The organism is Terrabacter sp. 2YAF2 (genome assembly GCF_052114705.1).
GTDB lineage: Bacteria > Actinomycetota > Actinomycetes > Actinomycetales > Dermatophilaceae > Terrabacter.
On sequence record NZ_JBFRFG010000016.1, the window covers coordinates 114,794 to 158,306 of the forward strand.

The following is a 43,513-nucleotide window of genomic DNA, read 5'->3' on the forward strand; positions in this document are numbered from 1 at the left end:
CGGTCCTCGCCTACTCGAGCGACTACTCGCTGCTCGAGCCGGTGCTCCGCCGGCACGGCCTCGTCTGGACCGACCGACGGCTCCGGGTCGCGAGCCTGGACCACTCGATGTGGTTCCACCGCGACGTCCGCGCCGACGAGTGGCTGCTCTACGCCCAGCAGTCGCCGTCCGCCGTGAGCGGCCGAGGCCTGTCGATCGGCGAGATCTTCAGCCAGGACGGCACCCTCGTCGCCACGACGGCCCAGGAGGGCATGGTCCGCGTCAAGCAGTCCTGAGGCGCGACCGTCTGGCGCGGCCCCAGATCGTCGTCGGCCAGAGGCGCGTCTGCACACTCGGCTGGCCCCGTCACCACACGCACACCTCGCGGGGTGGTGTGACGGGGCCGGTCGAGTGGGCGCGTCAGGCCGTCGTGCGCAGGACCGCCACGTCGTGGCCGTCGAGTCCGACGCCGTGCGAGTCGACGATCGGGGCCCGACCCCAGGACGCGAGCACGTGTTCGACCTCGCCGTGGAACGGCACCACCTGCGCGCGGCCCGCCAGGTTGGCGACGACATGGACGGAGCCGCGCGACATGATGATCCACTCCGCGTCCTCGTCGAACCGGACCGACGTGGCGCGGAGGTCGCCGGACGCGACGTCGGGCTGGGTCCGGCGCACCTTGATCAGCTCACGGTAGAAGTGCAGCATCTCGTTGTGCCCGGGCGCGCTCGGCTCGCTCCAGTCGAGCACGCTGTGCGCTCGCGTCGCGGGGTCCTGCGGGTCCGGCACGTCCGCCTCGTCCCACCCGTGGGCGGCGAACTCGGCACGCCGGCCCGAGCGGACGGCCTCGGCGAGCCAGTCCTCCTCGAACGAGGTGAAGAAGGCGAACGGGGTGCTGGCGCGCCACTCCTCACCCATGAAGACCATCGCCGTGAAGGGTGAGAGCAGGTAGAGCGCGGCGCCGACGGCTTGGCGACCCGGCGAGACCTGGTCGCTGATGCGGTCGCCGGTGGCGCGGTTGCCGACCTGGTCATGGGTCTGGAGGTAGGCGATGAACTGGTGCCCCGACCGCGCCTCCCGGTCGACACGCGCGCCCCAGACGGAACCGCGGAAGGTCGACATGCGGCCGTCGTGCAGGAACGCCTCGGAGAGCGTCTTGGCCAGCACGGAGATGGGACCCCCCTCGGGCCACGCCTCCGTGCCACCGGCGAAGTCGGCGTAGTAGCCCTGCGTCTCCCCCGTCAGCGCGACATGGAGCGCGTGGTGGATGTCGTCGTCCCACTGCGCCGTCATGCCCCGGCCGCCCTCACCGGTCGGCGTCACCATGACGGCGTCGTTGAGGTCACTCTCGGCGATGAGGTCGAGCGGACGCCCGAGCTCCATTGCGAGAGAAGCGGTCTCGTCGGACAGCTGGGCGAGGACGTGGGGCTCGGACTCGTCACGCAGCTCGTGCACGGCGTCCAGACGGAGCGCGTCGACGTGGAAGTCACGGAACCAGCGCAGGGCGTTGTCGATCACCCAGCGGCGCACCTCGTGGCTGCCGTCGGCATCCAGGTTGACGGCCGGTCCCCACGGCGTGGTGTGGGTGTCGGTGAAGTAGGGCCCGAACTCGGCGAGGTAGTTGCCCGTGGGTCCGAGGTGGTTGTAGACGACGTCGAGGCAGACTCCGAGGCCGCGTGCGTGGCACGCGTCGACGAAGCGCTGGAACGCGGCCGGACCGCCGTAGGCCTGCTGGACGGCATACGGCGCGACCCCGTCGTAGCCCCAGCCGTGCGTCCCCCCGAAGGCCGCGACGGGCATGACCTCGACGACGTCGACGCCGAGATCGACGAGGTGCCCCAGGTGGCCGATCGCCGCATCGAAGGTGCCCTCGGGCGTGAACGTGCCGACGTGCATCTCGTAGACGACCCCGCCGAGCACGCCGCGGCCGTCGCGGGTGCCGGGCCAGCTCGCGTCGCTCCAGGCGTACGCCGCCGCGTCATAGGTGCGGCTCGCCCCGTGGACGCCGTGAGGCAGCCAGGCACTGCGCGGGTCGGGACGCGGATCCCCGCCGTTGACGCTGAAGGAGTAGTCCAGCGCGCCCTGGTCGGGGCGCGGCCACGACCACCAGCCGCCGTCCTCGGCGGTCATGGCGTGACGTCGCACAGCCGTCGTCGGCTCGTGCTGGCCCTCGAGCGGCGTGACGAGGATGTCGACCCGGGACGCAGAGGGCGCCCAGACGCGGATGCTTTCGATCTCGGAGGTCATGACTCGTCCCGTACCCGCACGAGCAGGGCGACCGGCAGACCTGCGCCCACGACGTCCGCGAGAGGAGTCGGTCCACCAACGAACGTCCGCGACGAGATGACGTCGGACCAGCGGCCCTCGGGCAGCTCCACCGTGGCCTCGCCGTAGCCGCCGGCATCCGCGAGCCGTCCGGCAAGACGGGTCACCACCGTGACGACCTCGACGGCCTCGCCCGTGCCGCGACCGAACGCCACGGCGTGCTCGGACGTCGTCGCCACGGGGAGGTACGTCGCGTTCTCCCCCGTGAAGAAGTCCGCCCGCTCCCGGCGCGTGCGCAGGGCTGCGCTCGTCACGAGCAGCTTCTCGTCGTGCAGGTCGGCCGGGACGGCACCACCGTCGAGACGCGCGAGGCGACCCCGACGCTCCGCGTAGTCGACCGCGCGGCGGTTGTCCGGGTCGACGAGAGAGAGGTCGACGAGGTCCGTGCCCTGGTAGACGTCCGGCACGCCCGGCATCGTCAGCTGGACGAGCTTCTGACCGAGCACGTTCGCCCGCGTCTCGCGTCTCGTCGACCCGACCCAGGACTCGACATGAGCCACGATCTCGGGCGTCGTCACGACTCCGGAGACGAAGCGCTCGACGGCCGACTCGTAGGCCTCGTCGGGCTCGGTCCACCGCGTGTAGAGCTTCGACTCCCGGATCGCCTTGAGGGCGTAGGCCTGCAGGCGGTCCTCGCTGATCGGCCACGCGCCGACGAGGGTCTGCCACAGGAAGTACTCGGTGAGCACGTCGAGCTCCTCGGCTCGCACCGGTGCAGCGAGCTCACGGGCCGTGCGCACCCAGGACGCCCACGCGTCGGGTCGCTCGGCGAGGACGAAGAGCCGCGCCCGGACGTCCTCCGCGCGCTTGGTGTCGTGGGTGGAGAGCGTCGTCATCGACTGCGGCCACGCGCCCAGCAGGTCCTGCGCGAACTCGTGGAACTCCTGGGTCGGCACGCCCACCAGGGTGGGATCGCCGCCCACCTCGTTGAGCCCGACGAGGCGCACGTAGCGGTAGTACGCCGTGTCCTCGATCGCCTTGGCCATGGCCGGACCGCACGTCTGCTGGAACCGGACGACCAACTCGTCGGCGGCGGCCTGGTCGTCGGGTGACGCCTGCCCCAGCGCGAGGTCGACGACGGCCTCGACGGTCCCACGGTCGAGGGCCCCACGCGCGCTCTCCTCGCCGCGCGACACGGCCGACTGGAGCTCGTCAGCATCGTGCGGGTGGGGAGGCGTGCCCGGCCGCAGGTAGACGCGATAGCGGTCCATGCCGACGAGCATCGCCTCGATGACCTGACGCGCCGCGTCGGCGTCGAGGTCGGGCCGCGCCCGTGCGACGAGTCGCAGCAGCCGGCTCACCTCGGTGGCGAGCATGACCTGCACGACCCACCGCTTCGACGCCGTGACGATGGCCTCGAGGTCCTGTCGCTCGCCGAGCAGCTCCGTCGAGAGGTCGTCGAGCGGCTGCGCACCGGCCGGGTCGACGAAGAGGCCGCCGACGCGCAGCAGGGCGTCGTATCCGGTCGTCCCGGCCGTCCGCCACCCGTGCGGCAGCTGCTCCGACCCCTCGAGGATCTTCTCGACGACGACCCACGCGTCACCGGTCGCCTCGCCGAGTCGCTCGAGGTAGCCCTCGGGGTCGGCGAGGCCGTCGGGGTGGTCGATGCGCAGGCCGTCGATGGCGCCGGAGCGGATGCCGTCGACGAGCAGCGCGTGGGTGGCGTCGAACACCTCGGGATCCTCGACGCGCACCGCGATGAGGGAGGTGACGTCGAAGAAGCGACGGTAGTTCAGCTCCGAGTCCCCGATCGTCCACGACGCGAGACGGTAGTGCTGGGCGTCGAGGAGGTCGGCCAGCGGCATTCCCGGGTCGGTCCCGGAGGCGAGCGGGAAGACGTGGTCGTAGTACTGCACGACCGGCTCACCCTCGTGCTCTCCGACGGAGATCTCGCCCGCAGCGAGCACCTCGTCGAGCGGCGAACCGAGCACAGGCATGAGGATGCGGCCGCCCTGGGCGTCCCAGTCGACGTCGAACCACGTGGCGTATGCCGACTGTCGGCCCTCGCGGAGCACCGACCACAGCGGACGGTTGAGCGAGAGCGGCGTCGGGGTGGTCATGTGGTTCGGCACGACGTCGACGACGACACCGAGGCCGGCTGCGTGGGCGGCCTCGACGAGGCGCGCGAACCCGGCGTCGCCGCCGAGTCCCTCGGCGACCGTCGTGTGGTCGGTGACGTCGTAGCCGTGCTTGGAGCCGACGGTCGCCTGCAGGACGGGCGACAGGTAGAGGTGCGTGATCCCCAGTGTCGCAAGGTGATCCACCTGCGCGACCGCGTCGTCGAGGGTGAAGTCCGGCTCGAGCTGGAGACGGAAGGTGGAGACGGGTGCGTTGGCGTACCTCACGCGGTGGCCTCCAGGGTGACGCCGGGGACAACCGGCGAGACCTCCACGCGCGGACACCTCAGGACGACGATGCTGCGCGGCTGGACCTGGATCTGCCACGTCGGGTCGAGCGGGCTGGCGTCGATCTCATGCAGCGCCGTGTCGATGACCGGGAGCCAGTGCGCGCCGTACTCCTCCTCGGGCAGCGTGAACGCGAGCGGCTCGTCGTGCGCGTTGAACATGACGAGGAACGAGTCGTCGAGGATCTGCTGCCCGCGCGGGTCCGGCTCGGGGATCGCCGAGCCGTTGAGGAAGATCATGAGTGACTTGGCCAGGCCGTTGCTCCAGTCCTCCTCGTCCATGTGCTGGGCCTCGGGGGTGAACCAGGCGATGTCGCCGAGCTCGCTCTCGCCGCCGTGGTCGGCGCTGCCCGCGAAGAACCGACGGCGTCGGAAGACCGGGTGCTCCCGACGCAGCTTCACCAGCGACTGCGTGAAGGCGAGGAGCTTCTGGTCGTCCTCGTCGAGGATCCACTGGATCCACGAGATGTCGTTGTCCTGGCAGTAGCCGTTGTTGTTGCCGCTCTGGGTGCGACCGAGCTCGTCGCCGTGGAGCATCATCGGCACGCCCTGCGAGAAGAGCAGGGTGGTGAGGAAGTTGCGCTGCTGACGCAGCCGCAGGTCGCGGATCCCGGGATCGTCCGTCGGGCCCTCGACGCCGCAGTTCCACGAGCGGTTGTGGCTCTCGCCGTCGTTGTTGCCCTCGCCGTTGGCCTCGTTGTGCTTCTCGTTGTAGGACACGAGGTCGCGCAGGGTGAACCCGTCATGGGCGGTGACGAAGTTGATCGAGGCGATCGGCTTGCGGCCGGAGTGCTCGTAGAGGTCGCTGGATCCTGTGAAGCGAGACGCGAACTCGCCGAGGGCGCCACCCTCGCCGCGCCAGAAGTCGCGCACGGTGTCGCGGTACTTCCCGTTCCACTCGGTCCACAGCGGCGGGAAGTTGCCGACCTGGTAGCCACCCTCGCCGACGTCCCACGGCTCGGCGATGAGCTTGACCTGGCTGACGACCGGGTCCTGCTGGATGAGGTCGAAGAAGGCGGACAGCTTGTCGACCTCGTGGAACTGGCGGGCCAGGGTCGCAGCGAGGTCGAACCGGAAGCCGTCGACGTGCATCTCGGTGACCCAGTAGCGCAGCGAGTCCATGATCAGCTGCAGCACGTGCGGGCTGCGCATGAGGAGGCTGTTGCCGGTGCCGGTCGTGTCGTAGTAGTGCGTCAGGTCGTCACTGACGAGGCGATAGTAGCTGTTGTTGTCGAGCCCGCGGAACGCGAGCGTCGGCCCCATGTGGTTGCCCTCGGCCGTGTGGTTGTAGACGACGTCGAGGATGACCTCGATGTCGGCCGCGTGCAGCTCCTTGACCATGGCCTTGAACTCGAGGACCTGCTGCCCGCGCTGCCCGCCGGCCGCGTACTCGTTGTGCGGCGCGAGGAAGCCGATGGTGTTGTAGCCCCAGTAGTTCGACAGTCCACGGTCCACGAGGGGCGCGTCCTGGACGAACTGGTGCACCGGCATCAGCTCGATGGCGGTGATGCCCAGCTCGCTCAGGTGCTTGATCATGGCGGGGTGGCCGATGCCGGCGTAGGTGCCGCGGATCTCCTCGGGGATCTCCGGGTGGAGCATCGTCAGGCCCTTGACGTGGGCCTCGTAGATGATGCTCTCGTGGTACTCGTGGCGGGGCGGACGGTCGTCGCCCCAGTCGAAGAACGGGTTGATGACGACGGAGTGCATCGTGTGGCGCACGCTGTCGTCGGTGTTGATCTCCGTCGTCGTCGCCGCGTCCTCGTCACCGAAGGTGTACGAGTAGAGCGACTGGTCGTTCTCGGCCTGCCCCTCGATCGCCTTGGCGTACGGGTCGAGCAGGAACTTGCTCGGGTTGCAGCGATGGCCGTGCTCGGGATCGTAGGGCCCGTGCACGCGGAACCCGTAGCGCTGCCCCGGCTGCACGTAGGGGACGTAGCCGTGCCAGACGAAGCCGTCCGTCTCGGGCAGGTCGAGGCGCGTCTCGGCGAGGTCGTCGTCGAGCAGGCAAAGCTCGACGCGCTCGGCAGCCTCGGAGAAGACCGCGAAGTTGACCCCGGACCCGTCGTACGTTGCCCCGAGGGGGTAGGGCTTGCCCGGCCAGATCTCCATGAACTGCTACTTTCCGTCGTTCGGTTGCGGCGCGGGGCCGCGGCGCCACTGCGTGGCCACCAGCGGACGACGATGGCCGCAGAGCGCATTCTTCCCTGCCGAGGCCCGTCGAGCGCAAGGCGGCCGTATGCCGGTCGACATGCCCCCGAGGGGGGCGTCGACGGCGCACGGCGGGAAGACGCTGCTCAGCCAGGGCGTCCGCGAGTCTTGTACCCGGTCCGGTCGGCGTGGAGACAGCGCCGGTGGGGGTGAGGTCGACCCGGGAGATCGGTCGCGGCCCCTGGCTACAGGGCCCCGCCCAGCGTCACGCCGCCGTCGATGGTCAACGTCTGCCCGGTGACCCACGAGGCATCGCTGCTCAGCAGGAAGCTGACGGCGCCGGCGACGTCCTCGGGCAGGCCGAGCCGCTTCATCGGGTAGGCGCGGACCACCTTCTCCTCACGCCCCTCGTACAGCGCCTCGGCGAACTTCGTCTTGACGACGGCGGGGGCGACGGCGTTGACACGGACGTCGGGACCGAGCTCGTAGCCCAGCTCGGTCGTCAGGTGGATGAGTGCCGCCTTGGACACGCCGTACCAGCCGATGACGCCGCTGGCGCCCTGACCGGCGACCGAGGCGAGGTTGACCACGGCACCGGGATGGCTCTCGTCGCCCAGCCCTGCGGCGACGGCCTTCTTGATCCACGAGAAGGCGGCGACGACGTTGACGTCGAGCACCTTGCGCGCGATGTCGAGCCCCGAGTCGAGCATCGGGCCGTAGACCGGGTTGATGCCGGTGTTGTTGACGAGCAGGTGCAGCCCGCCGAACGTCTCACGGGCCCTGGCGATGACCTCGTCCTGGTGCGCCTCGTCGGCCGCGTTGCCCGCGATGCCGAGGGCGTTCTCGGTGCCGCCCAGCTGCTCGACGGCCTCCGCCAGCGCCTCGGGCCGCCGGGCGGTGATGACGACCTTCGCACCCTCGGCGACGAGGCGCTCGGCGATGCCGAGGCCGATCCCGCGGCTGGCGCCCGTGATGATCGCGACGGCGCCCTCGTGGCGTCCGCCGTTGCCGGTGGCCCCCATCAGAAGCCGAGGTCCCGGCCGATGAGCTCCTTCATGATCTCGTTCGAGCCGGCCCAGATCTTCGTGACCCGGGCGTCGCGCCAGGCGCGGGCCACGCGGTACTCGTTCATGAAGCCGTAGCCGCCGTGCAGCTGGACGCAGTGGTCGAGCACGTCGTTCTGCACCTGCGAGCTCCACCACTTCGCCTTGGCGGCGTCGACGGCGGACAGCTTGCCCTCGGCGTGGGCGGCGACGCAGTCGTCGACGTAGGCCTCCGCCACCTCGATCTTCGTGACGAGCTCGGCCATGAGGAACTTGTTGTGCTGGAAGGCGCCGATCGGCTGGCCGAAGGCCTTGCGGTCCTTGGCGTACTGGATGGTCTCCTCGAGGATCGCCTTGGCGTGGGCGACGTTGGAGACCGCGGCGCCGACGCGCTCCTGCGGGAGGCGCTGCATCATCGAGATGAACCCCATTCCCTCAGGTCCGAGACGGTTCTCGTCGGGGACACGGACGTTCTCGAAGAAGAGCTCGGCCGTGTCGGACTCGTCCATCCCGACCTTGTCGAGCTTGCGCCCGTTGACGAAGCCCTCCATGCCGCGCTCGACCATGAGCAACGTGATGCCCTTGGCGCCCTTCGACGGGTCGGTCCGGGCCGCCACGATGACGAGGTCGGCCTGGTAGCCGTTGGTGATGAAGGTCTTGGAGCCGTTGAGGACCCAGGCGTCACCGTCGCGGACCGCGGTCGTCTTGAGGGCTGCGAGGTCGGAGCCGCCGGAGGGCTCGGTCATCGCGATGGCGCAGATGAGCTGGCCGCTCGCCATGCCGGGCAGCCAGCGCTGCTTCTGCTCCTCGGTGCCGAGGTCGACGATGTAGGGCGGGCACACGTCGGAGTGGATGCCGAAGCAGGAGCTCGTCGCCGCGTTGAAGCGGGACATCTCCTCGGCGACGACGGCGTTGAAGCGGTAGTCGTCGACCCCGGCGCCGCCGAACTCCTCGGGGATGTCGAGGCCGAAGAAGCCCTGCTTGCCGGCCTCGAGCCAGATGTCGCGCGGGATCGACTTGCCCTCGATCATCTCCTGCGCGCGGGGCGCGAGCGTGCGGGTGACGAACTCGCGCGCCGACGCGCGCATCGCCTCGTGGTCCTCGTCGTAGATGTTGCGGGGCATGGCGTCCTCCATCGGGCGTGCTCACGGGTGCGTTGCGCCGGTACCCACCGGTAACTAAGCGCTTGCTTAGTTTCCCTCCCCTGCGGCATGCTGTCAACGTGCCGCAGCCCACCACGACCCCGCCAGCCGCAGGCGCCCGGACGTCCGACCCCGACGCGTCCACGGTCGAGAGACTCCTGCAAGCCGCAGCCCACGCGTTCGCAGACAAGGGCTTCCACGCCACGACGACTCGCGACATCGCGTCCGGGGCCGGACTCTCCCCCGCCGGCGTCTACGTCCACTTCGGCTCCAAGGAGGAGCTGCTCTTCGCCCTGAGCCGAAGTGGGCACGAGTCGGCCCTCCGACTGCTGCGCTCGGCCATCGCGGACGGGGCGACCCCGGCCGAGCAGCTCGTCACCGCCATGGCCCGCTTCACCGAGTGGCACGTCGAGCAGTACCAGGTGGCGCGAGTCGTGCAGTACGAGCACCACCACCTGACCCCAGAGCACCATGCCGAGGTCCTCGCCCTGCGCAAGGAGATGGACTCGCTCGTGCGCGACGTCCTCGACCGCGGCGTCGCCGACGCCACCTTCTCCGTCGACGACAGCGCCGACACCGCTCTGGCCCTGCTCTCGATCGTCGTCGACGTGGCCCGCTGGTACTCCCCGACGATCCGGCGCACCCCGGCCGAGATCGGCGCGACGAACGCCGCCCTCGCGCTCCGGCTCGTGGGCGCCGGACGCTGAGCGCGCCGCCGGCCGTCAGGGGTCACTCGGTGCTCCAGGTCCCGGTGCCCGAGCTCGAGCCCTTCGTGCGTGCCCGCACCGGGCACTACGACACCGACTACCTCTCGAGCGACCCGGGCTTCGTGCACGCCCACGTCACGGCGCTCGCACCGTTCCTCGACGGAGCCGACCTCACGGCCGAGGTGCTCGACAAGGTCGCCGAGATCGCCTCCACCACCAGACACTTCGACTTCACCTTGGCGGAGCTCGACACCTTCCCCAACGGCATCGTGCACCTCCTGCCCGAGCCCACGGGCCCCTTCGCCGACCTCACCACGAGGCTCTGGGCCGCCTTCCCGCAGTGCCCGCCGTATGCCGGCCGGTTCGGTGACGTCGTCCCGCACCTGACGCTCGACGCGCTGGGCGACGACGTCACCGAGGACTCGACGCGCGACCTCGTCGGTCCGCACGTCCCGGCGCACTGTCGGGCTGACCGACTCGACCTGGTCTGGTACGAACCGGGCTCATGCCGGGTCCTTCACTCGTGGCGCCTCGGCGCCTGACGCCTGCCAGGTCGACCGTCAGGCGGGGCAGGAAGAACTGGACGAGTGGGCCGATCGACACGGCATACAGCACGGTGCCGAGGCCGACGGGTCCGCCGAGCAGCCAGCCCACGGACAGCACGACCACCTCGATGGTCGTGCGCACCAGGCGGATGGACAGGCCGGTGCGGCGCGCGAAGCCCGTCATGAGTCCGTCACGCGGACCGGGGCCGAGCTGGCTGCCGATGTAGAGCCCGCCGGCGACTCCGTTGAGGACGATGCCGAAGCCGAGCAGCAGGACGCGTGCCCACATCGACTCGGGTGGGGCGATGAGCGCCAGGCCCGCGTCGGCGGCGAGACCGATGACGACGACGTTGGCCACCGTGCCGAGCCCGGGCCACTGCCGCAACGGCACCCAGAGCAGCAGGACGAGGGCGCCGACGATGATCGTGACCTGGCCGAACGTCAGCGGCACGTGCGTCGCGATGCCCGCATGGAAGACGTCCCACGGGTCGAGGCCGAGCGTCGAACGGATCATCATCGCCATCGACACGCCATAGAGGACGAGGCCGGCCATGAGCCGGGCAAGCCGGCGTGGCAGCAGTCCGGCGCGCAGCTGCTGGCGCGGGGTGAGGTTCGCAAGCTGGACATGACGGCGCATGCCGTCCATCATGACGGCGCAGTGGACTGACTTTTAAGGGCCAGTCGTGCGACAGTGGACCGGTGCGCACCGTCTCGGCCCGCTCCCTGGCACTGCTCCTCGGCGCTGACCCGCTCCCCCGGCCGGCCTACCGCAGCCTCGCGGACGGCATCCGACGCCTCATCTCCGACGGGAGGCTCCTCGTCGGCACGCGCCTGCCGAGCGAGCGCACGCTGACGACCGAGCTCGGCCTCAGCCGGACCACCGTCGGCGCGGCGCTCGACGCGCTGCGCGACGAGGGTTTCATCGCGACTCGTCGAGGCTCGGGCAGCGTCGTCTGCCTGCCGACGGGTCCGTCAGGACTGGCGCTCTCGCAGGCCGGCCTCATCCCCACCGACGTCCCGCCCGACGTCATCGACCTGACGTATGCCGCCCTCCCGGCCGCCGCCGGTGTCACCGCGGCCTACGAGCGTGCGCTCGCCGAGCTGCCTCGGTTCCTCGCGACGGCGGGCTACGACCCGCGCGGGCTGCCCGAGACCCGGGCAGCGGTGGCCGGCTGGTTCGAGGAGCGGGGCCTCGTGACGTCACCCGACCAGGTAGTCGTCACATCGGGCGCCCACAGCGGCTTGTCGGCGGTCCTGCGCGCCCACCTCGACGTCGGGGACCGCGTCCTCGTCGAAAGTCCCACCTACCCGAATGCCGTTGTGGGAGTGCGACGCTCCGCCTACCGCGCGGTGCCCACCCAGTTGACCGCGACGGGGTGGGACGTCGACGCGATCGAGGTCGGCCTGCGTCAGAGCGGCGCCCGGGCGGCATACCTCATCCCCGACCACCAGAACCCGACCGGGCTCGTCATGGACACCCCGACACGTGAGGCGCTCGCACAGGTGCTCGCCCGGACGAAGGCGATGCCCGTCGTCGACGAGACGTTCGTCGAGCTCGGACTCGACACGTCAGCCACCGCCACGCGTCCGGCTCCCTTCGCCGCCTCGTCACGCGGGGCCCACACCCTCGGCAGCGCCGGCAAGACGTGGTGGGGCGGCCTGCGCGTCGGGTGGGTACGGGCCCCCGAGGGCCGCGCGGAGTCCGTCATCGAGGCGCGCCACAGTCTTGACCTCGGCACCGCGATCCTCGAGCAGCTCGTCGTCACCGACCTGCTCCGCCAGGGCGAGGCACTCCTGGCCGAACGGCGTCGGGAGGCTCGTGCGCGCCGCGACGCCCTCGTCGTGGCGCTCCGGCAGCACGTGCCCGACTGGCGCTTCACCGTGCCCACCGGCGGTCTGAACCTCTGGTGCGAGCTGCCCGAGGCCCGCGGCGACGAGCTGGCCCGGGTCGCCGAGTCCGCCGGCGTGCGACTGGCCCGCGGCAGCCAGTTCGGGGTCGAGGGTGGCTTCACCCGGTGGGTCCGGGTGCCCTTCTGCGTCGCCCCCGACGAGGCTGACGAGGTGGGGCGCCGCCTCGCGAACGCCTGGCAGCTCGCGCTGGGCGAGCGCCCCACAGCCCACGACGTCACCCCCCTCATCGCCTGATCCCGAACCCGGCGCACCCGCCTACGTCTCACTCTCGAGGGAGATCGACTGAGAGACTGGGCGAGTGGGCAACGACGCAGCCGGACGCATCACCTCCTGCCGGTGGGAGCACGGCAAGGTCGTCGACGAGGGCTTCCCCCTCGAGGACGTGTCCGAGCTCCTAGAGCGTGAGAACTCGCTCATCTGGGTCGACCTGTGCGAGCCGGACCACGCCGGGCTGCGCGCCCTGTCCGCGGAGCTCGGGCTCGACCCGCACGCCGTCGAGGACGCCGTCTCCGCCGGCGAGCGACCGAAGGCGACCCGGCACGCCAAGCACACCTTCATCACCGTCTACGCCACACGGCTCGAGCCCGGCGGCACCGCCACGGGCGCAGACGACCCCGAGCCCCCGGGGCCGGAGTCCCGCCTGCGCACGGCACGGATCTCGGCCTTCGTGCTCCCCGGGGGCATCATCACCGTCCGCGGCAGCGACGACGTCGACATGCAGCAGGTGCTCGACCGGTGGAACGACGACCCCGAGCTGCTCGACCTCGGCGTCGGAGCGCTCGTGCACGGGCTGCTCGACACCGTGGTCGACGGGCACTTCGAGGCGATCCAGCAGCTCGACGACGCGATCGAGGACCTCGAAGACCTGCTCTTCGACGAGAGCAGCCGGACGCACGCCGTCCAGGTGCGCACCTACCGGCTGCGCAAGGAGCTCGTCGAGCTGCGACGTGTCGTGCTGCCGATGCGCGACGTCGTCAACGCGGTGCTCCGGCACCGGGGCGAGCTCGACCAGCGGCACACCGAGCTCGACGGCTTCTACGACGACCTCTACGACCACGTCCTCCGCGCCGCCGAGTGGACCGAGTCGCTGCGCGACATGGTGACGACGATCTTCGAGACCAACCTGTCGCTGCAGGACGCCCGGCTCAACACGGTCATGAAGAAGCTCACCGGCTGGGCCGCGATCATCGCCGTCCCGACCGCGGTGACGGGATGGTTCGGCCAGAACGTGCCCTACCCCGGCTTCGGGCGCCCCTGGGGTGTGCTCTTCAGTGCGGCTGTCATCGCCGGCGTGGCCGTCACGCTCTACGGCGTCTTCCGGCGCAAGGGCTGGATCTGACGCCAGAGGGCCGGGATGCGGGTGCATCCCGGCCCTCTCGTCGACGGCGTCGCCGTCGCTCGCGCGATCAGTCGCGCGTCAGCTTGCGGTAGGTGACGCGGTGCGGTCGGGCTGCCTCCGGACCCAGGCGCTCGACCTTGTTGGCCTCGTAGGACTCGAAGTTGCCCTCGAACCAGTACCAGTTGGCGGGATTCTCCTCGGTGCCCTCGTAGGCGAGGATGTGCGTCGCGACCCGGTCGAGGAACCACCGGTCGTGGGTGATGACGACCGCGCAGCCCGAGAACTCGAGCAGCGCGTTCTCGAGCGAGCCGAGGGTCTCGACGTCGAGGTCGTTGGTCGGCTCGTCGAGGAGCAGGAGGTTGCCGCCCTGCTTGAGGGTGAGCGCGAGGTTGAGACGGTTGCGCTCACCACCGGACAGGACGCCGGAGAGCTTCTGCTGGTCGGGGCCCTTGAAGCCGAACTGCGACACGTAGGCCCGCGACGGGATCTCGACGTTGCCGACCTTCATGTGGTCGAGGCCGTCGGACACGATCTCCCAGAGGTTCTTCTTGGGGTCGAGGCCCTCCCGGCCCTGGTCGACGTAGGAGATCTTGACGGTCTCGCCGATCTTCACCTCGCCCCCGTCGGGCTCCTCGAAGCCGACGATGGTCTTGAAGAGGGTCGACTTGCCGACACCGTTGGGGCCGATGACGCCGACGATGCCGTTGCGGGGCAGTGAGAACGACAGGTTGTCGATGAGGACCCGGTCGCCGAAGCCCTTCTTGAGGTTCTTGACCTCGATGACCGTCGAGCCGAGGCGCGGGCCCGGCGGGATCTGCAGCTCCTCGAAGTCGAGCTTGCGCGTGCGCTCGGCCTCGGCCGCCATCTCCTCGTAGCGGGCCAGTCGAGCCTTGCTCTTGACCTGACGGCCCTTGGCGTTGCTGCGGACCCACTCGAGCTCGGTCTTGAGCCGCTTGGCCAGCTTGGCGTCCTTCTTGCCCTGGATCGTGAGGCGCTCGGACTTCTTCTCGAGGTAGGTCGAGTAGTTGCCCTCGTAGGGGTAGAGCCGACCGCGGTCGACCTCGGCGATCCACTGCGCGACGTTGTCGAGGAAGTAGCGGTCGTGGGTGACGGCGATGACAGCACCGGGGTAGGTCTCGAGGTGCTGCTCCAGCCAGAGCACCGACTCGGCGTCGAGGTGGTTGGTCGGCTCGTCGAGCAGGAGCAGGTCGGGCTTCTGCAGGAGCAGCTTGCACAGCGCGACGCGGCGACGCTCACCACCGGAGAGGTTGGTCACGGGCGAGTCCGGCGGCGGGCAGCGAAGGGCGTCCATGGCCTGCTCGAGCTGGCTGTCGAGGTCCCACGCGTCGGCGTGGTCGATGTCCTCCTGCAGCTTGCCCATCTCGGTGAGCAGGGCGTCGTAGTCGGCGTCGGGGTCGGCCATCAGGGCGGAGATCTCGTTGTAGCGGTCGAGCTTGGCCTTGATCTCGCCGGCGCCCTCCTCGACGTTGCCGAGGACGGTCTTGTCCTCGTTGAGCGGCGGCTCCTGGAGCAGGATGCCCACGCTCGCGCCCGGGGCCAGGCGGGCCTCACCGTTGCTCGGCTGGTCGAGTCCGGCCATGATCTTGAGGATCGTCGACTTGCCGGCGCCGTTGGGGCCGACCATGCCGATCTTCGCGCCGGGGTAGAAGGACATCGAGACGTCATCGAGGATGACCTTCTCGTTGTGTGCCTTGCGCGCTCGGGTCATGGTGTAGATGTACTCGGCCATGCGCAGAAGGCTATCTGTCGGCGAGCGCGGCACCGAATCGGTGTCCGCGCCCGCTGACCGCCACCACCGTCAGGCCGTGAGCCGCTCGACCACCTCGTAGTCGTCGGTCTCGGGATCCCCCGTCGCGCGGACGTCGTCGATGTTCGCGGCCGTTGCGCCATCCGACTCGGGGTCGTAGTCGTCGTCGACCACCCCGTCTGCGTCGACGTGGGCCGGGCGCACGTCCGACGGTCCCGGCTCCCCCTCGGCCATCGCGCGAACCGAGGCCTGGACGTCGGGGTCGGCGGTGCGGTCCTGACCGAGTGCTGCCGCCCGGCTGACGCGCTCGAACGTGGCCCGCCCCCAGGACATGTCGTGGCCGATGTGGGCGGCGTCGATCTGCGGCGAGGTGCGCGGTGTGCCGTCGTTGCTCAGGTACGGCTTGATCGAGATGTGCCCCGTGACGATGACGGGCTGCCCCTTGCGCAGGGCTGACGCGACGTTGGCCGCGAGGGCGTTGAACGCGATGACGTCGTAGAAGCTCGTGTCGCCGTCGACGAACTTGCCGTCAGGGGTGCGGCGGTAGGGCGTCGTCGCGACGCGGAAGGTGGTGTAGGTGCTGCCGTTACGGGCCTGTCGCTCGACGGGCTCGCTCACGACGTTGCCGTGCACGGTGATGCTGGTCTCGTTCATCGGTGCTCCTCAGAGGGTTCGGCAGGCGACCTCGCGCCGCCTGGAACCACCTTCGGACCCGGTCGTCCTGACCGACAGCGCCGCTCGGCCACCTGTGGACACGGAGACCTTCCGCCACGGGGGTGTGGACGAGCGCCCCGGCGGACCGCTCCGCCTCCCTCGCTCCCCCCAGGCCTCGTTCGGCAGGCGTCAGCCGGTCGCGGCCTCGAGGTGCTCGCGGGTCTCGCGGTGACGCGCGAGGACCTCGTCGACCGGGACGAGGATGTGCTCGTCGGTCACGAGCGCCACGGACTCGGTGAGACGCTTCCCCACGACGGTCCTGCGGTGACGGGCACCGACGCGCGCCCACCACCGCGACAGGATCCCGAGCCCGATGCCAACGAGGACACCGACGACGACCAGGACGAGCGGCAGCGGCAGGATGCCGACCGACGGGGTCTCGGGATGCGGGAGCTGCAAGAACGCGGAGGCCCACAGGACGGCATACCAGATCAGCCCGGCGAGGGCCACGACGCCGAACGCCCACTGCAGGACGTTGACCACGAACCACCAGACCGGGCGCCGCGCGCGCAAGGACGTGCCGATGACGGCTCGGTCGAGCGCGTCGGTCAGGGCGCCGTCGCCACGGTCGACAGCGTCCTCTGTGGCCTGGGCCCAACGCACCGGCAGACCGTAAGACGCCTCGCGCACGAAGTGACGGGTGGCGAGGTCGACGGCCGACACGGTCGAGACGGTCGGCGCCGGAATCGACGACCGCCCGAGCAGGGCCCGCACGTCGGCTCCCTCGATCTCCACGGGGATGGGTGGCCGGCCGCCGGTGCGGTCGAGGCGCAGTCGGCGGAGCGGGTCGGCGGCGAAGCCCTTGGTCCAGCGGGCGAACAGCCAGCCGGTGTGCGCGAACGCCTCCCGACGGTAGTCGCGCTCGACGGCATCCAGCACGATCGGGACTCCGGCTGCACGGGCCAGCGAGGCATCCAGCTCGTCACGGGGCACCTCGGCCACCTCGACCTCGGAGTCGGCGACCCCGGACCGCAGCCTCGTTGCAGCACCGATGATGTCCGCCTTCAGGCGCTGGCGCGAAGCTGCATGTCCCGCAACGGCATTGGCCAGACGCTGCGTGAACTCAGGTATGCCTTGGCCGGTGACGGTCGACGTCGCGAGGACCTTGGCGTCGGCCACGCCGTCGGCGACGAGCAGCTTCGCAAGGTCTCCGGTGACGGTCTTCGCCGCCTCGGCTGTCAGCCGGTCCGACTGGTTGAGCACCGCCAGGGTGACGGCGTCGTGCTGTGAGAGCAGACTGACGAACTCGTCGTGGAGTCGGGCGTCGGCGTACTTCTGGGGATCGGTCACCCAGACGAAGACGTCGACGAGCTCGAGCACCCGCTCCGCCTCCCGGCGGTGGTCGAGCTCGCGCGAGTCGAAGTCGGGCAGGTCGAGCAGCACCATCCCATCGAGCGATCCCACGACCTGTGTCGGCGCGGCCACCGCATCGGCGGCGCCCTTCCCCGGACCGGAGGCGGTGTCGACGACGTGGCGGGCGGCGACGCCGAGCCAGTCCAGCAGCTCGGACGCGTCGGGGTCACCCCACACACCGGCGGTCGGGCGCGACGTCGTCGGTCGGCGCGCGCCGATGGTCGCGACGTCGGCCCCGACGAGGGCGTTGAAGAGTGAGGACTTGCCGCTGCCCGTGGCCCCCGCGAGGGCCACGACCGTGTGGTCGCCGCCGATCCCGGAACGCTCGACGGCCTTGTCGACGACCCTCCGCGCGACCGCGACTCCGGAGGGGTCGAGCTCGTCAGCGCCCGACACGAGCGCCAACGACAGCTCGGTGGTGCGGGTGCCGAGCTCGGCGGCCGAGACCGCCCGCACGGTGGCACGTCCCATCCTGATCGGGCTCATCGCGCGCCCCTCACGGCTGCGGCAGCCGTGGTCAGGCGCTCGGTCTGGTCGGTGTCGACCTGCAATGTCGTGACAGCTCCTTGGTAGCGGGCGAGCTCGGCGGCATACAGCTCGTCGACGCGACCGGTCAGCTGTTCGCGCGCCTTCCGGGCCAGCTCTCGAACGGCCTGGTCGCCGAACACGGCCTCGAGCAGCTTCTGACCGACGACGGCGGTGCCTCCGGCGATGCCGACCTCGGCCCCGGTGATGCCGGCGGTGCTCGCGAACGTCACGAGCATGAGGACGACACCGAGCCCGTTCACGCCGTAGGCCATGATCCGTGCGGTCGTGCGACGGTCCCGACCCTCGTCGCGGACCATCTGGAGGATGTCGCCCTGCCAGTCGCGCACGAGGCGCTGGATGCGCCGGTCGACGTCGGTGCCGGAACGCCCGAGCGTCGGGTCGGCCGTGAGCAGCTGGTCGCCGCCCGGCAGGGTGCGCCAGACCCGCGCGATCGAGCTCGCGGCCAGCTCGGCGCGGTTGACGACGAGCGACTCGACCCCGGACTGGAGCGCCTCCCCGAGGTCATCGGCACGCGCCGGCTCACCCTTGAGGAGGGACGTGAAGCGGTCCCGGACCCGGGAGACGGTCGACTCGACCTGACGGAAGAACTCACCGGTGCCGACGAACTCCTGCCACCGGGCCAGCACCTCACCGCGCAGGAGCGTGCCGTCGAGCATCCCCTCGTGCACGTGGCGCCTCGCCTCGTCGTAGGACGCCGCGGCTGCGGCCACGAGTGCCTGGCCCGCTGCGGTCTGCTCCTTCGAGGCCTCGGCCAGCGCCTGGGTCCTGGCGTCCAGGGAGACGAGGGCACCCTGGAGTGTCTGCCGCACGACGTCGGCCCGTGCCTGGGCGTCGCCCGCGAGCGCCGCGAGCCAGCCGCGCAGGCGAGCGGTCTGCTCGGGGGGCAGGAGCCCGTCCGCGAGCTCGGACTCGACCACCGTGAAGATCGGCGCCTGGTCGAGGCCCTGCTCACGCAACATGGACGCGAAGTGCGTGCGGATCTCGTCGACGGCTTTCGGAGGCACCCGGTCGAGGACGACGGCCACGGCCGTGCCGCGCTCGGACGCCTCGCGCAGCAGCTGCCACGGCACCGCGTCGGCGTAGCGCGCTGCCGTCGTGACGAACACCCAGAGGTCGGCGGCGGAGAGCAGCTGCGTCGCGAGGTCGCGGTTCGTCTCGACCACGCTGTCGATGTCCGGGGCGTCGATCAGGGCCAGACCGGCGGCGACCTCGTCGGTCGAGACGAGACGCACCGCGCCCGGACCGTCGGACGACGAGTGTCTGCCGGTGATGCGGGCCAGACCCGGCAGGACGCGCGATCCGGAGAACCACGCAGCGTCGGACGGGTGGTGGATGAGCACCGGCGAGCGCGTCGTCGGCCGCAGCACGCCGGGCAGCGTCACCTCGCGTCCGACGACGGAGTTGACGAGGGTCGACTTGCCCGCGCCCGTCGACCCGCCGACGACCGCGAGCAGGGGCGCGTCGAGAGACGTCAGCCGCGGGACGACGTAGTCGTCGAGCTGGTTCAGGAGGCGGGTGCGCTCGAGCCGGGCGGTCGCGGCGCTGGGCAGGTCGAGGGGGAACGAGGTGTCCGAGACGGTCGAACGCAGGGCCTGCACCATCGAGAGGAGCCGCTCGTTGTCTCCGGAGTCAGCCGCCACGCGGGCCATCTTCTCCTGTCAGCCGGAACAGACCAAACCGAGACGTTCCTGCCCCTCACGGGTCGGGCAGCGCGTCGGGTCGAGCGGCCGGTGGTTGCGCGCGTTCGCGCAGCTCGGCCTGCACGGCCCGGGAGATGTTGCCGTGGACGTGGTCGGCTCCGAGTCGATCCAGCACCCCGTCGACCTCGAGCGTGGCCCGCACGGAGGCCTTGAGCCGGGCCAGACGCAGCACGACGGCCGAGTCGTGGGCGAGGTCGAGCACGTCGCCCATCTTGGCCGACCCCTGGGAGTCGACGAAGTCGATGCCGCCGCAGTCGAGCACGATGCCGAAGACCCCCGGCTCCGAGTGGATCACCTCCCTGATCCGGTCCTCGAGGGCGTCGGAGGTGGCGAAGAAGAGGCCGCCGTCCATCCGGATCACCGCGATGCCGGGCACGACCTCGCCGTCCGGGTGGTCGCTGAGGTCGCGGTAGACGTCGGTGCCGGGCTCGCGCGCGAGGGTCGGGATGTGCGGCCTCGTCGAGACCTTGACGAGCCAGAAGATCGAGAGCGCCACGCCGATGAGGACACCGGCCAGCACGCCGAAGACGAGGGCACCCAGCAGGGCGGCGAGCGCCACCCCGAAGTCGAACCGCTTGACCCGGAGGAGCCGCCTCATCTCCGGGAGGTCCATCATGCCCATGACGACGGCCTCGATGATGATCGCGGCGAGCACGGGCTTCGGCAGGCCGGAGAAGAGCGGCGCCAGCAGGAGCAGGGTCAGCAGGACGCCGAACCCGGTGGTGAGTGAGGCCAGCCCCGACCTGGCCCCGGAGTGGTCGTTGAGCGAGCTTGCCGACAGGCTCGTCGAGACCGGCATCCCCTGGAGGAGTCCGGCCCCCGCATTGGCGACTCCCTGAGCCACCGACTCCTGGTCGACGTCGATCTGGTAGCGGTGCCTGGCGGCGAAGGCACGGGCGTCGCCGGCGGTCTGTGAGAAGCCGATGAGCACGAGCGCGAACGCAGCGACGGCCCCGACTCCGACGTGGTCCCACATCAGGGTCAGGTCGGGCACGACGACGGTCGGCAGGCCTCGCGGCACGTCTCCGACGAGTGCCACGCCGCGGTCGCCGAGACCCAGCAGCCACGAGGCCAGCAGGCCGCCGACCACCAACACGAGAGCCCCCGGCACCTGCGGCGCGACGACCCGCAACCCGAAGACGACGGCGAGCGAGAGGAGGCCGACCACGACCGTCGTGCCGTGCGCTGCTCCGAGGGTCGTCAGCCACGACCACAGCTCCTGGATCGGGTTGCTGCCCGAGACCGTCGTGCCGGTGAGCTTGGGCAGCTCACCGATGACGACGTCGAGCGCAGCCCCGAAGAGGAAGCCGGTGACGACGGCGCGCGAGAGGAACTGCGCGATCCACCCCATCCGGAGCACCGCGACGACCAGGTACAGCAGTCCCGATGCGAGCGTGATCCCGGCGACGAACGACGCGACGGCCTTCTCGTCGACGATGCCGGCGGCGAGGACGGCGCTCGCGGCCACGGCCGCCAGTCCGGAGCTCGGCCCGACGGAGATCTGCCGGCTCGTGCCGAAGATCGCGTAGAGGATCGCGCCGGCCGCCGCGGCATACAAGCCGTTCTGCAGCGGGATCCCGGCGATGCCGGCATAGCCGAGGTTCTTGGGGACGACCAGCGCGAGCACGGTCACCCCGGCGATGAGGTCGCCACGCAACCAGCTGCGGTCATAGGTGCGCAGCCAGCCGATGATGGGGACCCGGCTCGTTCCCGTGGTCCGACCCGTCATCTGACCGCCGCCCCTCCCGTCAGGGGCACGCGGCGGCGGAGCCTGGAGGGACGAGTGCGCTCGTGCGGCTGACGGTTCCCATGATGGCAGCAGACGCCGCGGCGTCGCGGGGGTTTCGACCGGCCACGCCCCGGGGCCGAACGAGAACGGCGCCCCCGGCAGGACTCGAACCTGCGACCAAGAGATTAGAAGGCTCTTGCTCTATCCGCTGAGCTACAGGGGCCGTCGCCCCAACCGGGGCCGTCCAATGATAGGCACCCCGGGCCGGGACGGCCGGTCAGGTCACGGGCGAGCCGACGAAGCCACGACGATGGGCCGTGATCGCCTCGAGCAGGACCATCTCCCGTTCCGAGGCCCCGTCCTCGGCCGTCCCGTGGACCAGCCGGGATCGCAGCAGCGCGAGGTCGCTGGCGCTGTCCTGGAACGCGTCCATCGAGCGCCTCGCCGGGCGGCCACCGTTCTGCCCGGCCCAGGCCCGCGCCGCGCGGCGCAGCCGGAGGTTGGAGAGCATCGCGACCTCGGCGTGGGTGAGCCACCCGGCGTCCGCATACGGCGACAGGTACCGCCCGATGAGGCGACCCTCACGACGACGGAGCCAGACGAGGAATCCGATGAAGGCGAGGAAGAGCGGCACCTGGTAGGTCACGTACGCCGCGAAGAAGCCGTCCATGCCGGCCAGGGCCGAGAGGTTCCAGGCGCCGTGGAGCAGCATCGCGCACACCCATCCGGTGAGGATCGCCACGACGCGCACGACCGGCCGCCGCGCGGTCACGGCGATGCCGATGCCGATGCCGGTGAGCGAGGTGAAGAGCGGGTGCCCGAAGGGGCCCATGAGCCCGCGGACGAGGAACGTCGACGTGAGCCCCTCGCTGCCGTACTCGTTGTAGGCCTGCCCGAGGTAGAGGATGTTCTCGCTGAACGCGAAGCCCGCCCCGATGAGGCCGGCGTAGACGATGCCGTCGATGATGCCGTCGAACTCGCGGCGACGGAACAGGTAGATGAGCAGGATGCCGAGTCCCTTGAGGGTCTCCTCGGTGATCGGCGCCAGGTAGACCGCGCCCGTCTCGAGCGGGTCGCTCCACCGCGCCTCGACGAGGAGCTTGAGCCCGAACGTGTTGAGGAAGAAGGCGCCGACGACGGCGACCAGGGCTCCCCACAAGAAGGCGAAGACGATGTAGCGCACCGGCTCGGCCTCGTAGCGGTCGAGCCAGAGGAACGTCGGCACGATGACGAAGAGCGGGATGACCGCCATCAGGACGGACGTGGTGAGCGTCTGCGTCGTCAGCCGCTCCCCGAGGATGCCGAGCAGGATGAGCAGGCACACGAGGAAGAGGGAGGCCGCGACGCCGATCGTCAGCGCCGTGCGAAGCATCGGTCGCCGGGTCGGGTTGCGCACCGAACTCCATTGCTGCGTCGGCCCGCCCGGGCTTGCGCCCGGCCCTGGTGTCGTCACGTCCCCTGAAGTCATGAGGGCAGGCTAGTGCAGCGACGCTCCCCCGCACCCGGACGCACGCCCGCGCGACGCGAGGGGTCCGGTCGCCCTCAGCCTCTATTGTGGAGCGGTGAGCGACACCAACCACCGAGCCATCGCCGACCGGATCATCTGGATCGACTGCGAGATGACGGGCCTGTCCCTGAAGTCCGACGCCCTGGTGGAGGTGGCTGCCCTCGTCACGGACTTCGAGCTCAACCAGCTCGGCGACGGCATCGACGTCGTCGTCAAGCCACCGGCCGAGGCCCTCGAGCAGATGGACGACTTCGTCCGTGACATGCACACCACCTCCGGCCTCATCAACGAGCTCGACTCGGGCGTGACGCTGCAGGAGGCCGAGCACATCGTCCTCGACTACGTCCGCACGTTCGTCCCCGAGCCGCGCAAGGCCCCGCTCGGTGGCAACACCGTGGCCACCGACAGGGGGTTCCTCTCGCGGGACATGCCCGTGCTCGAGTCCTACCTGCACTACCGGATCATCGATGTCAGCTCGATCAAGGAGCTGTCGCGCCGCTGGTATCCCCGCGTCTACTTCAACGCGCCCAAGAAGTCCGGCGGCCACCGGGCCCTGGCCGACATCCGCGAGTCGATCGCCGAGCTGCGCTACTACCGCCAGGCCGTCTTCGTCCCGCAGCCGGGCCCCGACAGCGCCACCGCGAAGGCTCTGGCGACGCCCCACGTCATCGAGCACGGAGCCGCCGACCCCGCCTGACGGCATACGACCACGGAGGGCGTATGCCGTCCGTCGGGGTGGTCACGAGCACCTCGCGAGAGCCTGTAGCATTGTCGACGCCGTGACACGGCGCCGAGCCCTCGGGCCCGGCTCGTGTTGTGCATGGTGGGTGTAGCTCAGCTGGTAGAGCACCTGGTTGTGGTCCAGGTGGCCGCGGGTTCAAGTCCCGTCACTCACCCCATGGTCCTGCTCGGCAGGACGATCCCGTGGCCCGGTGCCCCTCGTGAGGGGCACCGGGCCACGGTCGTGTCCAGGTCCGGTGCGACCGCTCTCAGTGCGGCCTCGGCCTGCGGCATGCCGCACAATGGACCCATGCTCATGGGGAACAAGAAGGCCCAGCGGATCACGGTCGGCGTCATCATCGGCGTCATCGTGCTCAGCCTCGCGCTGACCCTCCTGTCGACCGCGAGCGCCACCTCGTAGTCCCGCCCACGCGCTCGGCGCCTCAGCGGCAGGGCACCCGAATCCGCTCTGCCGAGCGGCGATCCGGTGCCCCGCGAGACCCCAGGGCCTGACTCCGGACGGGCCGCGACGGCCGATTTTGTCCCGACGCGGGGCGGCTGCTAACGTTTCCCCTCGTTGCGCCGCTAGCTCAATTGGCAGAGCAAGTGACTCTTAATCACTGGGTTCGGGGTTCGAGTCCCTGGCGGCGCACTTCAAGACCCCCGTTCGGATCACTCCGGACGGGGGTCTTCTCGTTCGCCGGCAGTCGCGCACCTACCGGCGCACGCCAGCCGCGGACCTCAGAGGTAGAGCCCGGTCTGCCCGTCCTCGACGCGCTGGGCGGCGACGGCGTGGATGTCGCGTTCGCGCAGCAGCACGTAGCCCTTGCCCTGCAGCTCCACCTCCGCGCGCTCCTCGGGGTCGAAGAGCACGCGGTCGCCGAGCTGCACCTGGCGCACGGTGGGGCCGGTGGCGACGACCTCGGCCCAGGCGAGGCGCTTTCCGACGGAGGCCGTCGAGGGGATGAGGATGCCCCCGCCGGAGCGCCGCTCGCCCTCCGTCTCGAGCGAGACGAGGACGCGGTCGTGCAGCATCCGGATGGGCAGCAGCTCGGCCGCCGACGCGGACTCCTTCTTCGCCATGGTGGTCGCGTGAGGTGAGCAGTCAGGTGGTGCAGTCCGGCTCAGCGGCGGCGGCGGAGCAGGCCGACGGCGACCACGACGACGACCACGGCCGCGACGACGGCGGCGACGCGCTCGACGCGCAGCTCGCCGTCCTCGGTGTGCGTCGCCGCATCGAGACGGAGCCTGAGGCCCTGGAGCTGCCGTTGGGCGATGACCTGGGGCTGGGCGCGGTAGGCCAGCTCGTTGACGGTGCCCTCGAGGCGCGCGCGGGCGGCCTGGATGTCCTGCTCGATGCGTGCGGTGTCGCTCATCTGGTTTTCCTTTCGGGGAGGTGCGGACTCTAGTCGGCGATGCCGAGGTCGCGACGGAGCTTGGCCACGTGGCCGGTCGCCTTGACGTTGTAGAAGGCGTGGCTCACCTTGCCCTCCTCGTCGACGACGAAGGTGGACCGGATGACGCCCTCGACGGTCTTGCCGTAGAGCTTCTTCTCTCCCCAGGCGCCGTATGCCGTGTGGACCGCGAGGTCCTCGTCGCTGAGCAGCGGGATGGTCAGGTGGTCGCGCTCGCGGAACTTCGCCAGCTTGGCCGGCTTGTCCTTGGAGATCCCGACGACCTCGTAGCCGTCCTTCTTCAGCGAGTCGAGCGACTCGCTGAAGTCACAGGCCTGCTTGGTGCAACCGGGGGTCATGGCGGCCGGGTAGAAGTAGACGATGACCTTGCGGCCGGCGAAGTCAGCGAGGCTGACGGTCTGGCCGGCGTCGTCGGTCAGGCTGAAGGCGGGCGCCTGCTGTCCCGGCTCTAGTCGTGCGGTCACGATCTGCTCCTTCGTCGTCTCGTCCAGCGGGCTCGTACCCGTTCCGGCCGTGGCCGGGCGGTGTTGCCGGGTGCTGCCGGGTGCTGCCGGGTGCGGACGGCGGGACTCGAACCCGCACACCTAGGGCACAGGAACCTAAATCCTGCGTGTCTACCAGTTCCACCACGTCCGCTCGCGGGGTGCGCGCCCCCACTGTAGTTGCCACCCCGGCGTATCACGGCCCGCGCCTCCGGCTCCGACCTGGAGAGGTTCTCGACGAAACGTGCAGCAGGAGGTGTCTCGTGGACGAACCGAACGGCACGAGCGGACCAGCGCTCGACACGACGACGTGCCCGGAGTGCGGCGCCGTGGCCGAGGTGACGGACAGAGCCGTGCTCGAGAGCACCGCGGGCCCTGTCGAGCACGTGCGGGTCGTGTGCCTCGACCGGCACTGGTTCCTCCTGCCCGCGGAGTCGGTGACCAGCGCCACCGCGGCCGGCCGGAGCTGTCCCGTCCCGGCGGGCTCGCGCGCGAAGCGCTGAACCCCGGCCCCGTCTCCCCGGGCACGACTAGCCTGCGGCCATGAGGCAGAACGTCGGGACGGGCAGCGCCTGGGAGGGCGTCGTCGGCTACTCACGAGCCGTCCGCGTCGGCGACACCGTCCACGTGGCCGGAACCACCGCGATCCGCGAGGGCAGGGTCGTCGCAGCGGGTGACGCCTACGAGCAGGCGCGTGTGGCGCTGGAGATCGTCGTCGAGGCGCTCGCCACGTGCGGCGCGTCACCCGCCGACGTCGTGCGGACGCGGATGTTCGTCACCGACATCCGCGACTGGGAGGCGGTCGGCCGGGCGCACGGCGAGGTCTTTGCCGACGTGCGGCCCGCGTCGACCATGGTCCAGGTCACCGCTCTCATCGACCCCGACCTGCTCGTCGAGATCGAGGCGGACGCCGTCGTGGGCTCCGCCGCGGCCGCCGCAGCCGACGAACCCTCGGACGTCACTCCACCCTGACGTTGACGACGTGGATGCCGGTGGCGCCGTCAGGGGCGGGCGGCGCCTCGAGCGGGGACTGCACCTGGCCCTTGGCGTCGTAGGCACGCACGCGGACGTCGTGGCTGCCGGGAGTCGCGTCCCACTCGTAGACCCACTGCCGCCACGTGTCGATGCTCGCGTCCGCGGCGAGGCGCGCCTCGGTCCACGGCTGCTGGTCGACCTGCACCTCCACCTTGGAGATGCCCGTGTGCTGCGCCCACGCGACCCCGGCGACGGCGACGGTACCCGCCTTGACGACGGCACCGGCCTGCGGGACGTCGATGCGCGACGCGGTCTTGATCGGCCCGGTCGCCGACCATCCGCGTGGCGTCCAGTAGGCCACGTCGGCGGCATACGTCGTGACCTTGAGCTCGGTCACCCACTTGGTGGCCGAGACGTAGCCGTAGAGCCCGGGCACGACGACCCGGACGGGGAAGCCGTGCTCGAAGGGCAACGGCTCGCCGTTCATCCGGATCGCGAGCAGGGCGTTGCGGTCGTCGGTGAGGGCGCCGAGAGGTGTCGAGGCGGTGAAGCCGTCGATGCTCGTCTGCAGCACCATGTCGGCGCCTGCCTTGGGCCCGGCCATGGCGAGGAGCTCGCGCACCGGCCACCCGGTCCACACGGCGTTGCCGACGAGGTCGCCGCCGACCTCGTTGGAGACGCAGGTCAGCGTGACGAGCGCCTCCTGCATCTGCTTGCCCTGCAACGTCTTCCAGTCGATCTCGACCTCACGGTCGACCATGCCGGTGACCTTGAGCTTCCACTCGTTGGCGTCGATGCGTGGGACGACGATGGCGGTGTCGATGCGGTAGAAGTCGGCGTTCGGGACGATGTAGGGGGTCAGGCCCGGCAGCCTCAGGTCGGCGCCGGCGGGGATGGCCAGCTTCGTGCCCTTGAGCGGAGTGCTCTTCAGGGCGTCACGCGACACCGTCGCTGCCGCGGAGCCGCCCCCGAGCAGACTGCCGGCGTATGCCGCCACCGCACCGACCGCTCCCCCGATGAGCCAGCGCCGGCCGGGGTTGGGGGCGCCCGATGCGCTTGTCGACGGTGTCGCGGCGCGACTGAGGAACCACAGGCCGGCGGCGGTGCCGAGGATCGTCGGCAGGACGTCCGCCGGGCCCGCACCTGGGCGGCTGAGCACCGCTGCCGCCCCGACGAGGCCGACGACGGCGAAGACGACGAGCCCCGCGACGAGACGACGGCTGGCCAGGACGCCGATGGCGGCACACGCCAGCGCCAGCATGAGGACGGTCCCGACGAGCAGGGCCCGCTTGTCGTTGGTGCCGAACGTCGTGACGGCGAAGTCCTTGAGCCACGGCGGCGTCCGGTCGATGAAGGCTCCCCCGACCGCCGCGATCGGCGCCGGCTGTCCCGAGGACTGGCCCACGGCCGTGAGCACTGACGCCGCGAGCGTCGCGAGCCCGACCGTGAGCAGCCCGGCCACCACCCCGTCGAGGGCCCCCCACCACAGCGGACGAACCGGCTGCTGCGGGGCGGTCCCAGGACGGGTGGCCGGGCTGGTCGTGGTCATGGCCTCAGGTGCTCCTTCAGGTGTGGCACGAGTGCGCGGAAGGCGAGTGCCCGGTGCGAGACCTGGTTCTTCTCGTCCGCGTCGTACTCCGCCAGTGTGCGTTCGTTGCCGAGCGACTGGTCGGATGGGACGAAGATGGGGTCGTAGCCGAAGCCTCCCGTGCCCCTGGCCTCACGGGCCACCGTGCCGGGGAAGCGTCCCAGCTCGGCCGCCGACCGCCCGTCGGGCAGGACGATCGCGGCGGCGCAGACGAACGCCGCGGCGCGGTGCTCGTCGCGGACGTCGCCGAGCTGCGCGAGGAGCAGCTCGAGGTTGGCCCGGTCGCCCCCGCCCCCGGACCACCGGGCGCTGAAGATGCCGGGGGCACCTCCGAGCACGTCGACGGCCAGACCCGAGTCGTCGGCCAGGGCGGGCAGTCCCGTGACGTGGGCAGCGGACGCGGCCTTGAGGATCGCGTTCTGCTCGAACGTCACGCCGTCCTCGACGACGTCGGGCGCCTCGGGGTAGCCGTCGAGGCCGATGATCTCGAGCCCGAGGTCCGCGCTGACGTCGGCGAGGATCTCTCGCAGCTCCTCGACCTTGTTGCTGTTGCGGGTGGCGAGGACGACCTTCGTCACGCGACCACCCCGCCGTCCGTGGTCTCCTGCGACGCTCGAGTCGACGTCGGGACCGACGCCGACAGCGCGGCCTGCTGGCGGTCGGTCAGGTCGGCGCAGCCCTTCGTCGCGAGGTCGAGCAGCTGGCCGAGGAGGTCGCGGTCGAACGGCTCACCCTCCGCGGTGCCCTGGACCTCGATGAAGCGGCCGTCACCGGTCATGACGACGTTCATGTCGGTCTCGGCCGTCGAGTCCTCCGGGTAGTCGAGGTCGAGGACGGCGCGGCCCCCGACGATGCCGACGGAGATGGCGGCGACCGAGCCGGTGAGGGGCTGGGCCTTCTTGCCGATGAGGCCCTGCGAGCGGGCGTGCTCGATCGCGTCGGCGAGGGCCACGAAGGCGCCGGTGATGGCGGCCGTTCGGGTGCCGCCGTCGGCCTGCAGCACGTCGCAGTCGAGGACGATGGTGTTCTCGCCCAGGGCCTTGGTGTCGATGACGGCTCGCAGGCTGCGGCCGATGAGCCGGCTGATCTCGTGGGTGCGGCCGCCGATGCGGCCCTTGACGCTCTCGCGGTCGGAGCGGGTGTTGGTCGCCCGGGGCAGCATGGCGTACTCGGCGGTGACCCAGCCGGTGCCCTTGCCCTTGAGCCAGCGCGGCACGCCCTCGGTGAAGGACGCGGCGCACAGCACGCGCGTGCGCCCGAACTCGATGAGGACGCTGCCTTCCGCGTGGTCGAGCCAGTTGCGGGTGATCCGCACCTCGCGCGTCTGGTCGGGGGCACGGCCGTCATGTCGGTCAGTCATGCCCTCGAGGCTAGCCATGACTCCACGTTAGGCCTCAATCGCGGGGTGGGGACGGGCCCGGACGCCTCGTTCGCGAAGCGTAAGGACCCGTCCCACAGTGCCTCCGGCGGCTCGTCAGTCGACGGTCTCGGCGGAGAGCCGCGCCACCTCGTCGGCGGACAGCTCGAGGTCGAGCGCCTGCACCGAGTCCTCGATGCTCTCCGGACGCGAGGCGCCGGGGATCGGCACGACCACGGGCGCGAGCGCGAGCTCCCACGCGAGCGCCACCCGCTGCGGGCTCACGTCGTGCGACCTCGCCACCTCTGCGAAGGCGTCGTGCCGGCTGCCGAGGTCCCCGGCCTTGCTGATGCCGCCGAGCGGGCTCCACGGCAGGAAGGCGATGCCGAGCTCGGCGCACAGGTCGAGCTCGGCCCGACTGCTGCGGAAGGCCGGCGAGAACTGGTTCTGCACCGACACGAGCCGGCCACCGAGCACCTCCTGCGCCTCGCGGATCTGGTCGGGGTTCGCGTTCGAGATGCCGGCCATCTCGATGACGCCCTCGTCGAGCAGGTCGCGGATTGCACCGACCGACTCGGCGTAGGGCACGTCGGGGTCGGGACGGTGGAACTGGTAGAGCCCGATGGCATCGCCGCCGAGCCGCTGGAGCGACGCCCTCGCTGCCTCCTTGAGGTGCTCCGGGCGCCCGTCGAGGGTCCACGACCCGTCGCCGGGGCGCAGGTGCCCGCCCTTGGTCGCGACGAGGACGTCCGACGAGCTGCCCGACCACGACGACAGGGCCTTGGCGATGAGGGACTCGTTGTGCCCCACCTCGTCGGCGTCACGGTGGTAGGCGTCAGCCGTGTCGATGAGGGTGACGCCGGCGTCGAGCGCGGCGTGGATGGTCCGGATCGAGCGGTCCTCGTCGGGCCGGCCCTCGATCGACATGGGCATGCCCCCGAGCCCGATCGCGCTGACCTTCCTCGATCCGATGGTTCGCTGCTGCAAAGGTGCCTCCTTGGTTCGGTCATGGTGGTGGGCGGCGCACCCGCCACGTGACGAGTCGCGAACCGCACCGTGACGTTCCATACCCGGGTGCTCTCCTCCGACAGCGGCCTCGGGCAACCGTCGGGGACTGTCCCGTCAGAGACAGTAGGTGGCGTCAGCCTGGGCGAGCTCGACGTCGCCCGGCCACACCGCCGCGGCCTGCTCGCGGCACACCTCGGGGTCGTTCCAGGCCGGGATGTGCGTCAGCATGAGGCGCCGCACTCCCCCGGCTCGCACGGCCGCCTCGGCCGCGCGACGGCCCGACAGGTGGATGTCGGGCACGGTGTCACGCCCGTCGACGAACGCCGCGTCGGCGAGCACGAGGTGGGCGCCCGTCATGAGCTCGTCGAGCTCGTCGCAGATGTCGGTGTCACCGGTGTAGGCCAGGACTCGGCCACCTGCCTCCACGCGGAAGCCGTAGGCCTCGACCGGATGGTTCACGCGGACCGGGGTGATGGTGAACGGTCCGACCGTCACGGGGTCGCGGTGGCGCAGGTCGCGGAAGTCGAAGACGCCGAGGACGTCCTCGGCCTCTCCGCTGCCGTAGGCACGGGCGAGGTGCGCGCCGGTGCCGGGTGGACCCCACACGGGCATCGTCGCTCGCCCGGGGCCGCCGGGGACGTAGCGCATCATGACGTAGAGACCGCACATGTCGATGCAGTGGTCGACGTGCAGGTGGCTGAGCAGGACGGCGTCGACGGCATACGGCTGGATGTGGCGCTGCAAGGCGCCCAGTGCGCCGTTGCCGAGGTCGAGCACGATGCTCCACGTGCGTCCCTCGTGCTCGGCACGCACGAGATAGGACGAGGCGGGCGAGCCCGGCCCGGCGAAGGATCCGGAGCACCCGACGATCGTGACGTCCACGCAACGAGCCTAGGTGCCCACACCGACGCCGGCCCGGCGACCGCGGGTCGGATGCGTCACACCGGGCCGTCCCGTGGACCGCCCTCGTCGGGGAGGTCCTCGAGGTCGTCGTCGTCCTCGTCATCGTCGTATGCCGTCACGACGTCGCGGAGGTCGGTGCCCATGAGCGCCTGGGTCAGGGTCTCCTGCAGCCAGGTGAGGAAGTCGTACCACGCCATGGCATAGCCCAGCGGGTCCTCGTCGTCGATGTCCTCCATCGCGGCGTGCAGCGCCTCGGCGTCCTCCTCGGTGCGCATGCCCATGCGCTCGCCGAGCAGGAGGCGGACGTCGGTGAGGGCCATGAGGAACGCCGGCGCCTGCGACTCGTCGAGCACGACGCGGTCGCCGACGGCCTGCTCGACGCACTCGATCGCGACGTCGAGGTTGCCGCTCTTGCGCTGGCGCAACCCCTCCTCGGTGAGCCGGCGGAACTCGGCCGCGATCTGGTCGTCGCCACGGTGCGCGGTCGGCAGCAGCCGGTCCAGCGCGGGGTCACGGTCGGCGAACGATGACGAGTCCGCTTCTGCGGCAGAGTCGTTCGCACCGGAAGCCGCCTGGTCGGCGGCACTCAGGGACAGGCCCATCGAGGCGACGAGGTCGTCGAACGCGTCACCGGTCGGCTCGATCTCCGGGGAGAGGAGCAGTCGCGTCTGCTGCATGAGTCCCTGGAGCACGAGGCGCTCGGTCGACTCGAGGACACCGACGTAGCGGCCGTGCTCCCGCAGGAAGGCGCGCGCCATCAGCTGTCCTTCTCGAAGGTGGCCCAGAGGCCGTAGCCCTGGAGGGCCTCGGCGTCGCGCTCCATGGACTCGCGCGGACCGTTGGACACGACGGCGCGGCCCTTGACGTGGACGTCCATCATCAGCTTCTCGGCCTTGGCCCGCGCGTAGCCGAAGTAGGTCTCGAAGACCCACGTCACGTAGGTCATGAGGTTGACGGGGTCGTTCCAGACGATCGTCACCCACGGCACGTCGGGTGCGACGACCTCGTCGGTGGAGGTCACCTCCTGCTCGACGGGAGCGAGGGAGAGGGTGGCTGCGGTCACAGGGCCACCCTAGGTCCACCGGGGTGCGCGGGGCAGACCGTCCCCGGCGACCGTTCGCGCCTAGGGTGGGCTCGTGAGCCCGACGAGCCCCCGCGCCGCGAGCACGGCGCTGCTGACCGACCACTACGAGCTGACGATGCTGCAGGCCGCGCTCGCCTCAGGCGAGGCCCGCCGCCGTTGCGTCTTCGAGGCGTTCGCCCGGCGGCTGCCCGACGGACGACGCTACGGCGTCATCGCAGGGACGGGCCGGGTGCTCGAGGCGCTCGAGCAGTTCCGCTTCGGCGACGACGAGCTCCGCTTCCTCTCGGACCAGAAGGTCGTCGACCGGGCGACCGTCGACTGGCTCGAGGGGTATCGCTTCTCGGGTGACGTCAGCGGCTACGCGGAAGGCGAGTGCTACTTCCCGCAGTCGCCGGTCCTCGTCGTCGAGTCGACCTTCGCGGAGGGCGTGATCCTCGAGACGCTCGTCCTGTCGATCCTCAACCACGACACGGCGATCGCGTCGGCCGCCTCACGCATGACGACGGCCGCCGTGGGCAGGCCGTGCATCGAGATGGGGTCCCGGCGCACGCACGAGGAGTCGGCCGTCGCCGCCGCGCGCGCCGCCTACGTCGCCGGGTTCGAGGCGACGAGCAACCTCGAGGCCGGACGCCGCTACGGCGTCCCGACGACAGGCACCGCCGCCCACGCCTTCACCCTCCTGTACGACTCGGAAAAGGAGGCCTTCACCGCCCAGGTCGACTCGCTCGGCAAGGGCACGACCCTCCTCGTCGACACCTATGACGTGAGGACTGCGGTCGCGCTCGCGATGGAGATCGCCGGGCCCGAGCTGGGGGCGGTCCGGCTCGACTCCGGTGACCTGCTCATCCAGGCCACCGAGGTCCGCGCCCAGCTCGACGAGGCCGGCAACACCGACACACGCATCATCGTGACGTCCGACCTCGACGAGTACGCCATCGCCGGTCTCGCGGCCGGTCCGGTCAGCGGCTACGGCGTCGGCACCGCGCTCGTGACCGGCTCGGGCGCGCCCACGGCATCGATGGTCTACAAGCTCGTCCAGCGCGAGGACGCGTCGGGGCACATGCAGGGCGTGGCGAAGAAGAGCAAGGACAAGACCTCGGTCGGCGGCCGCAAGTGGGCGATGCGCCGGCTCAGCGACTCCGGCGTTGCGCAGGCGGAGGTCATCGGCATCGGCGAGCACCCGCGCGACGACGGCAACGACCGACCGCTCATGATCGACCTCGTCCGTGCCGGTGCGGTCGTCGACCACCAGGACATCCATGAGGCACGCGCGCGGCACGAGGCGTCGCGCGCCGAGCTCCCCAGAGCGGCCGCCCAGCTGTCGCGCGGCGAGCCCGTGATCCCCACCATCTACGAGGAGGACTGAGCCATGGCCAGATCCACGCGCCGCGACGGGGGACGGGCCCTGATCATCGTCGACGTTCAGAACGACTTCTGCGAGGGTGGCTCCCTGGCCGTGCGTGGCGGCGCCGACGTGGCCCGCCGGATCGGCGACCACGTCAACGCCCACGTGGCCGACTACGACCACGTCGTTGCGACGGCCGACTGGCACATCGACCCGGGCGAGCACTTCTCGGCCACTCCCGACTACGTCGACTCGTGGCCGGTCCACTGTGTCGCCGACAGCGACGGCGCCGACTTCCACCCTCACCTCGTCGGCGCGTTCGACAACATCGAGGCGGTCTTCCGCAAGGGCGAGCACGCGGCTGCCTACAGCGGATTCGAAGGCCGCTCCGCCGACGACGAAGGCGTGGCGTTGGCGACCTGGCTCACGGAGCGTGACATCTCCCGCGTCGACGTCGTCGGCATCGCCACCGACCACTGCGTCAGGGCAACCGCCGTCGACGCCCGACGCGAGGGCTTCGAGACGACGGTGCTGCTCGACCTCACGGCGGGGGTGGCTCGCGCGACGACCGACCAGGCGCTCGCCGAGCTCACCGAGGCGGGCGTGCGCCTGCTGGGCGCACCCACGGTCGAAGGCTGACGGCATACGCCAAATCCCTTGTGCGGCAAGGCCGCCCGCAACTCGGCATCAACTCATGGGTGATCATCAGGCCACGTGGCTCGGGTCACCGTTCCCCCGGCCACGGCCACGGTCAGGACGACCGGACCGTCAGGCAACGGGAACAGCTCGTGCTCGCCCTCGCGGACGGCCGGATAGACGAGCGCGTACGACAGACCGGCACCGGTCGGGCGAGCCACCACGGCCACGTGGGGGTGCGCCCCGTGGGGGTGGTGGTCGCCGTGGTCGTTCGGTGGATCCGCCGTCGCTCCGGCAGGACGGATCCCGACCTCGAGGCCCTCGGTGGACGCGGGCATGGAAACCACCACGGCCCCGATGTCGTCGCCGATGTCGAGCAGGACCGGCCCCTGCCCGGAATGGGGATTCTCAGCGGTGGGCATGGACCTCCTCCCGTTCGGGGTCGAGTCAGGCGGCCGGCGTGCCGGGCTTGCTCTGGAACCCGCCGGCGGGGTTGGGCATGTAGGGGAACGTGGGGAGCAGCGCCAGGTTGGTGTTGGTCGTGCCGTCCTGGAGGAGTGCGGCGGCCGCGTCGGGGGTGAACGAGTGGTCGACGAGCGGGATCGTCGCCCCGGCGACGGCCCGGAGCTCGATGGCCACGACGTTGTCGACGAGGCGTCGCCCGTTGGGGAAGCCGGCCGGGTCGCCGGCGATGAGACCGATCGGGTTCGGGTGCGCGGTCGGCCTGACGGCGAGGTTGAGACGCAGCAGGTCCGCCTGCGTCGGGCCGGTGAAGTTCTGGAACCCGGGGACGACCCCGGCCGGGATGCCCGTCAGCAGGATCGCGACCAGGTCCGCTCGGTCCTTCTTGTAGGCGGCGAGGTGCGGGAAGACGCCGGGGTAGAGCGCGGGCAGCAGTCGCGCGAGCTCGGGTCGCGCGACATACTTCGCGAACTGCCCGTCGTTGTGCGGGAACACGGTGTTCCAGCGGTCCTTGTCGGCCATGGGGGTGATGACCTCGTTGAAAAGCGGGTTGCCCAGCCGGGAGACCTGGCCGAAGGGGCCGTGTCCCGTGTAGCGGCCTTGCGCGTCCTCCCACATGAGGGCCTTCTGCCGACTGGCGGTGGCCCACACTCCGATGACGGACGAGGCCTTCATCGGGTCGCTGGGAAGGTCGCCGTTGCGGCTCACGTCGGAGATCGGCACCTGGATCGCGATGGTGTGCACGTTGAGGCCCTGCAGCCCGTTCACCCCCGCGGCGCTGGGCAGCGGGATGAGGTGCAGGTTCTGGAAGGGACGCAGGGCACCGAGATCGAAGACGCTGCCCAGGTCGACGTAGAAGGCATCCCCGCGCTGCCCGGCGAAGACGGTGCGGCTGCCCTGGATCGGATGGACCGCCGCCGGCGTGAAGACGGCGCCGTAGTGCGGGGTGCTACGGGTGCCGACGTTGACCGGCGGGCAGGCCAGGTTCGTGGCCAGACGCTGCGGCGCCTTCCCGCGCGCGATCCGCGTGACGGAGTAGAACTGCGGGCGGTTCCAGTTCGGGTCGTCGATCGAGGTGAGCGGGCCGGTGTTGTAGAGGAAGGTGTCGGCGTGGAGCACCTTCGTGGTGAAGCGGAACTGGTACGTCACGTCGGCACGGGCGTCGCCCCGGTTGCTCACGTGGATCTCGTAGAGGACGTCGTCACCGAACTCGTAGAAGTTCGGGCCGCCCTGCGGGTTCTGGAAGGGAATGAAGTTCGCGATGAGGGTGACGGTGCGCGGCTTGTCGGGGCTGACGAAGGCGTAGACGTCGGTGTTGTCGGCGACGGGGTCCTTGGAGATCTCCGGTGCTTCCCGGTGCGAGGACATCGTCATCGCCCCGCTGCGCGCGTCAGGCGTCGGACGAGGTCGTGGTCCTGGACGACGACCTCGTCGTGGCCGACGTAGAGCACGACCGTGCCGGCCGCGGCATCGCGCACGTGGGCGACGAGCGGTTGGGTGCTGGCCGAGGAGGACGCTGACGAGGACGCGGACGGGGACGCCGCCCGGCTGCTGGGGGCTGCGGCCACGACCGCGGTGGTGACGGCGCCGGACCCGGCGACGGCCAGGAACGATCGGCGGGAGGCTTGGGACATGACCTGCTCCTTCTGACGGGAACCGCACTCTGGCAGGTGGCGGCCAGCCGTCGGATGCGCAGACGAGGTCGCGACCGCAATCGACGCTACGCCACCGGAGGCGCTGCGGTCGGTGGTTTCGCAGGCACCGCTGAGATCCGGGGTCGCAAACCGGTCGGGTCGGACCAATGGGCGCCCCGAGCCGTCAAGCCGGTCTGGTCGTAGGTCGACCCGGTCGCCAGGCGTGGCGGACGAGGCCTGGTCTCAGCGTGGCCTCAGCGCAGAACCCCGCGGAGCGCCCGCGCCGCGCGCTCCAACCGGGGGCCGACGGCGCCCACGTCGAGGGGCTCGAGGGAGACGACGCCGACCGATGCCTCCACCCCACCGGGCGTGGGCTCGGCGCGGGTCGACAGGGACAGCGCGAGTCCGTGGGCTCCGGCCTGCAGCTCGCCGTCAGTGCCCACCACACCGGTCTCCCCCGCTCGACCGGCGAGGATCGCCCGCCCGGCCGCGCCCTGGTCGAGCGCGTGCCGCGCGCCGGATCGGTAGGCGACGTGGACGTCGGTCCAGGACGGTTCGACGACGACGAGGGCGAGCGCCTCGTCACCCTCGGCGATCGTCAGGTGCGCCGTCGCGCCCACGGCGTCGGCGAGCTCGCGCAGCACGGGCCGCGCCTCGCTGCGCACGATCGGCGTGACGGCAGAGGCAAGGCGGCTGATGCCGAGCGCGAGACGGACCCGCCCGTCGGTCGCCCGCGAGACGAGGTGGTGCTCCTCGAGCGTCGTGACGAGGCGGTAGACGACGGGTCGCCCGACCCCGAGCCGGGCCGCGAGCTCGGTGATCGTCAGGCCGGTCGACTCCCCACCCTCGGCGAGGGTCTCGAGCACGCGGATGCCCCGGTCGAGCGTCTGGGAGGACTCTCCACGCGGAGCCGCGGCCGCAGGACCGGGCACCCGGTCAGCCCTCGGAGTGCGCGCCGCCGGCCGAGGCCGACCGCCCTGCACTCTTGGACCACGACATCGCGTAGAGCCCGTCGTCGACGGCGAGCCCACCCTCGCCGAGTTCGAGCGGGCGGAACGTGTCGACCATGACGGCGAGCTCGTCGAAGCTCTCGATGCCGATCGAGCCCTCCGTGGCACCGGGCTGGGGCCCGTGCGCATGGCCTCCGGGATGCACCGAGATCGACCCCTTGCCGATGCCCGAGCCCTTGCGGGCCTCGTAGTCACCGTCGACGTAGAACATGATCTCGTCGCTGTCGACGTTGGAGTGGTAGTACGGCACGGGGATGGCGAGGGGGTGGTAGTCGACCTTGCGCGGCACGAAGTTGCAGATGACGAAGTTCCAGCCCTCGAAGACCTGGTGCACCGGTGGCGGCTGGTGGATGCGGCCCGTGATGGGCTCGAAGTCACGCACGTTGAAGACGTACGGGTAGAGGCAGCCGTCCCAGCCGACGACGTCGAGCGGGTGGAAGGGCAGCGTGTGGATCGTGCCGACGACCCCGCCGGGCCCGTTGCCGCGGTGCTTGATGTAGACGTCGGTCTGCTCGTCGGGGGCCGCGCCGACGTCCTCGGCGAGGAGTGGTCCCTCCGGCTGCCGGAGGTCGCGCTCGCAGTAGGGCGCGTGCTCGAGGAGCTGGCCGTACTTGCTGAGGTAGCGCTTCGGTGGCGCGATGTGGCTGTTGGCCTCGATGCAGTAGGCGCGCAGTGGCTCGTCGTCGGAGGCCGCGGGGATCCAGCGGTGCGTCGTCGCCCGGGGGATGATGACGTAGTCGCCCTCCCCCACCTCGAAGGCGCCGAAGACCGTCTCGACGCGTGCGGCGCCGCGCTCGACGTAGACGCACTCGTCGCCGATGCCGTTGCGGTACCACGGGCTCGCTTGTGCGGCAACGGCATACGAGATGCGCACGTCGCCGTTGCCGAGGACGAGGCGGCGACCCGTCACGACGTCGGTCTGCGCGACGGAGCCGGCATCGAAGAGGTCGTGCAGCTTGAGGTGGCGCGGCGTCAGCGGGTGGTTCGGCGTCGTCGACTGGTCGGGCAGCTCCCACACCGCGGCGCCGATCGTCGTCGACGGGATGTTGCGGTGGTAGAGCAGCGAGCTGTCGGAGCTGAAGCCCTCCTCGCCCATGAGCTCCTCGTAGTAGAGCTCGCCCGGCGCTGTCCCCTCCCCCGGACGCCGGTGCTGGGTGTGCCGTTTGGGCGGGATGCTTCCGACCGCCTGGTAGTGGGCCATGGGCGAGCCTCTCCGTCCGACCGCGTCCGATGAGCGGACGCTGATGTATCGCTATTGCAACAGTGGAGTACGCTCCCGGTCATGTCAAGGACGCCCTTCGCGCCGCTCTTCGACCGCCTCGTCGACGACGCCGCGGTGTTCCCGCCGGGCCTGGCCCCGCTCGACGTGGCCGTCCGTGAGCACCTCGAACGGCGCGTGGGACCGTATGCCGCCCACATCGGTCCGCTGCTCGTGCCCGCCGCGTCGGCGGCCGAGCTCACGACCCTCGCAGCAGCCGACCCGCGGACGCTGCAGACACCGCTCGAGGTCAGTCTCGTCGTGCGGCCCGGGAGCCCGACGGAACCACTCGTCGACGCCCTCACGTCCCTGCGTGACGACGACAGGGTCCTCGTCACGGCCGCCGAGCTCGGCTGGTCGGACGACTGGCGGCAGGTCCTCCGCGCCGGGGTCCCCGTCGTCGTCGAGGTCGGCCTCGGTGAGGAGCAGGCGCGTGGACTCGACGACATCGCAGCCGCCGTCGACGAGGAGCACGACGTCACGGTGAAGTTCCGCACCGGCGCGACGCCGACGTGGGGCTGGCCGGACGAGCGGGTGCTCGGCGGCTTCCTCGACGCCGTCGTCCTGCACGGCCTGAGCTTCAAGCTGACGGGCGGACTGCACCACGCCGTCCGGGGCCGCCACGGCGGTGAGCAGATGCACGGCCTGCTCAACGTCCTGCTCGCCACCCACGAGGCGCTGCACGGGGCGGAGGCCCACGAGCTCGCCGGCGAGCTCGGGCGTCGCGACACCGAGGTGCTCGTCACCGCCGTCGCCTCCCTGGGCACCGACGACGCCGAGCGCGTCCGCACGAGCTTCACGGCCTACGGCTGCTGTGGTGTGCTCGACCCCCTGACCGAGCTCGAGGCCCTCGGGCTCATCCCTGCGACCGACACGACGGAGGAGCACCGGTGACCACCTGGCTCGACGTGCCCGACGACCACCTCTTCGGCATCGACAACCTGCCCTACGGCGTCTTCAGCACCGCCGACGACCCCACCCGTCGGGTCGGCGTGCGCATCGGTGACGACGTGCTCGACGCCGGGGCGGTGGCTGCCGTCGGTCGCGACGCCGGACTCGTCGGCGACGGGCCCGACCTCGCGACCGCGTGGCAGACGCCGAGCCTCAACGCCTTCCTGGCGCTCGGCCGTCCGGCCTGGACGACGGCGCGGGCCTGGCTCACCGAGATCCTCCGCGACGAGGTGCACCGTGACGGGGTCACCCCCCACCTGCACCCGCTGGACGAGGTCGTGCTGCACCTGCCGATCGAGGTCGCCGACTACGTCGACTTCTACGCGAGCGAGGACCACGCGAGCAACGTCGGGAAGATCTTCCGCCCCGACAACGCCGCCCTTCCGCCGAACTGGAAGCACCTGCCGATCGGCTACCACGGCCGCGCGGGCACCGTCGTCGTCACGGGCACCGACGTCGTGCGTCCCAACGGCCAGCGCAAGGGCCCGAACGACCCCCTGCCGCTCTTCGGCCCGAGCATCCGCCTCGACATCGAGGCCGAGCTCGGCTACGTCGTGGGGGGCGCGACCGCCCTCGGCTCCCGTGTCTCGGTCGACGAGGCTGGCGACCACCTCTTCGGCGTCGTCATCCTCAACGACTGGAGCGCCCGCGACATCCAGGCGTGGGAGTACGTCCCGCTCGGACCGTTCCTCGGCAAGTCCTTCGCGACGTCGGTCTCGGCCTGGGTGACCCCCCTCGAGGCCCTCACGTCGGCGCGCGTCCCCCTTCCGGGACAGTCGGATCCGGAGATCCTGCCCTACCTGCGCGGGGACGTGTTCGCTCTCGACGTCCACGTCGAGGTGGCCCTCAACGGCACCGTCGTCTCCCGCCCCGAGCACTCCGGGATGTACTGGTCGCCGGCCCAGATGCTGGCGCACCTCACCGTCAACGGCGCCTCGGTCCGCGACGGCGACCTCTTCGGGTCGGGGACGATCAGCGGCCCGACCCGCGAGACCCGTGGCAGCCTGCTCGAGCTGACGTGGAACGGCACCGAGCCGCTGACGCTCGCGGACGGCACGACCCGTGGCTTCCTCGAGGACGGCGACGTCGTGACGATGACGGCCTGGGCGCCGGGTCCCGCCCGTGCGCGCATCGGTCTCGGTGAGGTCACCGGAACCATCCGCCCTGCCCCCTGAGCCTCGCGCCGTCGTCTGACACTCAGTGGACGATGGCCGCTGACGTCTCGGGCTGGTCGTCGAGGAAGTGCGAGTGCTCGTGCTTGCGCGGCAGGAAGGCGGCCGGGATCAAGGTGAGGGCGAGCAGGACCGCGGCGACGAGGAAGGTGCTGCCGAAGGCGTCGGCCGCGTCGGCCAGCCCCTTCTGGACGGCGACCTGACCACCGACGGAGTTGACGAGCGCCGGGTTGTGCAGTGCCGCGATGGCCGGACCCGCCAGGGCCGAGGCGCTGAGGTAGTTCGTGAAGACCACCGAGATGACGGCCACCCCGATCGAGCTCGCGATCTGCTGCGAGATGTTGAGCAGCGTCGAACCGCGGGCCACCTGGTGGCTCTGCAAGGTCTTGAGCGCCGAGGTCATGAGCGGCATCATCGTGCCGCCCATGCCCAGGCCCATGACGAAGAGCACCGGGATCATGAAGCCCCAGTACGGCGTGTCGGTGCCCACCTGCGTCAGCGCGAACATGCCGCCGGTCATGAGCACCAGCCCGAAGGGCACGATGCGCCCCACGGGGATCCTGTCGGAGAGGGCACCCGCGATCGGCATCGTCACCATGGCGCCCAGGCCCTGCGGCACCATGAGGAAGGCCGCGTGGAGGGTGTCGAGCCCCCGGACCTGCTGGTAGTAGGTCGGAATCAGGAGCAGGCCGCCGAAGAAGGCTGCGGCGAACATGAACATGGTGATCGTCGCGGTGCTGAGGCGACGGTTGCGGAAGAGCCGCAGGTCGAGGAGCGGGTGCTTGGGGCGGAAGCTGTAGAAGACGAAGGTCACGATCATGACGAGCCCGATGCACAGCGGCACGAGCACCTTCTTCGCCATGACGGTCCCTTCCCCCGGGATGGAGCTGATGCCGTAGAGGAAGAGGGCCAGGCCGGGTGACATCAGCAGCATGCCCACGAAGTCGAACGACTCGGACGGCTCGGGCGCGTCGGAGGGCAGCGCCCACAACGCGTACAGCACCGCGACGGTGCCGATCGGCACGTTGATGAGGAAGATCCAGTGCCAGGACGCGACCTCGATCAGCCAGCCGCCGAGGATCGGCCCGAAGATCGGTCCGAGCAGCATGGGCACGCCGAGGATCGCCATGAGCCTGCCCATCCGGGCCGGTCCGGCGGCCCGGGTCATGATGGTCATGCCGAGGGGCATGAGCATGCCGCCGCCCAGGCCCTGCAGGACGCGGAAACCGATGAGCATCTCGATGGACCCGGCGGTCGCGCACAGGGCCGAACCCGAGGTGAAGAGGACGACGGCCAGGATGTAGAGCCGCTTGGTGCCGAACCGGTCGGCTGCCCAGCCTGTCAGCGGGATGACCGTCGCGAGGGCGAGGGTGTAGGCGGTGACCGACCACGCCACGGTGGAGTACGCCAGGGCCTTCCCCGGGCTCTCGGCGAAGACGGTCTGGAAGGTCGGCAGGGCGATGTTGACGACCGTGATGTCGAGGATGGACATGATGGCCCCGAGCACGACCACGCCGGCGATCTTGAGGACCGGCCCGTCGATCTTGTCGGGGTAGTCGGTCAGTGCAGGAGCGGCAGGAGCGGACACGATGACTCCGGTTCGGACGGTGGTACGTGGACAGCTGTGACGCCGTGGCCGCAGGCTGCCCGGGTAGCTTTCATTGTCGCGCCGACCACCGACGGCAGCGCAAGGGACTTATGCCGCCCGTATCGCTTCCTCGTGCCATCCGGCCCTGCCGGGGGTGTCCGTCAGTGTTGCTTGCGCGGCTGCTTGCCCTCGACGACCTGCGTGCCGGCGACCTTGTCGTGCAGCGCCTGGCGCTTGTCGTCCCAGAGCGGCCACAGACCGTCGAGCAGGAAGATGATGAAGTAGATGCCGCTGATGAACGGCACGAGCTGGATCGCGGAGAGCAGGCGTCGACGGATGGCCGTGACGACGTCGAGGGGGCCCGCGGCGTCAGCACGACGGACACTGATGCCGAGGACCATCTTGCCGGGAGTCTGCGCGGTCGTCGTCCAGAAGGCGATGCAGTAGAGCGTCGAGAAGACCCACGTGACCAGACCGGCCTTGACGGCCTCGCCGGCGATCTGGTTGATGAGCGAGGTCATCGCCGCCTGGTCCTGGGTCGCGGCAGCGTCGACGGCCCGCTGGATGGAGGTCAGGTAGTCGGGCACGAACGCGCGGATGAGCAGGTAGGAGGCGATCCCGAGGATGATGCCGTCGATGAGCCAGGCGGCGAAACGCTTGCCCCACGGCGCGAGCGGTATGCCGTCGGCCGTGGTGCGGATGTTGTGCATCCACTGCGCGTTGGCCGGGGCCTGCTGGTAGTAGCCCTGCGGCGCCTGCTGCTGGGGGATCTGCGGCGCCTGGGGCTGGTTCTGCCAGCCGCTCCCCTGCGGCATCGGCGTCGTGGCCGTCGGCGCGCCCGTGCGGTCGGCGGGCACCTGCCCCGGTCCGCCCTGCTGGGGTCGACCGATGGTGCTCTGCGCGATGGTCGGCGACTTCTTCGGGGCGGTGTGGTTGGTCCACGACACGCCGTCCCAGTAGCGGAGCATGTCGGCGTTGCTGGGGTCGTCGTACCACCCGGAGGGCTGCTGGCTCATGCTCCAACTGTGCCACGACGGCGCTCGACCGCGGGCCCGGCATGCC

General features: G+C 70.8%; 40 protein-coding genes, 4 tRNA genes and 1 pseudogene (1 of these 45 only partly in view). 14 read left to right on the top strand and 31 right to left on the bottom strand.

What is annotated here, in order from left to right:
- Window positions 1–275, top strand: partial view of an acyl-CoA thioesterase gene (locus AB4030_RS16845; RefSeq protein ID WP_442280358.1) — the 3' end only. 694 nt of this gene lie to the left of the window's left edge; 275 of the gene's 969 nt are visible here — the last part of the coding sequence; its start codon lies beyond the left edge, outside the window; it ends in the stop codon at window positions 273–275.
- 124 nt (window positions 276–399) lie between these two features.
- Here the strand turns inward: AB4030_RS16845 and treZ are convergent, their stop codons facing one another.
- The 5 genes from treZ to AB4030_RS16870 all read right to left on the bottom strand — a co-directional run bounded on the left by treZ (window position 400) and on the right by AB4030_RS16870 (window position 9,023).
- Window positions 400–2,226, bottom strand: a complete 1,827-nt coding sequence (treZ, locus tag AB4030_RS16850) for a malto-oligosyltrehalose trehalohydrolase (protein ID WP_442280359.1) — start codon at window positions 2,224–2,226, stop codon at window positions 400–402.
- A complete protein-coding gene (treY, locus tag AB4030_RS16855; protein ID WP_442280360.1) occupies window positions 2,223–4,649 on the bottom strand; it encodes a malto-oligosyltrehalose synthase in 2,427 nt (808 codons plus the stop codon). The genes treZ and treY overlap by 4 nt, the downstream gene beginning before the upstream one ends.
- Window positions 4,646–6,817, bottom strand: coding sequence for a glycogen debranching protein GlgX (gene glgX, locus AB4030_RS16860; RefSeq protein ID WP_442280361.1), 2,172 nt, complete (start codon window positions 6,815–6,817; stop codon window positions 4,646–4,648). Before glgX ends, treY begins: the two co-directional genes overlap by 4 nt.
- Before the next feature lie 284 nt (window positions 6,818–7,101).
- Window positions 7,102–7,878, bottom strand: coding sequence for an SDR family oxidoreductase (locus AB4030_RS16865; protein ID WP_442280362.1), 777 nt, complete (start codon window positions 7,876–7,878; stop codon window positions 7,102–7,104).
- The gene (locus AB4030_RS16870) at window positions 7,878–9,023 is read right to left on the bottom strand and encodes an acyl-CoA dehydrogenase family protein (protein WP_442280363.1); all 1,146 of its coding nucleotides are present in this window, start codon (window positions 9,021–9,023) and stop codon (window positions 7,878–7,880) included. The genes AB4030_RS16865 and AB4030_RS16870 overlap by 1 nt, the downstream gene beginning before the upstream one ends.
- 98 nt (window positions 9,024–9,121) lie before the next feature.
- Here AB4030_RS16870 and AB4030_RS16875 point away from each other — a divergent pair, with 98 nt between their 5' ends.
- Window positions 9,122–9,748, top strand: a complete 627-nt coding sequence (locus AB4030_RS16875; RefSeq protein WP_442280364.1) for a TetR/AcrR family transcriptional regulator — start codon at window positions 9,122–9,124, stop codon at window positions 9,746–9,748.
- Window positions 9,749–9,813: 65 nt separating this feature from the next.
- Window positions 9,814–10,185 (top strand): annotated as a pseudogene (locus AB4030_RS16880) (2'-5' RNA ligase family protein); the annotation flags it as partial.
- On the opposite strand, the gene yczE reads toward AB4030_RS16880, so the two are convergent.
- Window positions 10,160–10,930 carry a membrane protein YczE gene (gene yczE, locus AB4030_RS16885; RefSeq protein WP_442280365.1) on the bottom strand — a complete coding sequence of 257 codons (771 nt, stop codon included), beginning with the start codon at window positions 10,928–10,930 and terminating at the stop codon, window positions 10,160–10,162. The pseudogene AB4030_RS16880 and the gene yczE overlap by 26 nt on opposite strands.
- 62 nt (window positions 10,931–10,992) lie before the next feature.
- On the opposite strand from yczE, the gene yczR reads away from it, so the two are divergent.
- Together yczR and AB4030_RS16895 are read left to right on the top strand one after the other, a co-directional pair.
- Window positions 10,993–12,438, top strand: coding sequence for a MocR-like transcription factor YczR (gene yczR, locus AB4030_RS16890; protein ID WP_442280366.1), 1,446 nt, complete (start codon window positions 10,993–10,995; stop codon window positions 12,436–12,438).
- 64 nt (window positions 12,439–12,502) lie between these two features.
- Window positions 12,503–13,543, top strand: coding sequence for a magnesium transporter CorA family protein (locus tag AB4030_RS16895; protein ID WP_442280367.1), 1,041 nt, complete (start codon window positions 12,503–12,505; stop codon window positions 13,541–13,543).
- 67 nt (window positions 13,544–13,610) lie between these two features.
- Here AB4030_RS16895 and ettA read toward each other — a convergent pair whose 3' ends face one another.
- From ettA to AB4030_RS16930, 7 genes are all read right to left on the bottom strand, one after another.
- Window positions 13,611–15,293 (bottom strand): energy-dependent translational throttle protein EttA, encoded by a 1,683-nt coding sequence (gene ettA / locus AB4030_RS16900; protein ID WP_442280368.1) that lies wholly within the window; start codon window positions 15,291–15,293, stop codon window positions 13,611–13,613.
- 69 nt (window positions 15,294–15,362) lie between these two features.
- Entirely contained in the window at window positions 15,363–15,965 is a 603-nt protein-coding gene (locus tag AB4030_RS16905) for a single-stranded DNA-binding protein (RefSeq protein ID WP_442280369.1), read from the bottom strand.
- A gap of 189 nt (window positions 15,966–16,154) precedes the next feature.
- A complete protein-coding gene (locus tag AB4030_RS16910) occupies window positions 16,155–17,864 on the bottom strand; it encodes a GTPase (protein ID WP_442280370.1) in 1,710 nt (569 codons plus the stop codon).
- Window positions 17,861–19,528, bottom strand: coding sequence for a dynamin family protein (locus tag AB4030_RS16915; protein ID WP_442280401.1), 1,668 nt, complete (start codon window positions 19,526–19,528; stop codon window positions 17,861–17,863). The genes AB4030_RS16910 and AB4030_RS16915 overlap by 4 nt, the downstream gene beginning before the upstream one ends.
- Before the next feature lie 94 nt (window positions 19,529–19,622).
- A complete protein-coding gene (locus tag AB4030_RS16920) occupies window positions 19,623–21,356 on the bottom strand; it encodes a SulP family inorganic anion transporter (protein WP_442280371.1) in 1,734 nt (577 codons plus the stop codon).
- Window positions 21,357–21,506: 150 nt separating this feature from the next.
- A tRNA-Arg gene (locus AB4030_RS16925) sits at window positions 21,507–21,579 on the bottom strand.
- A 54-nt stretch (window positions 21,580–21,633) separates the two neighbouring features.
- Window positions 21,634–22,824: a PrsW family intramembrane metalloprotease gene (locus AB4030_RS16930; RefSeq protein WP_442280372.1), complete on the bottom strand. Its 1,191-nt coding sequence runs from the start codon at window positions 22,822–22,824 to the stop codon at window positions 21,634–21,636.
- 94 nt (window positions 22,825–22,918) lie between these two features.
- Here AB4030_RS16930 and orn point away from each other — a divergent pair, with 94 nt between their 5' ends.
- The 3 genes from orn (at window position 22,919) to AB4030_RS16945 (ending at window position 24,235) form a co-directional block, all read left to right on the top strand.
- Window positions 22,919–23,560 (top strand): oligoribonuclease, encoded by a 642-nt coding sequence (gene orn / locus AB4030_RS16935; protein ID WP_442280373.1) that lies wholly within the window; start codon window positions 22,919–22,921, stop codon window positions 23,558–23,560.
- A 126-nt stretch (window positions 23,561–23,686) separates the two neighbouring features.
- Window positions 23,687–23,762: transfer RNA gene (locus AB4030_RS16940), tRNA-His, on the top strand.
- Window positions 23,763–24,162: 400 nt separating this feature from the next.
- Window positions 24,163–24,235, top strand: a tRNA-Lys gene (locus AB4030_RS16945).
- 89 nt (window positions 24,236–24,324) lie between these two features.
- Here the strand turns inward: AB4030_RS16945 and AB4030_RS16950 are convergent.
- From AB4030_RS16950 to AB4030_RS16965, 4 genes are all read right to left on the bottom strand, one after another.
- Window positions 24,325–24,666 (bottom strand): GroES family chaperonin, encoded by a 342-nt coding sequence (locus AB4030_RS16950; protein WP_442280374.1) that lies wholly within the window; start codon window positions 24,664–24,666, stop codon window positions 24,325–24,327.
- Window positions 24,667–24,707: 41 nt separating this feature from the next.
- Window positions 24,708–24,959, bottom strand: coding sequence for a DUF3618 domain-containing protein (locus AB4030_RS16955; RefSeq protein WP_442280375.1), 252 nt, complete (start codon window positions 24,957–24,959; stop codon window positions 24,708–24,710).
- 29 nt (window positions 24,960–24,988) lie between these two features.
- Window positions 24,989–25,462: a thioredoxin-dependent thiol peroxidase gene (gene bcp, locus AB4030_RS16960; RefSeq protein WP_442280376.1), complete on the bottom strand. Its 474-nt coding sequence runs from the start codon at window positions 25,460–25,462 to the stop codon at window positions 24,989–24,991.
- Window positions 25,463–25,553: 91 nt separating this feature from the next.
- A tRNA-Leu gene (locus AB4030_RS16965) sits at window positions 25,554–25,634 on the bottom strand.
- A 109-nt stretch (window positions 25,635–25,743) separates the two neighbouring features.
- Here AB4030_RS16965 and AB4030_RS16970 point away from each other — a divergent pair.
- Complete coding sequence (locus AB4030_RS16970; RefSeq protein WP_442280377.1) at window positions 25,744–25,983, top strand: hypothetical protein; 240 nt, start codon at window positions 25,744–25,746, stop codon at window positions 25,981–25,983.
- Between the two features lie 40 nt (window positions 25,984–26,023).
- Entirely contained in the window at window positions 26,024–26,452 is a 429-nt protein-coding gene (locus tag AB4030_RS16975; protein WP_442280378.1) for a RidA family protein, read from the top strand.
- On the opposite strand, the gene AB4030_RS16980 is transcribed toward AB4030_RS16975, so the two are convergent.
- The 7 genes from AB4030_RS16980 to clpS form a co-directional block, all read right to left on the bottom strand.
- A complete protein-coding gene (locus AB4030_RS16980; RefSeq protein ID WP_442280379.1) occupies window positions 26,439–28,004 on the bottom strand; it encodes a molybdopterin-dependent oxidoreductase in 1,566 nt (521 codons plus the stop codon). The genes AB4030_RS16975 and AB4030_RS16980 overlap by 14 nt on opposite strands.
- Window positions 28,001–28,621 (bottom strand): RdgB/HAM1 family non-canonical purine NTP pyrophosphatase, encoded by a 621-nt coding sequence (gene rdgB, locus AB4030_RS16985; protein WP_442280380.1) that lies wholly within the window; start codon window positions 28,619–28,621, stop codon window positions 28,001–28,003. Before rdgB ends, AB4030_RS16980 begins: the two co-directional genes overlap by 4 nt.
- Complete coding sequence (gene rph, locus AB4030_RS16990; protein ID WP_442280381.1) at window positions 28,618–29,403, bottom strand: ribonuclease PH; 786 nt, start codon at window positions 29,401–29,403, stop codon at window positions 28,618–28,620. The genes rdgB and rph overlap by 4 nt, the downstream gene beginning before the upstream one ends.
- A 114-nt stretch (window positions 29,404–29,517) precedes the next feature.
- On the bottom strand, window positions 29,518–30,387 hold the full coding sequence (locus AB4030_RS16995) for an aldo/keto reductase (RefSeq protein WP_442280382.1): 870 nt from the start codon (window positions 30,385–30,387) through the stop codon (window positions 29,518–29,520).
- Between the two features lie 135 nt (window positions 30,388–30,522).
- The gene (locus AB4030_RS17000; protein ID WP_442280383.1) at window positions 30,523–31,290 is read right to left on the bottom strand and encodes an MBL fold metallo-hydrolase; all 768 of its coding nucleotides are present in this window, start codon (window positions 31,288–31,290) and stop codon (window positions 30,523–30,525) included.
- A gap of 56 nt (window positions 31,291–31,346) precedes the next feature.
- Window positions 31,347–32,069 (bottom strand): DUF2017 domain-containing protein, encoded by a 723-nt coding sequence (locus AB4030_RS17005; RefSeq protein ID WP_442280384.1) that lies wholly within the window; start codon window positions 32,067–32,069, stop codon window positions 31,347–31,349.
- Window positions 32,069–32,374 carry an ATP-dependent Clp protease adapter ClpS gene (gene clpS / locus AB4030_RS17010; protein ID WP_344255443.1) on the bottom strand — a complete coding sequence of 102 codons (306 nt, stop codon included), beginning with the start codon at window positions 32,372–32,374 and terminating at the stop codon, window positions 32,069–32,071. Before clpS ends, AB4030_RS17005 begins: the two co-directional genes overlap by 1 nt.
- A 73-nt stretch (window positions 32,375–32,447) precedes the next feature.
- On the opposite strand from clpS, the gene AB4030_RS17015 reads away from it, so the two are divergent.
- Entirely contained in the window at window positions 32,448–33,761 is a 1,314-nt protein-coding gene (locus AB4030_RS17015; protein ID WP_442280385.1) for a nicotinate phosphoribosyltransferase, read from the top strand.
- Window positions 33,762–33,764: 3 nt separating this feature from the next.
- Entirely contained in the window at window positions 33,765–34,379 is a 615-nt protein-coding gene (locus AB4030_RS17020) for an isochorismatase family protein (RefSeq protein WP_442280386.1), read from the top strand.
- A gap of 53 nt (window positions 34,380–34,432) precedes the next feature.
- On the opposite strand, the gene AB4030_RS17025 is transcribed toward AB4030_RS17020, so the two are convergent.
- From AB4030_RS17025 to AB4030_RS17045, 5 genes are all read right to left on the bottom strand, one after another.
- On the bottom strand, window positions 34,433–34,798 hold the full coding sequence (locus AB4030_RS17025) for a hypothetical protein (RefSeq protein WP_442280387.1): 366 nt from the start codon (window positions 34,796–34,798) through the stop codon (window positions 34,433–34,435).
- A 25-nt stretch (window positions 34,799–34,823) separates the two neighbouring features.
- Window positions 34,824–36,212, bottom strand: coding sequence for a DUF4331 domain-containing protein (locus AB4030_RS17030; RefSeq protein WP_442280388.1), 1,389 nt, complete (start codon window positions 36,210–36,212; stop codon window positions 34,824–34,826).
- Complete coding sequence (locus AB4030_RS17035) at window positions 36,209–36,472, bottom strand: hypothetical protein (protein ID WP_442280389.1); 264 nt, start codon at window positions 36,470–36,472, stop codon at window positions 36,209–36,211. The genes AB4030_RS17030 and AB4030_RS17035 overlap by 4 nt, the downstream gene beginning before the upstream one ends.
- Before the next feature lie 254 nt (window positions 36,473–36,726).
- Window positions 36,727–37,404 (bottom strand): IclR family transcriptional regulator, encoded by a 678-nt coding sequence (locus AB4030_RS17040; protein WP_442280390.1) that lies wholly within the window; start codon window positions 37,402–37,404, stop codon window positions 36,727–36,729.
- Between the two features lie 4 nt (window positions 37,405–37,408).
- A complete protein-coding gene (locus tag AB4030_RS17045) occupies window positions 37,409–38,683 on the bottom strand; it encodes a homogentisate 1,2-dioxygenase (RefSeq protein ID WP_442280391.1) in 1,275 nt (424 codons plus the stop codon).
- 81 nt (window positions 38,684–38,764) lie between these two features.
- On the opposite strand from AB4030_RS17045, the gene AB4030_RS17050 reads away from it, so the two are divergent.
- Together AB4030_RS17050 and fahA are read left to right on the top strand one after the other, a co-directional pair.
- Window positions 38,765–39,634, top strand: a complete 870-nt coding sequence (locus AB4030_RS17050; protein WP_442280392.1) for a hypothetical protein — start codon at window positions 38,765–38,767, stop codon at window positions 39,632–39,634.
- Window positions 39,631–40,866: a fumarylacetoacetase gene (gene fahA, locus AB4030_RS17055; RefSeq protein ID WP_442280393.1), complete on the top strand. Its 1,236-nt coding sequence runs from the start codon at window positions 39,631–39,633 to the stop codon at window positions 40,864–40,866. The genes AB4030_RS17050 and fahA overlap by 4 nt, the downstream gene beginning before the upstream one ends.
- A gap of 22 nt (window positions 40,867–40,888) precedes the next feature.
- On the opposite strand, the gene AB4030_RS17060 is transcribed toward fahA, so the two are convergent.
- Together AB4030_RS17060 and AB4030_RS17065 are read right to left on the bottom strand one after the other, a co-directional pair.
- Window positions 40,889–42,451 (bottom strand): DHA2 family efflux MFS transporter permease subunit, encoded by a 1,563-nt coding sequence (locus tag AB4030_RS17060; RefSeq protein ID WP_442280394.1) that lies wholly within the window; start codon window positions 42,449–42,451, stop codon window positions 40,889–40,891.
- Between the two features lie 161 nt (window positions 42,452–42,612).
- Window positions 42,613–43,467 carry an RDD family protein gene (locus AB4030_RS17065; protein WP_442280395.1) on the bottom strand — a complete coding sequence of 285 codons (855 nt, stop codon included), beginning with the start codon at window positions 43,465–43,467 and terminating at the stop codon, window positions 42,613–42,615.
- Window positions 43,468–43,513: the final 46 nt, after the last annotated feature.

Bases quoted from the DNA above. Each gene is read 5' to 3' on its own strand.
- AB4030_RS17065 (WP_442280395.1), bottom strand. From the start codon at position 43,467: ATGAGCCAGCAGCCCTCCGGGTGGTACGACGACCCCAGCAACGCCGAC.
- rph (WP_442280381.1), bottom strand. From the start codon at position 29,403: ATGACTGACCGACATGACGGCCGTGCCCCCGACCAGACGCGCGAGGTG.
- AB4030_RS16930 (WP_442280372.1), bottom strand. From the start codon at position 22,824: ATGACTTCAGGGGACGTGACGACACCAGGGCCGGGCGCAAGCCCGGGC.
- AB4030_RS16865 (WP_442280362.1), bottom strand. From the start codon at position 7,878: ATGGGGGCCACCGGCAACGGCGGACGCCACGAGGGCGCCGTCGCGATC.
- ettA (WP_442280368.1), bottom strand. From the start codon at position 15,293: ATGGCCGAGTACATCTACACCATGACCCGAGCGCGCAAGGCACACAAC.
- yczE (WP_442280365.1), bottom strand. From the start codon at position 10,930: ATGCGCCGTCATGTCCAGCTTGCGAACCTCACCCCGCGCCAGCAGCTG.
- AB4030_RS17020 (WP_442280386.1), top strand. From the start codon at position 33,765: ATGGCCAGATCCACGCGCCGCGACGGGGGACGGGCCCTGATCATCGTC.
- AB4030_RS17050 (WP_442280392.1), top strand. From the start codon at position 38,765: ATGTCAAGGACGCCCTTCGCGCCGCTCTTCGACCGCCTCGTCGACGAC.
- AB4030_RS16955 (WP_442280375.1), bottom strand. From the start codon at position 24,959: ATGAGCGACACCGCACGCATCGAGCAGGACATCCAGGCCGCCCGCGCG.
- AB4030_RS16915 (WP_442280401.1), bottom strand. From the start codon at position 19,528: ATGGTGCAGGCCCTGCGTTCGACCGTCTCGGACACCTCGTTCCCCCTC.
- AB4030_RS16870 (WP_442280363.1), bottom strand. From the start codon at position 9,023: ATGCCCCGCAACATCTACGACGAGGACCACGAGGCGATGCGCGCGTCG.
- AB4030_RS16905 (WP_442280369.1), bottom strand. From the start codon at position 15,965: ATGAACGAGACCAGCATCACCGTGCACGGCAACGTCGTGAGCGAGCCC.
- treZ (WP_442280359.1), bottom strand. From the start codon at position 2,226: ATGACCTCCGAGATCGAAAGCATCCGCGTCTGGGCGCCCTCTGCGTCC.
- AB4030_RS17025 (WP_442280387.1), bottom strand. From the start codon at position 34,798: ATGCCCACCGCTGAGAATCCCCATTCCGGGCAGGGGCCGGTCCTGCTC.
- AB4030_RS16920 (WP_442280371.1), bottom strand. From the start codon at position 21,356: ATGACGGGTCGGACCACGGGAACGAGCCGGGTCCCCATCATCGGCTGG.
- glgX (WP_442280361.1), bottom strand. From the start codon at position 6,817: ATGGAGATCTGGCCGGGCAAGCCCTACCCCCTCGGGGCAACGTACGAC.
- AB4030_RS17045 (WP_442280391.1), bottom strand. From the start codon at position 38,683: ATGGCCCACTACCAGGCGGTCGGAAGCATCCCGCCCAAACGGCACACC.
- AB4030_RS16910 (WP_442280370.1), bottom strand. From the start codon at position 17,864: ATGAGCCCGATCAGGATGGGACGTGCCACCGTGCGGGCGGTCTCGGCC.
- AB4030_RS16950 (WP_442280374.1), bottom strand. From the start codon at position 24,666: ATGGCGAAGAAGGAGTCCGCGTCGGCGGCCGAGCTGCTGCCCATCCGG.
- AB4030_RS17030 (WP_442280388.1), bottom strand. From the start codon at position 36,212: ATGACGATGTCCTCGCACCGGGAAGCACCGGAGATCTCCAAGGACCCC.
- AB4030_RS17035 (WP_442280389.1), bottom strand. From the start codon at position 36,472: ATGTCCCAAGCCTCCCGCCGATCGTTCCTGGCCGTCGCCGGGTCCGGC.
- AB4030_RS16980 (WP_442280379.1), bottom strand. From the start codon at position 28,004: ATGACCACGACCAGCCCGGCCACCCGTCCTGGGACCGCCCCGCAGCAG.
- AB4030_RS17005 (WP_442280384.1), bottom strand. From the start codon at position 32,069: ATGGCGCGCGCCTTCCTGCGGGAGCACGGCCGCTACGTCGGTGTCCTC.
- AB4030_RS16975 (WP_442280378.1), top strand. From the start codon at position 26,024: ATGAGGCAGAACGTCGGGACGGGCAGCGCCTGGGAGGGCGTCGTCGGC.